Raw genomic sequence first — 53,089 nt, 5'->3', positions numbered from 1 at the left:
CCAGCCACACCAGCGCCCTGTCCGGCGGCGCGTGGAGCCCCGACAACACCCGCATCCTCACCACCAGCTACGACGGCACCGCCCGGATCTGGGACGCCACCACCGGCCACCACCACCTCACCCTCACCAGCCACACCGACCGGCTCACCAGCGGCGCCTGGAGCCCCGATGGCACCCGCATCCTCACCACCAGCTACGACGGCACCGCCCGGATCTGGAACGCCACCACCGGCCACCACCACCTCACCCTCACCAGCCACACCAGCCCGCTGACCAGCGGCGCGTGGAGCCCCGACGGCACCCGCATCCTCACCACCAGCAACGACGGCACCGCCCGGATCTGGGACGCCACCACCGGCCACCACCACCTCACCCTCACCCTCACCGGCCACACCAGCTGGCTCACCAGCGGCGCGTGGAGCCCCGACGGCACCCGCATCCTCACCACCAGCAACGACGGCACCGCCCGGATCTGGGACGCCACCACCGGCCGGCCGAGGGGCTGGCGGCTCGAGCAGCTCCCGGATGGCGAGCTGGCCCTCTGGTCGGCAGGCGGGGACGAGCTGCTCGGCGCTTCGGACGAGGCGTGGCGGTGGTTGGGCTGGCTGGTGCCGCGCGGCGGCCGGCTGGTCCGCCTGCCGGCCGAGACCTGGGGCCCGCTCCCACCGCTGCCCCAGCCAACCGCTCCGATGCCCTGACTCTCCGCCGCAACGAAGGCGATGGGAGGCGAGGATGGGCCCATGGCGGAAAGACGGCTTCTGCTGATCTCGGGCAGCACCCGCGGATCGTCGACGAACACGGCCGCGCTGCGGACCGCCGCCGCGCTGGCCCCCGCCGGGGTGACGGCCGTCCTGTACGACGGGCTGGCGGGGCTGCCGGCGTTCGCCCCGGACGCCGACGACGCCGCGCCGCCGCCCGCGGTCGCCGCCCTGCGGGCGCAGCTCGCCGCGGCCGACGCGGTGCTGTTCTGCACCCCGGAGTACGCGGGCGCGCTGCCCGGCAGCCTGAAGAACCTGCTCGACTGGACGGTCGGCACCGGCGACCTCTACGGCAAACCCGCCGCCTGGATCAACGTCGCGGCCCCCGGCCGCGGCACGGGCGCGCTGGCCGAGCTCGCCACCGTGCTGCGCTACGTCACCGCCGATGTCATCGAAGCCGCGTGCGTGACGGTACCCGTGGCGCGCGATGCGCTGGGCCCCGACGGCGCCGTGACCGACGACGAGGTCCGGGTCGCCCTGGCGGCGGCGCTACGGGCGGTCGCCGACCATCTCGCGGCGCGAGGGTCCGCGCCCCCGGCGGCCGCGCCGGTCTGACCGTCCCACCCGCCCCGTTCCGCCGGATCGTCACAACCTGGTTGCTCTGAGTGCGATATCGTCCGCGGCGAGCGGATTCGCCAGAGCGACGGCCGGGAGGAACCGATCAGATTCTCGCGCCGTCGGTGGCCGACCGGAGCCGGGACGACCGCGGCGGTCCCCCTGCGGGGCCGCCGGGCGCGGCGTCGCCGGCGGCGGGGATGACCGGTGTCCGAGTTCGACTCCGCCCGGCCGGACGGCTACCCGGGCGCGGGGGCGCGCCCCTCCCGTCCCGACGCCCGGGAACCCGCCACCGATGCTCCCCCGCCCTCGTCCGGCGGGATCATCGGCACCTCGCGCGAGGGGGTGGAACGCAAGGCCGAGCTGCTGGAGCGCCGCGCCGGCGAATCGCGCGAAACCGCGCCTTCCCCCGCCGACAGCCGCCCGGCCGACCGGACCATCGACGCCGCGGGCGCCCCCGCTGACGCTCGCTCCGCCGATCGACCTCCGCAGACCCCCGCCGCCCGTGACCAGCCCGCACCGGCCGCCACCGCGGCCGAGCGCAAGGCGGCGCTGCTCGAAACCCGCGCCGCCGACGCGGACCGCGGCGTGCCCCGCGAGTCGCGCGAGCCGTCCCCCACCACCCCCGGACCCGCCACCAGCGCCGAACGCAAGGCCGCCCTGCTCGACGCGCACGCGGCGCAACGGTCCTCGCCGGCCGAGCTCGCCCCGGTGACCGAAGGACGGCCACCCGCCGACACCCCGCGAACGACCTCCCCGCAGGACACCCCACCTCGGCCCCCGGACGGACCACACGCCCGCGCCACCGACGCACCCGCGCGGCCGGAGATCAGCGAGAAGGTGTTCCAGCACATCCTGCACGGCGAGTGGAACAAGAAGGGCCGCCCGGTCGGCTTCCACAGCGCCCCCGACGGCCAGCCCCCACCCGACCGCCGCATCACCTCGATAGAGGACAGGAAATCTGACGGCACATACCATGCCGACGTCGAGTTTCGCCATCCAACCACGGGAGAATGGAAGAGGAAGGATGTTCCGGAGCACACCATGTTCCCGAACCACTGGCCGGAACAGAAGGTGCGCGACGCCGTGCAGAAAACCTACGAGAAGATCTACGACAACGTCATCGAGCCGAGACTCGGAAATAATGAGTCACTTCCCAAGAAATCCCTGCGAGACAGCTACGACGGCGTTCTGATACAGCTCTACGTCAGCCCAGACGGAGAACTCAGGACCGCATTTCCGATCCAGAAATCCAAATCAGGGGAGCCTCGATGAGTAGATGGACGTTCCGGCGAGACGAAGATCAGAACCTGGAGGTGACTTCACCCCCGCTCGACCGGAATACCGAGGCTGCCGTCCTCGACTTCTTGGAAAGCGATGTCGGCCCATACTCGCCAGACATCGCGAGATATGTGCGGCGATGGCAGAGAGTTCGTGCGGGCGAGTTGGACGCTGCGTTGGGGAACGGCACCGTGCAGGAGATCGAGGGGGATCGGGTGCTGTTGGAGTCGTTGTACGAGCAGTGGGAGTCGGTGTACTTCACGATCGCGGAGTTCGAGGAGCTGCTCGACGACTACGCGGCGTTCCTCGACTCCCGTCGCCGGCCCGACGCCGAGGGGTGAGCGGTTCCGCGGAACCGTCAGCGGGGTAGGCCGACGAGTTCGTCGAAGCGGAGGTGGCGTAGCTGCACGCCGAGCCGGCGAACCCGGCGGCGGAGCGGACCCGCGGCGTCGGGGGTGAACGCCAGCCCGGCGCCGGCGGCGATGTCGGCGGCGACGGCGCCGATCGGCATGCCGTCGGTAGCCAGGTGGCGGGCGAACTCCGGCGCCCGCAGCACGCTCAGGGAGCGGTCGGCCTGGCTCGCGGCGAAACTACGGGCGGTCTCCCCGCGCGAGCGGATGCGCCGCAGCAGGACGGCCCGGTCGGCAAGCAGCGTCACGTGCCGTACCTCGTGCCCGGCGGCGCGCAACGGATCGGTCAGCGCGGCCAGCAGCCCGGGATCCAGCACCGTCATCGGCACGACGACCGGCCCGCCACCAGCATCGAGCACAGTACGGAGCATGTGAACGACGCCATCCCGCCACAGGGGCAGGTCGCGAAAGTCGCCGCGCAGTCGCGCGGGCAGCATCCGGCGCAGCGCGAAACCGAGATGCTCCGGATCGCAGACAAAAGCGCCGGCCAGCCCGCGGTGCAGCTCGTAGGCCACCTGCGTCTTACCGATCCCGTTGGGCCCGTTGAGCCAGATGAGCATGCCGGAAACGCTATCAGCACAGGCCCGACCCACAGCCGGCATCCCGGCATTCGTCATCCCAACGGGTCACTTCGGGGTATCCGCCGTCGCGGCAGCCACCATCCGGGAGAATCCGGAGACGGTCCGCCCGAAGCCGGACCAAAGCGACGTCGCCGAACGCCACGCATCAAGTGTCCGCCTCAACGGTGCCGGCCGACGGCGGCCCTACGCTTCGGTCCTGTGTTCCGGGAACCTTCATCATCGCGGCCTCGCGGATCGGCGTCGAACCGGCCGGTGGTCCACGGACCGCCCGGGGGAACCGGTGGAATCCCGTCACTTCAATGCACGGCCTGACGACGCCTGGCGATCTGCCCTGCTGTGCTCCGACTTCCGGCAAGGAGACAAGACGAGTGGCCACGAGCCCCCAGAGAACGACGGTCTTCGATTTCGCGCCCCAGAACCGAGCCCTGCTCGACGCCGAGATCCGGGCACTGGAGAACCTGGACCGCGGTGACTTCCGGGAGCTTCCGCCCGCGACCGCCGGCAAGTTCCAGCAGCTGCAGGGCGCGGGCACGTTCGCGTCGGTGCGGATTCCCGGCGCGGACCCCGACGTCCAGCTCGACGCGGGCGTGTTCGTCCCCCTCGGCACCGGGCCGCATCCGGTGGTCGTCCTGCCGGCGCCGCTGGCCCCCACCGGGTGGCGCTCCTACCCCGGCCTGCTGCTGAACTTCGCGATCAGGGGCTATCTCGCCGTCGCGTACAGCGAGCGGGGCCTGGCCGACTCGACCGGGAAGATCGACGTCGCCGGGCCGCGGGACCGGGCGGACGGCTCCGCCGTCATCGACTGGATCCTGGAGAACCACGCCGACCGGGTGAACCCGGAGCAGATCGGGTTCGCCGGTTCCTCCTACGGCGCCGGCCAGAGCCTGATCATCGCCGCGCACGACGACCGGGTGAAGGCGGTCGCCGCGCAGAGCGCCTGGGCGGACCTCGCCCGCTCGCTGTACGAGAACGAGACCCGGCACATCGCGGCCTTCGAGGCCCTCGCGAACCTGTTCGGCGAGGACCGGCTGTCCGACGAGACGCGGCAGATCTTCGAGGACTTCCGCGCCAACAAGAACATCAAGAACCTGCTGGACTTCGGCGCCATCCGGTCGCCGATCAGCTACGTCGAGCGGCTCAACGCCCGGCGGGTGCCGGTCTTCCTCGGCACCTACTGGCACGAGACGATCTTCTCGGTGCCGGCCGTCGTCGAGCTGTTCAACCAGCTCACCGGCCCGCGCCGGCTGCTGGTGCAGATCGGCGACCACGGCGGCGACGAGATCCTGGGCTTCCTCGGCGGCTGGAGCCGGCCGACCGCGACGACCTTCCGCTGGCTGGACCGCCACCTGCTGGGCAGGGACAGCGGCGTCGGCGAGGACGGCAACGTCCACACCGAGTACATGCACAACCTGTTCGACCTGCGTAAGTCCAACGACTGGCAGTCGTACGTCCTGCCGACCCGGCGGTTCTACCTCGACCAGCCGCGCCCCGGCTCCACCGACGGCGCGCTGGCGTCCCGTCCCGCCACCGGGTGGACGACGACCATCCAGGCGGGCGCGGACACCCCCGCGCACGTCGCCGAGAAGCTCGTCCAGACCGGCGTCCTGGAGCGGCTCGGCGCCCCCGCCATCTACGACACGGCGTCGATCTCGCGGCGGGACGCGGCCGTCTGGGTGACCGAGCCGCTGGCCCAGCAGAGCCAGCTCACCGGCAACGTGCGGCTGCACCTGACGGTCCGCCCGTCCGCGGCGACGGCGACGGTCGTGACCCACCTGTTCGACGTCGATCCGGGCAACGCCAAGGCGAAGATCATCACCAGTGCGCCGTTCACGCTGCTCAACGAGCGGGAGGGCCAGGCGCGCGCGATCGACGTCCAGCTCCAGCCCGCGGACTACCGCATCGCCGCCGGCCACCAGCTCGCCCTCGTGATCGACACCAGGGACCGGCTCTTCGCCGACGCCACCGTCGACGGCAGCCAGGTCGAGTTCTCCTCCCCGGAGGGAGCCACCTCCTATCTGGAGCTGCCGCTCGCCGACCTCCCCGACGCGGAATAGCCCCCTCACTCAGCTCGGGACGCCGATCACCTTCGGTAGTCGGCGTCCCGCGCGGTGGCGGCGAGGCGTCGTCCGGCGGGGCGCCCGCGTCACGGCCTCGGCGAGGTGGCAACCGGGTCGTCCCGGGCTCGTCCTGCCCTTTCCATGGGCGCTGTTGTCCCTGTGTGAGCGCTTACCCACCGGCCGGTAGGGTCGTCGAGCGCAGCGATAACAATGGTCTCGATGTCCTCCTCGCCATCCTTCGCCGCGCATCTGGCCGGTCTCGACCCGTCGGAGCTGGGTGCCGTGCTGCGCGCCCGCCCCGACGTCCTGGTCGAACCGCTGCCCCGCGGGTTCGGCCAGCTGGCCCAGCGGCTGACCGACGCCCGCTCGCTGAGCCGGGCGCTCACCGAGCTCGACCGGGACAGTCTGCGCGTGGGCGTGGCGGTCTCCCTGCTGTCGGGCCCGGTGACCGTCGACCGCCTCGCGGGGCTGCTCAGCATGCCGCGGGACGCCGTGCGCGCGGTGGTGGACGGTCTGTTCGCCCGCGGCCTGGCCTGGCCCGCCCCGGCCGGCGGCGAGGGCGGCGAGAGCGCCCCGGGCGAGCCGGTCATCCGCCTCCTGGCGCCGCTGCACAGCCACTGGTCGGAGCCGTTCACCGAGATCGGGACGGCGGCGGAGCTCGCCCGTCTGTCGCTCGTCGAGGACGTGCGGACGGCGGTGCGCGCGTTCGGTCAGGACCCGACCGGGCTGCGCAAGCCCGAGCTCGTCGAGCTGTATGCCCGGCTGATGTCCGACACCGCGCGGGTGGCGGCCGTCATCGCCGAGCTACCGCCGCCGGCGCGAAAGGTGCTGACGGACCTGTGGGCGGCCGCCGACGACGACCTCCCCCTCGAGGACGTGCTGGCCGAACGCGGGTACCGCGCCGGGGCGTCCGCGGTGCGGGCCCTGATCCGGTCCGGTCTGATGCTGCCGATAGGCGGCCAGGCGCACCTGCCCCGCGAGGTTGCCGTCGGCGCCTGGATCATCGAGAACCGCCGCGCGCTGACCGGCCCACCGGACGTCCCCCGACCGGCGGTCGATCCGGCCGGTGTGCGCTCGAGCGCGCAGGCGGCGGCGCAGGACGCCGTCCGCACCGTCACGGCGCTGCTCGACGAGGCCGCGGCCGTGCCGATCGCGGCGCTCAAGCGCGGCGGGATCGGCGGGCGGGAACGGCTGCGGCTGGCCAAGCGGTTGTCGCTGCCGCCGGCGGACCTACCGGTGTGGATCGATCTGACGGCGACCGCGGGCCTGCTGGTCCACGGCGCGGCCGGCTACGTGCCGGGACCGGAGTTCACCGCCTGGCGCCAGGCCCCGCCGAGCCGGCAGTGGGCCTCGCTCGCGCTGGCCTGGTACATCGTGGAGCACGCGCCGTCGGGCCGGGAGCTCGACGACGAGCGGGACATCGCCCCGCCGCTGCCCGTGGAGTCCGATGCCGGCCTGCTGCGCGGGGCCCTGCTGCGTGCCGCCGCCGGCGGCCGTTCGGTGCGGCTGACCGCCGAGAACATCGACTGGTTCTTCCCCCTGGACGCCTACCCGGACCCCTTGCGGGCAGCCGTGATGGCGGCGACGATCCGCGAGGCCGAGCTGCTCGGCGTCGCGGCGGTCGACGTCCTGACCGAGCTGGGCGAGGCGCTGCGGACCAGCGCCGCCGGCCTCGCCGACCTCGCCGGCCCCACCGCCACCTTCCCGTCGCGCCGCACCCTCGCCGCGGAGATCACCGCCGCCGCGGCGGCCCTCGGCGAGCGCTGCACCGAGCTGCTGCCCGAGTCCAGGCCCAGCCTGATCCTCCAGTCCGACCTCACCGCCGTCGTCTCCGGCCCACCGACCGCGGCGATGGCCCAGGTGCTGCGCGCCACCGCCGAACCCGAATCCCGCGGCGCCGCCGGGACCTGGCGGTTCACCCCCGCGTCCGTCCGCGCGGCCCTGGACGCCGGCTGGACCGCCGACGAGCTGCTCGGCGAGCTGCGCGCGATGGCCGACCACGAGCTGCCCCAGGCCCTGGGCTACCTCGTCACCGACGTCGCCCGCCGCCACGGCCACGTCCGGGTCCGCGGCCTGCGCAGCGCCATCCTCGGCGACGAGCCGACGACCACCGAGCTGCTGCACACCCGCGTCCTCGCCAAGCTGTACCTGGCCCGACTCGCCCCCACCGTCCTGTCCAGCCCCGAGGAACCCAACACCGTCCTCGCCGAACTGCGCCGCGCCGGCTTCTACCCCGTCGCCGAGGACGCCACCGGCACCGTCATCGTCCCGCCCGGTCGCACACCGTCCGAGACCTCCCCGAGCAGCCCCCGGAGTCGCCGGTCCGGTCCCCCGGGCGCCTCGCCGGCTCCCACCGGCAGCGGCCGGCCCCGAGCCGCCGACGGCGCACCCCGGAGGGTGACCCCGGAGGAACTCATCACGCGGCTGTTTATTGATGTTGACGAGGGCGTGCCCCCGCCGAGCCCCCTGGTCCGCGAACTCGCCGGCCTCAACGACCGCCTGAACGACGGCGAACTCGCCCTGCTCGCCGAGGCCGTCGAATCCCGCGGCGACGTGGTGATCACCTATCGGGACAAGAACGGCAAGCGCACCATCCGCCGCATCACCATCAACGCCATGTTCGGCCGCTGGCTCGACACCTGGTGCCACCTGCGCAACGACGACCGCGAATTCGCCATCGCCAACATCCAGTCCATCTCCCCCGCCGGCTGACCCGTCCCCGTTCGGGTCCGCAGTCCCTCCATGGAGGACAGCCGCAGCGCGCCAGACCATCGGATGCTGGCACGCCACTCCGTCGCGCCCTCTCCAGGGATGATCAGCGACCTCATGGAGGTATACGGGCTGGCCAAGGGCACGGGTTGCGATCCCTCCAGGGATGATCAGCGACCCCCACGACCAGCAGCACGAAGACCACCGCGAGTTTCGTGTTGCGATCCCTCCAGGGATGATCAGCGACCCTGCTGCGGCGGCGGCCCGTGAGGAGACGTTGCGGTTGCGATCCCTCCAGGGATGATCAGCGACCCTGCTGCGGCGGCGGCCCGTGAGGAGACGTTGCGGTTGCGATCCCTCCAGGGATGATCAGCGACCGTCCGATGTCGAAGTCGACCGCGCGCAGGTACCGCTGTTGCGATCCCTCCAGGGATGATCAGCGACCCGGCCTCCCAGCAGCCCCATGCGGCCGGGGTGCCCGGGTGTTGCGATCCCTCCAGGGATGATCAGCGAGGGCAAGCCCTGCCCGCTTCCTAGTTGGCGCCGGCACAGCGTTGCGATCCCTCCAGGGATGATCAGCGACGTGGCTGAGGTGCCCATCAGTGCGCTTCGGGGCGGCCGTTGCGATCCCTCCAAGGATGATCAGCGACATCCTTCCCTACCGCCCCGTTGGAGGCGTTATGAGTTGCGATCCCTCCAGGGATGATCAGCGACTCGATCACCGGTTCTCCGCCGCACACTCGTAGGCGGGTTGCGATCCCTCCAGGGATGATCAGCGACCCGGCCGCGGCCAGCTCTGCGTGCCGGCGGGCGAGATGTTGCGATCCCTCCAGGGATGATCAGCGACGCGCCCGGCCAGACATTCCCGATCAGCATCACCTGGAGCCGTTGCGATCCCTCCAGGGATGATCAGCGACCCCTGATCTACGGCGTCATCATCGGCTGGTACGACCCGTTGCGATCCCTCCGGGGATGATCAGCGACCCCACCCATCTCCCGCCCACGGGGCGGAGGACAGGAGCAAGTTGCGATCCCTCCAGGGATGATCAGCGACCACCCCGGCCGACGCCATCGCCGCCGGCGAGCTGCTGTTGCGATCCCTCCAGGGATGATCAGCGACTCCGCCAGCGCGTCCGGGAGATCAAGGAGGCGTCGCGTTGCGATCCCTCCAGGGATGATCAGCGACGCCACTCTGTCAGATCTGACCTGACACGCTGGCGTGGTTGCGATCCCTCCAGGGATGATCAGCGACCCTTACCAACTCAACAGAGGAGACGGGATGTCCCCGTTGCGATCCCTCCAGGGATGATCAGCGACGCCTGCCCGCCTCGGCGCGCCTGGCCAACGTCGTCCTCGGGTTGCGATCCCTCCAGGGATGATCAGCGACCTGATGGTGTCGACAATCAGGTCAAGGCCGCAGCGTTGTTGCGATCCCTCCAGGGATGATCAGCGACCTACGCCCCGGCAACGCCGCGCTTGCGCTGCTCGGTTGCGATCCCTCCAGGGATGATCAGCGACCCGGGAGGTTGCACCGGCCGTCGTCGGGCAGTACCTGTTGCGATCCCTCCAGGGATGATCAGCGACCCCGAAGGAGAAACGCCATGGCATACGCCACCAGGGCGTTGCGATCCCTCCAGGGATGATCAGCGACCAGCCGTAGACAAATGACCCAAGGATGAAGCCAAGTTGCGATCCCTCCAGGGATGATCAGCGACAACAGCCGTCAGGGTCTTGCCCTGGCCGGGTAGACCTGGTTGCGATCCCTCCAGGGATGATCAGCGACACGTCGTCGAGCTGATCGAGCGGGCGCTACCCGCGTTGCGATCCCTCCAGGGATGATCAGCGACCCGCACGCCGCTGCCCGCGACCGCGGAGACGGTCGCGTTGCGATCCCTCCAGGGATGATCAGCGACCATAGGCGGGGGTTTGCACCATCGTCGGGACCACCCGTTGCGATCCCTCCAGGGATGATCAGCGACTCATGGGAGCAGTCCATCGCCGCGAACGGCCAGTGGTCGTTGCGATCCCTCCAGGGATGATCAGCGACCCCATGGTAAAGGTGCAGGTCAAGGGTGGTGCGCACCGGGTAGATATCGGCGATCTTGCAGCGGTCCGGCGGTAATGCAACTGTGCAGGTCAGAGCCATGATCGAAAAAGGCCGTGGTGAGCATTCAAGATGGACCGGCTCTCCCTGCCGCGTGCCCCGGTAGGTGCCCAGCGCCTGGCCGATGACGCCGCAAGCACGGCCCCTACAGCCGCTGCGCACCACCAGCGCCGCGTATGGCCACTCAATCGACGCATGGTGCCACCTGTGCAACGACAGCCCGTGCCTTCGCCATCGCCAGGCTCGAAGAGCCTTTCCCGTCAGGTGACGCAAGGCTTCACATCATCGCCCGCTGCGGCGGCTCCGCGTCCGCCTGGGCGGCCTTCGCGACGGCGGTGGCCGCGCGGAGGAAGGCGGCGACGGCCGGCGAGCGGGAGTCCTGGAGCCAGGCCAGGGAGAGCGTGGACGGGGGGAGATCGCTGACGGTCCGGTAGGCGATGCCGAGCCGGCGGTGGCGGGCGGCGACCGAGACGGGTACGAACATGACGATGCTGCCCAGCTCGATCAGATTGAAGATCTTCGCCAGATCGAGGGGGGTCGACTGAGCCTCGATGACCCGTCCCCGAGGCGCGGACGGTGACCGTTCGCGGCCGTTCTGGGCGCGGGCGGTCGTGGACGGACGGCCGTCTCGGTCGGCGGGTGTGCCGTCGGGCAGCGATCGGCCGACCAGGTCGGCCAGGCACAGGGAGGAACGGGCGGCCAGCGGATCGTCGGCCGCCAGCGCGAGCAGTCGGGGCTCGGTTACCAGCGGCTCGACGTCGAGGCCGTGGTCGTCGAACGGGGTGGGCAGCAGCGCGACGTCCGCCCGGCCGTCGCGCAGGGCGGGCGCCTGCTCGCCACGGCCGCCGAGCAGCAGCTCCACCGGGAGGGCCGCGTCCTCGCGCTGGAAGGTGGCGAGGATCCCCGGGAGGAGGCCGGCGTCGAAATCGGCCTTGAGTGCGACGCGCAGACTCGGCGCCGGCTGCCCGGCATGTCGGGCCCGCCGGGCGGCCGCGGTGACGGCGTCGAGTGCGGTCCGGGCGTCGTGCAGGAAGACCTCCCCCGCCGGGGTGAGCGCCACCTGACGGGTCGTCCGCTCCAGCAACCGCACGCCCAGGTGCCGCTCCAGCTCACGGATCGCCCGGGACAGCGGCGGCTGCGCCATGCCCAGCCGCTCGGCCGCACGCCCGAAGTGCAGCTCCTCGGCAACCGCCACGAAGTACCGGAGTTGCCGAACCTCCAGCTCACTCATATCCGCACGGTATCAATGCGGCGCCGATCGGTCCTTCAGCTCCGACGCCGGGCCGGATTGACTGCGTGATGCCGACGCCGACCGACAAGCGGGCGGCGTCCGCCAGCAACCACTGGAGTTTGCCTTGATCGTCGTCACCACTCCCACCGGCCAGATCGGCCGCCAGCTCCTCGACATCCTCCTGACCGGCGATGAGCCCGTCCGCGTCATTGCACGCGATCCTTCCCGCCTGCCCGCGCACATCCGCGAGCGCGTCGAGGTCGTGGCGGGTTCGCACGGCGACGCCGACGTCGTCACCCAGGCGTTCGCCGGCGCCGACGCGGTGTTCTGGCTGGCTCCCCCGAACGATCGGGCCGTGAGCGCCGACGCCGCCTACCTCGACTTCACCCGGCCGGCCTGCGACGCCATCGAGAAGCACGGGGTCGGCCGGGTCGTCGGCGTCTCCGCCCTCGGCCGCGGGCTGGCCCTCGGCCGCAACGCCGGACTCGTGACGGCGGCCCTGGCGATGGACGACCTGATCGCGAGCACCGGCGTGCACTACCGGTCGCTGGCGATGCCTGGCTTCATGGACAACATGCTCAACCAGGTCGAGGCGATCAGGAATCAGGGCACGTTCTTCTCGACGCTGTCCGGCGACCGCAAGCACCCCACGTGTGCCACCCGCGACATCTCCGCCGTCGCCGCCCGCCTGCTGCTCGACGGCTCCTGGACGGGACGCGACGACGTCCCGGTACTCGGCCCCGAGGACCTCTCCCAGAACGACCTGGCGGACATCATGTCCGAGGTGCTCGAACGCCCGATTCACTACCAGCAGATCCCCGGCGAGGCCCTCCGGGCCACGCTGGTCGAACACGGCATGTCCGACGCGATAGCGCAGGCCATGCTCGACATGTTCACCGCCAAGGACAACGGCCTCGACAACGCCGAGCCCCGCACCCCCGAAGCCACCACCCCCACCACCTTCCGCCAGTGGTGCGAGGAAGTCCTCAAGCCGGCCGTCCTCATCTGAAGCCCCCGCCCCTCTCCGGCGATCTGGCCGATCGGCGCCTTCGCGGGCCGCTCACCTGCTGCGAAGCTCCATCTCGGGGGGTCACGGGCCAAGAGCGGGGCACTGCGCCATCTGTCTGGGCAGGGTCGGGTGGGCTGCGCCACGACGCGGCACGGCACTCTGGCAAAGAAGATGGGGCGATGAACTCCGACCCCCTCATGACCGTCCTTGAGGTGGCCGATCACCTCAGGATCACTCCGTCATCCTGGCGAGCCAACGTGGCGAGCGGCGACGCCCCCGCCGCCGACGACCCCGACACCGATCAACCGGAGAATCGCCGCAGGCCGCGCTGGCGGCGCTCGACGATCGAGGAGTGGAACCGGACTCGACGTCGAGGGGGGCGCCCGCATCCGGACACCCCACCGGTCGCTCCCGCCTGACGACCATGTCCGAGGCCGGTCCGGCGCGGTCCGATGCCGTCTTGGCACCGCTTCGACACGTCTTCGGAGAACACGCTCGGGTGGCAGGTGCCAGTGAGGTGGCGAGAACATGGCTGCGCCACTGCGCGAGTTGCGATCCCTCCAGGGATGATCAGCGACCGTGACGATGCGGACACACCCGAGGCCCCGCCACAGTTGCGATCCCTCCAGGGATGATCAGCGACAAGGTCGCCAGGAAGTATGTGCAGCGTGGTCAGGTGCTGTTGCGATCCCTCCAGGGATGATCAGCGACGCTCCCGATGAGCCAGGCCGCGCGCGCTGCTCGAGGTTGCGATCCCTCCAGGGATGATCAGCGACCCCTGCTCGCCGCTCGGCTCAAGCTGATTTCCATCGGTTGCGATCCCTCCAGGGATGATCAGCGACCGTTCGACCATGCGCGGACCCTCGACGACCGCGTGTTGCGATCCCTCCAGGGATGATCAGCGACCCGCGTCCAGCAGGGCACGCAGACCCGCAACGGTCAGCTGTTGCGATCCCTCCAGGGATGATCAGCGACTCCCGCCTCATCGTCAGCGACGGCGCCGTCCTGAGACGGTGTTGCGATCCCTCCAGGGATGATCAGCGACTAGCGCCAAGGGGGAACGGTCGTTGGACGACACGTTGCGATCCCTCCAGGGATGATCAGCGACTGCCCACTCTCCCCCCGCCCCCCGGCTGGCCCGCGTTGCGATCCCTCCAGGGATGATCAGCGACCCGGTATGACGAGCTGATGCACGCCCACCCGGCCACGTTGCGATCCCTCCAGGGATGATCAGCGACCCGGCGGCGGCGAAGACACCACGACGGGCTCGGCGTTGCGATCCCTCCAGGGATGATCAGCGACCCCATAGTAAAGGTGCAGGTCAGAAGCACTGTGGAGTGGGGGCGGAACGGCGATCTTGCAGCGGTTCGGCGGTAGTGCAACTGCGCAGGTCAAAGGCATGATTCGGGGTGGGTGATCGCAAAGGGCGGATGGTCTCAGGGCTGGGGCTTCTGGACCTGCGGCCTGCCTCGCGACGCCGCGCGGCAGACGTGAACCTGCCGAGGAGTAGAGCATCCGGGGACTCCGGGCGTCCGACCAAGGGACTGATCACCAGGCGGAACGGGCACTGGGTGGTCCACGAGTGGAGGGCAAACCTGGCGCCGCGGCGCCATACGATGCACGGACCCCGGTTGCGACATGGGCTTGAGCGGGATTCAAGCTGGCTCTGAAGCAAGATACCCAGAAATAAGTGCAGGTCAGGCAGCATATCTGCCCCATGGGAGAATCGGCGGTCGTCTCCTCGCCGGCCGATCGGGACAGGGTCTTCCTTGGCGTTGTGGTGGTCCTCCGACCCCCGCCAGCAGAGGGCGGTTGCGGCTATGCGAGACTTCCTCGCCGTGCGGGTGGCGGCATCGTCGCCGCCACTGGGCCGTACGGTCCGTGCATGAACGGGGGATGCATGAGATTTCGGGTCGATCTTGCAGCGGATGGGTCTTCCTTGCAATGGGATAACGTTTTCACGCCGGCGCGGGCGTTGGCTTACGACCTGATCCGTGGCCAGGATCCGGAGCTGGCCGAGGAGCTGCACAAGCGCGGTTACGCGGGCTCGCCACTGCGTCCGCTCGGTATCTCCTCACCACAGTTCCGCGGAACGCGTAAGAGTCACAGCGTCTACGCCACCTCACCGGACGGCTCCCTCTGGTTCGGTTCACCGGTGCCCCGCATCGCCTCCGCGCTGCTGGCCGGAATAGCCGGCCGGCAGACGCTCCGCTGGGCGTCGTTGCAGCTCACTCTCCGCGGCGTTCAGCTCGAACCGGCACCTGACCACCAGGCGGGCGAAGCGGTGTTCGCGACGCGGACACCGATCCTCATCAAGTGGGAGGACCGCTACATTCACCCGGACCATCCGCGTTTCGTCGAGCGACTGAGCCACAATCTGAGACACAAGGCCGACCTGCTCGGTCTGCCAGCCGACAACGACATCGAGATCATCTCCTCCGGCCCGCCTCGCAAGTTCCTCGTGCAGCGGGCGCCGCGGCACGGAAGCACGGCCGAGATCCGCGTCCACGCGGATTCCACTCTCCTCGACGCACTCTACGACTGGGGCCTCGGGCTCGGGACCAACCAGGGCTTCGGATGGATCCGATAGCGTGGCCGGCGCCGGCATCTCCACAAGCCAGCTCAACGACCGGCTGTTCCTGACGGAACATCCACTGCAACGATCCGGGGCTCGTTCGATCAGCCTTCTCGCCGAGCGCGACGATGTCGACCAGGTCAGCTCGGCGGATCTGGATCGCGTTGCCGGGCAGATCGTCTCGGATGTCGTCGACGCGGCCGTCGCCGACAAGACGGACGCGGCGTACGACTGGTGGAAGATCCTGTTCGCGATGTACCCGAACGCGAAACCCACCCATGCCAAACGCAGCCGCGATCGGGATGATCTCACCGCGGAGATGACCCGATATTTCGCCCCGGATGTCGCCGGACCAGAGAAGACCAGCCAGGCGATCCGGCCGTGTGCCTTCTGCGGCGGAGCGACGAGCGTGCTGTGGGCCAAGTCGACGCTGCCGATGTTCGACACGACGAAGGCGCTGAACACGCTGCCGCCGCGCCTCGCCGGCTGGCCGGTCTGCCGTCCGTGCCGGCTGGCGATGTGGGCGATGCCCTACGGCGCCTCGGTCACCCTCGGCTCCGCGACCGTCCTGACCTGTGAGAACGCCGAGGTCGAGCGACGGTTCACGGAGGTGAACCTGGAGCGGTCCGCCCGCATCCGCCAGACCGGCTTCAGTTCGCTGGCGGCGAATGCATCCCCCGAAAGCGTCGCTCTGCTCGCTCTGGAACAGCATGCGGTCGCCAGGCCCGTGGCAGCCACCCTGTGGAGCTTCAAGAACGACAATCAGGAGCCCTGGCTGCGGGTCAGCGAGACCCGCATTGCGGTTGTTACATTCCTGCGCGCGCTGCGCGGCGATGGCGAGGCGGATCGCGGCTGGTGGGCGTTGCGACGCCACCTCACTCGCCGCGGACCAGACAGAAAGATCATCCAGAACGGCCGCGACGTTCTCGCCCGCGCATTGTTCGCCTCGACGAACAGCCGCTCCGACCGCATCCTGAGCCACCTGTCCGAGCAGGCCGGCGACCTCACGAAGATCCCCGTCTCGACAATCCGCGCCTGGCGGACCCTGCACGCGCTCTACCTGAAGGAGATGCACGGCGTGGACGCAGCCGACCTCAGCCCGGTCACCACCTTGCTGACCGACTGGATCATGCGGGAGAAGAATCCGCGGGGTCGTTTCAACGAATACTGCCGCGCGGCTAGTCGGAGCCATGCGCTACAACGCCTGCTGATGGAGGCGAGTGCCCGTCTTCAGCTCGATGGCCGGAATCCCGCGGACATCACGAAAGTCGCCCAACCCCTGTTGCACGGCCCACAGGGATACCAGTGGCGCGGGCAGCTTTTCTTCGAGGTGTCGGCGGAGCTCGTCCGCCGCGGCGCCGCCATCGGCAAAAAGAGCGACGACGACGAGACGGACGCGATCGAGACCGACGGTCCCCTGTTCGGGACGGACCCGGCGGACCCGGACGACGAAGGGGCGTAGGAACGATGACCTACCTGGCAGGAAAGCTCGTGCTCGCGATCGAGGCCGGCGCTCCGAACAACGGCCGCAGCGACGGCACGACCGCCCGAGTGAAGAAGGCAAGAATCCACGGCAGGGACTATCCCTACGTCTCCGCCCAAGCATTCCGCCGCTGGCTGCGGGACACGATGACGGCCGCCGGCTCGGTGCCGTCGCCCACCGAACGCGTCGGCAAGGCTCAGCAGAAGGCGCAGAAGGCGACGACCGCCGCCAATCCCATCGAGTACGCCGACGACGATCTGTTCGGCTACCTGAAGGCGACGGCGAAGTCGGATGACGCGTCCACCACCGTTCGCGATACCGCATTCATGGTAGGCACGTTTCTGTCGGTGGAGCCGGTCCGCCTCACCGAGGACTTCGGCGTGATGTCGCGGAACATTCCGGAACCGGTGCTGCACGCGCACGAATTCTACACCGCCGACCTGGCCGCCCCCTTCCTGCTCGACCTCCCGAGAATCGGCACGTTCACGCTACCGGACCGTAACGGCGCCGGGCGGCCAAATTACCTGACCGAGAAAGAGGCGATGAGCCTCGCCGCCGCCGCGCAGGCCGGGGCAGCGAGCGTCAGATTCCGCGGCCACGGCGCGGTACGACTCCCGCTCGCGGAGCGGCGGCAACGCGTCGCGCTGCTGCTCGAGGCGCTCGCTGAACTCGCTGGCGGGGCGAAGAAGGCGCTGCATTACGGCGACCGGCTGCCGGCGCTGTTCGCCCTGGTTCCGATGGCGGGCGGGGTCAATCCCCTCGGCTTCGTGATCGACGGTGCCGATGATGGCACCGGGCTGCGGGTCCGTGGTGACGTGCTGCGCCGGGAGCTGCAGGCATGGGAAGGCGAGTGGGAGGCGCCGGTGCTCGTCGGCTGGCGGCCGGGCTTCCGCGACCCGCTGCGCAAGCAGTTCGAGGACGACCTGGCCGAGGAGATCGATACCGGGAAGGTCGTCGTCGGCCATCCCCGCACGGTGCTGCTCGAGCTGGCCGGGCGGATACGCGGCGGCGAGCACGACACCTGGTTCGACGACCGGACCCGATGAGCCCCCGCGGACGCAGGCCCGGAGTGCACGGGCCCAGCAGGCGGGTGAGGTACCGGTGGGTGGGGCACCGGTGGGTGGTATGCCGGTGAGCGGCGCGACCGGTTGGCGGCGGCCGGCGACAGCCGTGGACGCGCTGCGGGTGGAGCTCGCCGTCCCGGTCGCGTCGTTCCGCGACCCGATGTTCCCCGGGGTGTCCCGCTGCCTGCCGGTGCCACCGCCGTCCACGGTTCGCGGCATGCTGGCCGCGGCGACCGGACGGGCCAGCGAAACCGTCCCGCTCGGTCTGGCGGCGAGCGCCACGGCGAACGGCGTCGACCTGGAGACCTACCATCCGATCGCGGCCGACGGCTCCAACCCGGCCATCGGCGGCCGGGTCGCCCCCGGCAAGGGTGGGATGACCATCCGCGAACGGCCGTTTCTCACCGGCGTCCAGGTCACGCTGTGGATCCCCGGCGCGCAAGGGCGCCGGATCGAGGCGGCGTTGCGCCGGCCGGTGTGGGGGCTGCGCCTCGGCCGCTCCCAGGATCTCGTGCACCTGGTCGGACCGCCGCGCTGGACGGTGCTGCATCCGGCGGAGCGAGCGGTCGTCGGCCATGCCGTCGCGCCCGCCGACGGGCATGCGGCGCCGCAGGCGGTGTCGCTGCGAATGGCCGTCGCCGTCAGCGCCGACCGGCTGAGCACCGACTACCGCTCGTTTCTGTGGTGCGCCGATGCCGCCGGAACGCACGCCGTCCACGGCGCCTATCGGGATGACCTCGACGGCCAGGCCGTCTGGCTGCTCGACGGCGACACGACGACCGACCACGAGGAACCTGCCGCGAGTGAACTCGGTACGGTGCTGGCGAAATCGGCCGACCGTTCGCCCGGCGGCCAGCCCGAACGGCTCACCGCGCACTCCGAGGCGGTGCGCGACGCCGCCCGCGCGGTGGCAGCCCGCATCGGGCCGGCCGGCCCGATCGCCGCCGAACCCCGCTTCTGGGAGTGGGCCGAGCGGGCCGCGCTGCTGCACGACACCGGCAAGGTCGCCGAAGGCTTCCAAAGGCAGGTCCGCCCCGGCGGCGAGGCGTGGGGCGAGCGGCACGAGGTGCTGTCCCTCGCCTATGTCGACCTGTTCGATCCCGAGACCGCAGCCTCCCAGGCCGCAGGTTCCCGGGCCGCGACCGACCGGCTCATGGCCGCCACCGGCGTCCTGTTCCATCACCGGGCGCTGACGTCCAACCAGGCACCACGCCGCACATCCGAAGAGCCGCTGACCTACCGCTATCTCGACGACACCGACTGGCGCCGCCGGTTCGGGCAGAGCACGGATGACGATGTTCGGCAGGGCAAGCCTCGCATCCAGATTCCACGGCAGCGGCACGCCGAGCTGCTGGCCTGGCTCGCCGACCAACTCGCCCTGACCCCGGACCCGAGCGCCCGCGGCAAACTGTGGGAGCGTGCTCGGGCGCTGTTCCTCGCGACCCGCGACCACTGGATCGACCCTGTTCCCGAACGGGACGGCCTGCTTGCCGTGCTGCTTCAGGGCGCGGTGACGCTCGCCGACCATGCCGGCTCGGCGCACGTCCCGCTCCAGACCCACATGCCGCTGCCCCGCCGGTTCCTCGACCGGATCCCCGCGCCCTACGATCACCAGCGGGCCGCGGCGGCCGCCGAAGGGCACCTGATCGTGCTCGCCCCGACCGGCAGCGGCAAGACCGAGGCCGGCCTGGCGTGGGCGTCCGTCCGGCTCGACGGGATGCCCGGCCAGCCGCGGCTGGTGTGGGTGCTGCCCTACAGAGCATCGATCGACGCCGCCGCCGACCGCTTCCGCGACGACCTCGACCCGCCACCCAGCCACGACCCGCCACCCAGCCACGAAGCGCCACCCAGCCACGAAGCGCCACCCGGGCACGACCCGTCGTCCGGGCACGGCGAGCCACGGCCTGGCCCGGGTGAGCGGTCCAACCCGGTCAGGCCGGACATCGGCATCCTGCATGCGACGGCCGCGCGGACGCTGCTGGAACGGGCGGTCGCCGAGGACTGCGCACCCCCGGCGGAGGCCGCGCTCAAAGCGCGGGCGCGGGCCGGCGCGATGCGCCTGTTCGCCCAGCGGGTGCGGGTCGCGACGCCGCACCAGCTCCTGCGGGCCGCCATCGCCGGGCCGCGCTACTCGTCGGTGCTGCTCGAACAGACGAACTGCCTGATCGTGCTTGACGAGCTGCATGCCTACGACCCGGTGACGTTCGGCCGGATCTGCGCGGCGATGCGGCTGTGGTCGCAACTCGGCAGCCAGGTGGCGGTGCTGTCCGCGACCCTCGCCAAGCCCATGATCGAACTCGTGCAGGACAGCTTGGACGGGTCGGTCGAGGTGGTGCGCGCCGCGCCGGGCACGGCTCCAGACCGGCATCGGCTCGTCCTCGCCAACGAACCGATCACCGCCCCGACCAGCCTCGATGCCGTCCGCCGCTGGCTGGCCGAGGGCCGCTCCGTCCTCGTCGTCGCCAACACCGTCCGCACCGCGCAGCAGCTCTACGCCGACCTCGTGCCCGCCGCGCGGGCCGCCTCGCGCGACATCGACGGGAAAGCTGATCCGGACGCGGCGGTCCTGCTGCACTCGCGGTTCAAAGCGCGGGACCGGGCGGCGATCGAGCGACGCATCCTCGCCCGTCATCCCGAACGACAGCCGGGCGATCCGGCGCGACGGGCCGGTGGGCTCGTCGTCTCCACCCAGGCGCTGGAGGTGTCGCTGTGCCTCGACTTCGACCGGGGGGCCAGCGAGCTGGCACCGATCGAGGCTGTCGCGCAGCGGGCCGGCCGGGTGAACCGGCGCGGCCGGCATCCCGACGGCCCGGTCGAGTTCCGCGTCCACCCGGTCGAGAAGCACCTGCCCTATGAGGAGGAGGCGCTGGTCGCGGCCTGGTCGGCGCTGCGCTCCACCGCCGACACCGGTCCGACAATCTCCGAGCAGACGGTCGCGGCCTGGCTGGACCACGTCTACGCGACCGACTGGGGGCGGCGCTGGGCGGCGACCGCCCGCCAGCACCGCGACGCGTTCTCGACGAGCTTTTTTACCTTCCGGCGCCCGTTCGACGACCGTTCGGAATTCGCCCAGGGCCTCGCCGAACAGTTCGACACCGTCCACGTCCTGCATCGCGACGACCTCGCCGAGTACCGTGAGCTCGCCGACCGCGACCATGGTGATCCGCTGCTCGCCGAGGGGCTGCTCATCCCGATTGGCTTCCACCAGTACCTGCGGTTGGCGAAGGCGGGCCGCGCCGAGGTCCATCGGAGTCTTCGGCTGGCCACGGTCGACGCGCCGTATTCCGCGGAAACCGGCCTCGATCTGACCGTTCTCGACGACGAGAACGCCCGTGCGGATGATCGTTCGGGAATTCGGCCGGACTTTCTGGACACGGTGCTGTGAACGGGGCGGGCGACCCGGTGGAGGCGGACTCGGCTGCCGACGGCGGCACGCCGCGCGCTGCCCAGGGGCCGACGCCGGAGCCGGATGCGGAGCCGGAGCCGCTCGGCGGCGTCCACGTCAAATATCTGCTGCACTGCCCACGGCAGCTCTGGCTGTACATGCGGGGCTACCGCCCGGAGGGTTCCAGCGACCTCGTCTCGTTCGGCGAGATCGTCGACGAGACGACGTTCACCCGCCGCCGCGACGTCGACCTGGGCGAGGCGAAGATCGACTGGGTGACGACGGGTGCGGTCGTCCACGAGACGAAGTCGTCGCGGGCCCCGAGCCCCACGCACGAGGCCCAGGTGCGGCACTACTGCCTGCTGCTGGAACGGCGCGGCGTCAACGTTCGCAGCGGGATCATCCACTATCCGCTGATCCGCCGCACCGTCACCGTCGACTGGGACGACGACGCGCGCCGACGTGCCCTCGACACCGAGATGCAGGCCCGCGCGGTGATCTCCGCGCCGGTCATTCCGCTCCGGCTGGAACGCCGCCGCTGCCGGGGTTGTTCGTACACCGACTACTGCTGGGGATGATATGGCCGCCGCCGGGAGAACCTACTGGTTGACGGAACCGTGCCGGATTCGGCGCGAAGACAACAGCCTGCGGATCGAACGGGCCGACAGCACGCCCGTCCGCCTACCTATCACCGATATCCGTGACCTGGTTACCTTCGACCACGTCGACATCAACACGGCGGCCGTGTCGTTACTCGGCCGGCACGGCGTCGTCGTCCACATCCTCGACCACTACGGCAATTACGCGGGTGCTCTCATGCCGGCGGAGGACATGTCGTCCGCGCAGGTGGTGCGGGCGCAGGTCGAACTGACCGCAGACCCCGCGCGACGGGCCGCCATCGCCCGCTCCCTGATCGCGGCCACCGCGGCGAACGTCCGCTGGGCGCTGGAAACCGACCTGCTCGACGGGCCTCTGGCCGCACTCGACGGGCGCCTCGCCGCCGCGGAGAGCAGCGAGGAGCTGATGGGCGCCGAAGGCACTTTCCGCCGGTCGGCATGGGGCGTGTTCGACACGATCCTGCCCGCCTGGCTCCGCCTCGACGGCCGAACCCGCCGGCCGCCGTCGAACGCGGGCAACGCCTTCATCAGCTACGCGAACAGTGTCGTCTACGGCCGGGTCCTGACCGCCCTGCGGGCCACTCCCCTGCATCCCGCGATCGGTTTCCTGCATGCGGACACCGACCGGCGCCGCAACACCCTCGCGCTCGACCTCGCCGAACCGTTCAAGCCGCTGTTCGCCGAACGCCTGCTCCGTCGTGCCGCAGCCCAGAAATCCCTCCGTCCGTCAGACTTCGAAGCCGATGTGGGCGCGGCGTCCCTGAGCCGAGAGGGCCGAAAGAAGGTCTCGGTGATGATGCGTGAGGAACTCGCCTCCACCGTTTTCCACCGCACGCTGAAGCGAAAGGTCTCCTACGAGGAACTGATCCATCTGGAGGCGCTCAAGCTGGTGCGACTCTGTCTGGAGGGCACCCCGTACACGCCGTTCCGGCCGTGGTGGTAGCGAGATGTTCGTCGTTCTCGTCTACGACACAGCCGCCGAGCGCAACCCGAACGCCCTGCGCACCTGCCGCAAGTACCTGCACTGGGTCCAACGCAGCGTCTTCGAGGGTGAGCTGTCCGCCGCCCAGTACCGCGCCCTGATGACCACTCTGCGCGACCAGCTCGACCTCACCTACGACAGCATCCGCGTCTACCGCACCCGCTCCCCCGCCCTTGTCGAAACCGAATGGCTCGGCGTCCCCCTGGGCAACCAGGACTCCGTCCTCTAACCAAACGATCAAAACCCTGACCTGCACGGTTGCATTACCGCCGAACCGCCGCAAGATCGCCCCCTCACCCCCATCCCACGGCGTCCCTGACCTGCATCTTTACTATGGGGTCGCTGATCATCCCTGGAGGGATCGCAACGCGGTCCACACCCTGTCGAAGACGCCGCGGCAGTGGTCGCTGATCATCCCTGGAGGGATCGCAACCTGCTTTTATTTTGCTGCGTTTTCGGGCCGCTGCGTGGCGGTCGCTGATCATCCCTGGAGGGATCGCAACCGATGCTCCTGCTCGGCCTGGCGACGGTCGTGTGGTGCGGTCGCTGATCATCCCTGGAGGGATCGCAACGCGTGCGTGGCGCGCAGGGGCCGTATCGGAGCCCCTCAGGTCGCTGATCATCCCTGGAGGGATCGCAACATGTACGTCGCGTCGATGTCGCCAACCACGTTGGCCAACGTCGCTGATCATCCCTGGAGGGATCGCAACATCACCAGATAGAGCGGCGGGACCGTTGCCATCACGTCGCTGTCGCTGATCATCCCTGGAGGGATCGCAACGCGAGGCGGTCCGTGCCGATCGCGGTGGAGACCGTACCGGTCGCTGATCATCCCTGGAGGGATCGCAACGACGAGGGCACAACGGTCACAGATCCGAGTTTTGTCGCTGATCATCCCTGGAGGGATCGCAACGCCCCCAGGGCGAGCCGGCGGAAACCGTGTTCGTCCGCGTCGCTGATCATCCCTGGAGGGATCGCAACGGGGCTACCGCCGCCTATGCCGCCGGGGCACGGGTCGCTGATCATCCCTGGAGGGATCGCAACCGGCTGCCACTGCGGTGGTCGGGGTGGGGTTCGCGTCGCTGATCGTCCCTGGAGGGATCTCAACGCGGCCTGCCGGACGGCCATCGGAGGCCAAGCTCCGACCACCATCTCGACGATCATGGGTTCGGTAGCGTCAAGCGCCGACCGCGGCCGATTGCGGTGCATTCTGTGCGGTCTGGGCTCGCAGACTGTGTATCGCGTACCGCAGTGCGGCCCCGCCCCGGCGATCATGGTGTTCGGCGGAGCTGCACGCCACGGACTGCCTCCAAAGCCAAGTACCTTCGCCCATGGTCCAGCGATCCCGCGGTTCCGCGGTTCCGCGGAACCGCGGCCCGTTTCGACGGTGACCCGGCCGTCGACGAGCACTCATGGATCGAGTCGAACGACAGGGTCAGGGCGATCGTCGGGACCCGCTGAAGCGCGGCTCGGTGATCAGATCGGGTGGGGTGAGGTGGGCGGTGAGGGCGGCGGCTGTTGCGGCGAGCAGGGGGGCGGCGCGGCGCGCGGCCGGCACGGACGGTGCAGTCACGGAAAGCGCCGCGGCCGGGCCGGCCTCGCCCATCGGACCCACCGGGGCGGCGATCTCGCACTCCCCCAGACGCCTCTCCTCCTTGGCCATCGCCGGCGAGCCCCTGCGGATGGCGGCGAGCTGGCGCAGGAGCAGCCCCGGCGCGGTGACGGTGTAGGGGGTGATCCGGACCAGGTTGCCCATGATCTGCCGCAGCAGGGCGTCAGGACCGTGGGCCAGAAAGAGTTTGCCCGCCGCCGTCGTGTGCAGGGGCAGGCGTGACCCCTTCACCATCGCGCCGCCCAGCTCGTCGACGACGAGCAGCCGGTCACCGTCGAGGCAGGTGAGAGCGACGGCCCGGCCCGTCGCCGTCCTCAGTCCGCGCAGGTAGGGCTGACCGGCTTCGGTGAGCCGACGCTGGCAGGGGACCTGGCCGCCCAGCACCCACAGCCGGGTCCCGAGCCGGTACGACCCGTCCGCCTGGCGTTCCAGTCCTCCCCACGCCACAAGTTCCCGCACGAGCCGCAGCGCCGTCGGCAACGGCAGACCGGTCCGCGCCGCGATCGTCGTCAGCCGCAGGCAGGTCGCCCCGTCGAACACGTCCAGGACAGACAGCGCTCTTCCTACCGCCGACATGCCACCGCCACCGCCTTCCGGACGCCGCCCCGTCCCCAGGCTTCGCGCGACCGCGTCACGGCGAGGCACTCCGAGCGCTCATCACTGCGCGGCTTTCACCTGATGAAACCGGACGCTACCGCCCCGGCGGCGCTGCCGGGCAACCTGTGGAGGCCCCGATCCGCCCCGGGCCCACGGGAGGAACCCGCATGCTGCTGGATCTGTCGTCCGACGAGCTGTTGTCCACCACCCGGGCGGTGCGCCACCGGCTGGACCTGTCCCGGCCGGTGCCGTGGGAGCTCATCCAGGAGTGCGTCGAACTCGCCGTGCAGGCACCGACCGGCCGCAACCGGCAGCGTTGGCACTTCGTCGTCGTCACCGACTCCGAGCAGCGCCGGGCACTCGCGGACGTCTTCCGGCGGGCGGTCGCCGCGGCCGACCCGCACGCCAGCCCGCTGACGCGGCGCGACGTCGAGCGGATGCACGCCCATCCAGAGTCACTGGCCAGGATTGGCAGCGGCTTCCAGCACCTCTACGACAACATCCACCGGGTACCCGCGATCGTCGTCCCCGGTGTGGAGGGACGGACCGACGGCGCGTCCGTCCTCGCCCAGGCGATGACCTGGGGTTCGATCCTGCCGGCCGTGTGGAGCTTCATGCTCGCCGCCCGTGCACGGGGGTTGGGCACGGTGTGGACGACCGCGCAGGCGCCCCTCGAACGGGAGATGGCCGCGCTGCTGGGCGTCCCGTACGACCGGGTGATGCTGGCCGCGTTCATCCCCCTCGCCTACACCGTCGGCACCGACTTCCGACCGGGTCCCCGAGTTCCCCTCGACCAGGTGCTGCACCGCGACCACTGGTGACGGCGAGGGTGGCGGCAGACCCCGGGGAAGGCGGCGGGACTACGGCTTGCGGGCGATGCCGCCGTAGCCGCTGACCTGGGCGTCGGTGAGGTCGGGTGGGACATCGGCGTCGGGGCGCCAGCGGTGCAGAGGCTGGACGCCGGGCTCGACCGGCTCCAGACCGACGAACAGGGACTCCACCTCGGCGCGGCTGCGGGCCGCGGCGGGGATGCCGCGGTCCAGGTAGGTCTGCACGAGCCGCGCCACTCCCTGGTCGTAGTCGGCCGTCGAGTGGGTGATGACGACATGGCTGCCGGACGGCAGGCCGTCCACGAAGCGGCGCACGATGCCGTGCGGGTCGTGGTCGTCGGGGAAGAAGTGGAAGATCGCAACCAGGGAGAGCGCGACCGGCTGGGTCAGGTCGAAGGTCGACCGCAGCTCCGCGGAGTCGAGGATGCTCTCCGGGTCGTGCAGGTCGGCGTGGAGGTAGGCGGTTCGGCCCTGGGGCGTGCTGGTCAGCAGCGCGCGGGCGTGGGTGAGCACGATGGGATCGTTGTCGGCGTAGACGACCCGCGCGTCCGGGGCGATGTCCTGCACGACCTCGTGCAGGTTCGGCGAGGTCGGGATGCCGGTACCGACGTCGAGGAACTGGCGGATGCCCACCTCGGCGGCGAGGTAGCGGGCGGCCCTGACCAGGAAGGCGCGGTTCTGCCGGGCGGCGAGCGGCGCGTTCGGGAAGGCGGCGATGGCCTGCTCGGCGGCCTCGCGGTCGGCCGGGAAGTTGTCCTTCCCGCCGAGGTAGTAGTCGTACATCCGGGCCACGTGAGGCTGGTCGACACGCAGATCCACCGGGCCGCTCCGGTGCCCGGCGTCGGCGGCTGATCCCTCGGACCCCGCATCCCGCAGTCCAGTGTCACTCACCGCAGCCACCCCCACCGGCGCATCCGACTCGAAGGACCGAGCCAGAAAACCTTATCCCGCAACGATTCCAGGACTCGGGGAGGACACGATACCCATGGGGTGGCTGGGCCTAGGATTCACCCTGGGTGATTGATCCGCGGATGACGTCGCGGACCTGGGCGCGCAGCCAGCGGTGCGAGGCGTCGGCGTCGAAGCGGGGATGCCAGGCCAGGCCCAGGGGCAGGCTCGGCAGGTCCAGGCCGAGATCGAGGGGCACGAGGCCGAGCGCGGCGAGGCTGTCACGGCCGAGTCGCCGCGGCGCCACGCCGACGAGATCGCTCCGCGCGACGAGCGACAGCGCCACGGTGTGTGACGGGACGGAGGCGGCGACGGTGCGGCGCAGGCCGAGCGCCCCCAGCGCCTCGTCGACCGGGCCGTGCAGCCGGCCGCGGCGTGAGGCGACGATGTGGCGGGCGGCCGCGAGGCGCTGTGGGGTCAGCGCACCCTCGGTGAGCGGGTGCCCGGCGCGGACCACGGCGATCGCGGAATCCTCTCCGAGGGTCTCGACGTGGATCTCCGGCGCGGTGGAGTCGATCTGGCCGATCTCCAGGTCGGCGGTGCCGTCGCGCAGGGGGTCGGCCGACGGCGTCGGCTCCGGCAGAAAGCGCAGGCGGACGCGGGGGGCCCGGCGGGCGAGCCGGTCGAGCAGGTCCACGCCGATCGAGGCGACGAGCATGTCGCTGCCGAGGATGGTGAAGGTCCGGTCCAGGGTGGCGAGGTCCGGCGCCCCCACCGGCGCGAACACGCCGTGGGCGCGCTGGACGAGATCGTGCACCTCGGCGTGGATCTCCAGGGCGCGCGGGGTCGGGACCATGGTGTTGCCGGCGCGCACGAGGATCGGGTCGCCGGTGGCCTTGCGGATTCGTCCCAACGCCCGGCTCACCGCCGGCTCGGTGAGGTGCAGCCGGCGCGCCGCGCCGCTGACGCTCCGCTCGGCCAGCAGCGCGTCCAGGGTGACCAGCAGGTTCAGATCGATGCCGGCGAGCGGTCGAGCCTCGGCGGATTCGCCGGACGCGGCGGCCGGGAGCACGACGGGACGAACCGGCTCCCCGTCACCTCCGGAGGCGGCGGGAAGGTCGGCGGCGGAATGCATGGCATGCATCCTCGCATTGCCGTAGTTGCATTTGAAGGCAGATCGTCGCCGCCCTACGCTCAGCCCTAACGACCTATCGCGATGTTACGCAAACCGTCGAGGAGCTGTCGTGACCGCCGACTCCCCCGCAGCCGTGCCCGCCGAGCCGTCCGATCCAGCAAGGCCATCCAGTCCAGCCAGGCCATCCAGTCCAGCCAGGCCATCCGATCCAGCGAGGCCGTCCGTCGCCGCGGTCCGGCCGAAGCCGGGGCGCCGCCGCCTGCTGGACCGGGTGTTGCTGCGGGTGCGGGTGGCCGCGGTCGAACCGCTCGCCCGGCGCACCCGGCGCATCGTCCTCGCGGGCGAGCCGCTGGCCGGGCTCGGCTGGACGCCGGGGCAGAACGTCACCGTCTTCCTCGCCGACCCGACCTCCTTCGCCTCGTGGCGCCACGGGCCCCGCGACCTCAAGCGCAGCTACTCCGTCTGGGACTACGACCCGGCCGGGCGGCTGGAGCTCGCCGTCTACGACCACGGCGGCGAGTCGCCGGGAGCGAGCTGGTCGCGGACGGTCCGGCCCGGCGACGGCGTCATCGTCACGAAGCCGGACGGGCGTCTCGTCGCCCGCGCCGGCGCACCCCTCCACCTGTTCGCCGGGGACGACACGGGCGCGGTCCCGCTCGGCGCGATCCTGCGCAGCCTCCCCGAATCCGCGCAGACCTTCGCCGTCTTCGAATGCGACGAACCAGACGACGAAATTCCGCTGCCCCGGGCGTCGGCACCGACCTGGGTGCACCGCCACGGCGCGCCGGCGGCGAGTTCGGCGCTGCTGCCGGCCGCCGTCGCCGGGCTCGACCTGCCCGCCGAACCGGGCGTCGCGTACGTCGCCGGCGAGGCCCGCACCGTCCAGGCCGTGCGCGACCACCTCGTCAACGACCGCGGCTGGCCCCGCCGGGACGTCCTCACCCAGCCGTTCTGGACCCCGGGCAAGCGCGGAATGGACTGACCAGGCGCCGGCGAACCACCACACGGCCCATCTCCCACCGCATCTCGGAAAGGGATCGATTCCGCATGCCGTCAGCCCTGCAGGATGCCGCCGTCAGCGCTGTCCTCGACCGCTCGTTCGCCGCCGCCGAGAAGGACGCCATCGCCCTGGACGCGTTCCGGTCGGCGGTGGGGCCGGACCGGACCATCGGGGACCTCACCCCGGCGGAGCTGGCCGACCTCGCCGTCGACGTCTACATGCCGGTGTCACGGGAGGTCGGCACGCTGCTCTATCTGCTCGCCCGTGCCAACCGGCCCGCGCTGACCGTCGAGTTCGGCACGTCCTACGGCATCTCGGCGATCCATCTCGCGGCAGCCGCGCGGGACAACGGCACCGGCCGCGTCATCACCACCGAACTGTCGGAGGCCAAGGCGAAGGCGGCGGCCGGGAACCTCGCCGAGGCCGGCCTGGCCGCGCTCGTCGAGATCCGGATCGGGGACGCCTTCGAGACCCTGCGCGAGCTGCCCGGCCCCGTGGACCTGCTGCTTCTCGACGGCTGGAACCAGCTCTACCTGCCGCTGCTGCGCCTGCTCGAACCCCGGCTCTCCCCGGGCGCCCTCGTCGTCGCCGACGACATCACCCTGTTCCCCGACGAGACCCGCGACTACCTCGACTACGTCCGCACCCCGGGCAACGGCTACACCCCTGTCGAGATCCCCCTCGACGACGGCCTCGACCTCGCCCTGCGCCACTGACCCGATCGTCACCAGGCGGCCGGGCCGGTCTTGTCGAAGTAGCCGCCGGTCGGGCCGTCGGCGCCGATCGAGGCCAGGCGGACGATGACCTCCGCGCCCTCCTCGACGGTCTGGGTGCCCTGGTGGCCGTTGAAGTCGGTGGCGGTGTAGCCGGGGTCGACGGTGTTGAACCGGATGGCGGGGAACGCCTTGGCGTACTGCGAGGTGATCATGACCAGCGCGGTCTTGGAGGAGTGGTAGTCCAGCCCCGTCACCTGGAACTCGATCCGGCTGGGGTCGTTGGTCGCCGCCAGCGAGCCCAGACCGCTGCCGACGTTGACGACGACCGGGGCGTCGCTTTGCGCCAACAGCGGCAGAAAGGCGCGCGTGACCCGCACGACGCCGAAGACATTCGTGTCGTACGTGGCCAGCATGTCGGCCGCGGTGACCTCGCCGAGCCGGCCGAGCTTGCGCGCGCCCACGATCCCGGCGTTGTTGACCAGGACGTCGAGGCGGCCGGCCTCCGCGCGGACGGCCTCGGCGGCGGCCTCGACGGAATCCTCGTCGGTGACGTCGAGCTGAACGAAGCGGGCGCCGAGCCGCTCGGCCGCCTCCCGGCCGCGGCGTGCATCGCGTGCCCCGACGTAGACGGTGTGCCCGGCCTCGGTCAGGCGGCGGGCGGTCTCGAACCCGAGACCCTTGTTCGCTCCGGTGATCAGGGTGGTGGTCATGTCGTGGTCATCTCCGACGATCGCGGGCTGGTGTCCCTCCACCGTCGCCGTACCCCGGACGGGCAGCCAGTGCCCGCCGTTGCCAGTGGACTGCCAGTACCAGGCTGTCCCGATGCCGCAGCCGGATACTGGGGACCGTGAGCGGATCCAGGGAACTGGGCCGGGCGCTGCGTGGCTGGCGCGACCGCACGGCCCCGGCCACCGTGGGGCTGCCCGTCGGCGGAGTACGTCGGGCTGCCGGGCTGCGCCGCGAGGAAGTGGCGCAGCTCGCCGGCCTCTCGGTGGATTACCTCGTCCGGCTGGAGCAGGGCCGGGCGACCTCCCCGTCCGCGCAGGTGCTGTCCGCGCTCGCCCGCGCCCTGCGCCTGTCCCCGGCGGAACGAGAGCATCTGTACCTGCTCGCGGGCCAGTGGGCGCCGGGTCCCGGGCAGGTGTCGGCGCACATCCCGCCGGGGGTCCGGCGGCTGCTCGACCAGCTCGACGGCGCGCCGCTGAGCGTGTGGGACGCGGCCTGGAACCTGATCCTGTGGAACCCGTTGTGGGCCGCCCTGATCGGGGACCCGTCCGCGCGGCCCGGACGGGAGCGCAACATCGTCTGGCTGCATTTCATCGACCCGCCGTGCCGGATCAGTAACACCCCCGAGCAGGAGGTCCGCTTCAGGGCGGCCATGGTCGGCGATCTGCGAGCGGCGGCCGCCCGCTACCCCGCCGACGCCGGCCTGCGCGCCCTGATCAAGGACCTGAGGGCCGCCAGCACCGCCTTCGCGGACCTGTGGGACGCCGGAGCCGTCGGTGTCCACGAGGCGGTCACCAAGACCGTCCACCACCCCACCGTCGGCGTGCTCACCCTCGACTGCGACGTGCTCACCGCTCCCGGCGCAGACCTGCGCATCGTCGCCTACACCGCCGCCCCCGGGAGCGACGCCGCCGACCGACTCCGGCTCCTCGACGTCATCGGCACCCAGGCCATGGCCGCAGACAGCACCCCGCAATAGCAGCCGGCGGCCGACCCGCCTCGGCCTCGCCATCCGCCGCTGATCCCGCGACTTCCCTCGAAGCCGGGTCAGACGGCACGGACGGCCTCGGCGGGGGCGAGGCGGGCGGCGCGGGCCGCCGGGTAGAGGCCGGCCAGGCCACCGACGACCAGGGCGGCGAGGATGCCGCCACCGAGGCCGAGCAGCGGCACCCGGACCGGCCAGTCCATGGCCAGCGCGTAGCCGAGGGTGAGACAGCCGCCGACCGCCACCCCGGCGACCCCGCCAACACCGGCCTGCACCAGCGCCTCGACCAGGAACTGGGCGCGGATGTGCCGGCGGGTGGCGCCGAGCGCGCGGCGCACGCCGATCTCGCCGCGGCGTTCCATCACCGAGATGACCATGACGTTCGCGATGCCGACCCCGCCGACCAGCAGCGCCACCCCACCGAGCCCGAGCAGCAGAGTGGTGAAGGCGGTGTTCGTCGCGGCCCGGGCCGCCAGGGCGTCGGCGGGCCGGGTGACCTGGACCTGCGCGGGATGGCGCGGGTCGGCGGTCGCGGCGGCGACGTCGCGCACGGCGTTGATGTCCGACGGGTCGGCGCGTAGGTAGATGGTGCTCGGCGAGCCCTGGTAGCCGAACCGGTCCGTGGCGACGCCGACGCCGATCATCGCCGCGTTGTCGAGTTCCGGCGCCAGCGGCATCGGTGCCAGGATGCCGACGGCGGCGAACCACTGGTCGCCGAGCCACACCATCTGCGGCCCGAGGGCGAGGTCGACGCCTTGGCGCCGGGCGGCCGTGGCGCCGAGGACGACCGTCGGGTAACGCCCGGGGGTGGCGTCGAGCCAGTGCCCGGCGGCGACGGTGCCGTGCAGGGTGCCCAGCAGGCCCGGGTCGGCGGCGAGTACGACGGTGCCCCGGGTGATCGTCCGCGGGAGCTGGTCGCTGCGCCGCAGGGTGACATCGAGCTGGGCGGTGGTCGCGGCGGCCTGGACCGCGTCGAGGTGCGCGAGCCGGCGGCGGGCGTCCGCGGGCAGCTCGGCGGGGCCGCCGGCGAGGGCCTGCCCCGGCGTCACGGTCAGGTAGTTCGTGCCGAGCCGGTCGAGCACCGCCAGCACGTTCGCCCGGGAGGACGCGGAGATGCCGACGATGGCGACCACAGCCGCGATCCCGATCGCGATGCCGACGGCCGTGAGCAGCGTGCGGCCGCGCCGGCCGAGCAGCCCGAGCACGCCGAGCCGGACGGCGTCGCGCGGGTCCAGCACCGACCGTTCCCACCCCCGCCGGCCGGCCGTGTCCCGACCCCCGGCCGGCCCGGTCCGGGTGTCCACGCTGTTCACGTGCCCGCCTGCCCCCGCGCCCGACCGCCGTCCGGCGGCGCGACGTCCGGGGGCGCGACGTCCAAGGGCACGACGTCCAAGGGCACGACGTCCGGAGGCACGACGTTCGGCGGGGAGGTCGCGCGGCCGTCGCGCAGGACGATGCGGCGCGCGGCGGCGCGGGCGACGGCGTCGTCGTGGGTGATGAGTACGAGCGTCACGCCGTCGGCGTGCAGGGCGGCGAACAGGTCCATGATCTCGGCCCCGGTGCGGGAGTCCAGGTTGCCGGTCGGTTCGTCGGCGAGCACGAGCGCCGGCTCGCCCACGATCGCCCGAGCGATCGCCACCCGCTGGCACTCGCCGCCGGAGAGCTGCGCGGGCCGGTGCCGCAGCCGGGCGCCGAGCCCGACCCGGCGCAGCGCCTCGACCGCTCGCTCCCGGCGCCGCGCCGCGCCGATCCCCCGGTAGAGCAGCGCGGCGGCGACGTTGTCCACGGCGCTGAGCCGGGGCAGGAGGTGGAAGGATTGGAAGACGAAGCCGAGCGTGTGCCCGCGCAGGGCGCTGAGCGCGTCGTCGTCGCGGCCGGCGACGTCGTGCCCGTCGATCCGGACGACGCCGGAGGTCGGCGTGTCCAGCGCGCCCATCAGGTTGAGCAGGGTCGACTTGCCGGAGCCGGACGGGCCGACGATCGCGACCCATTCGCCGCGCCGCACTGTCAGGGTGACGCCGTCGAGCGCCCGCACCGGCGAACTCTCGCCGTACTCGCGGACGACGTCGATGAGTTCGAGCACGGGCCGGGATGCCGCCAGGGGGGTCATCGCGGGACCTCCACCTGGTCGCCGGCCCTGACGGCCCCGGTGACCTGCACGTAGCCGTCGCCCCAGGCGCCGGGGGTCACAATGGCGCGGCGGCGGGTGCCGTCGGCGTCGACGATCTGCACGGCGTACCGGCCGCCGGGGATGCCGATGATCGCGGCGGCCGGGACGGCCAGCACGTGTTTCACCACGACGCTGGTGTAGTGGACGGTGACGGGCGCCAGGTCGAGGCCCTGGCCGGCGTCCGGCGTCGTCAGGGCGATCCTGGCCTTGAAGACCTGCTTGTTGTCGGCGTTCAGCTCCAGGGTGGTGGTGACGGACTGGATCGTGCCGGGGACGCGCTCGCCGCCGGGCAGCTCGACCTGCGCGGGAGCGCCCCGGACGACGAGGTCGCGGTCGAGCGGGTCGAGATCGACCAGGACCGTTCGGGCGGTGCTCGACACGGTCATGACCGCCTGGTCCGGTCCGGACGGGCCACCGAGATGGCCGGCCACCTTGGCGATGTGGATGTCCCCGACGACGAAGACCACCTCGCCCAGGGAGAGCACGCCGTCGACCACGGCGCCGGTGGCGGCCTGCAGCTCCTCGACGGCGCGCGTGGTCGCGGCGCCCCAGCGCCGGTCCGGGAAGGTGGCCGAGGGCGTGCCGTGGCCGAGGGCGAGCAGCGCCTGTTCCAGTTCGGCGACGTCGTCACCGTCTGCGGCCCCGGGGCCGAGGTCCCGCCAGGCGGGAATCTTCCCGGCCAGCAGGATCACCGGCCGATCGTCGACCCGCATGAGCACCTTGCCGGAGCCGAGCTCGTCGCCCACCTGGGGCAGGCCGGTGATGGTCCCCACCTTCGGGGTGGCCAGGTCCCGCAGGTCCGGATGGGCGATGACGCCGTCCAGGGTCATGGTCCGGGCCAGGTCGCGCACCTGGGCCGGCACGGTGGTGACCGCGGAGGCCGATCCGGCGCCGGCCGCCGTCGAGCCGCCCGGCCCTGAACCGGCGACCAGCGCCGCCACCAGGGCGATCACCGCGGCCACGACGGCGGCCGCCCAGCCGACGGCGAACGCGCGGCGCCCCGCCACCCGCGGCCTGCGTATCGCGCTCACCCCTGGCCGCCCGGATTCGCGGCGGGCGCCCCGGACGCGCCACCGCCCGGCTGCTGGCAGGCCTGCAGGGCGGCGCTGACGGCCGGATCGTTGCGGTCGAGCTTCCCGCCGAACAGCCCGCCGGACTGCCCCGGCACCGGGTCCGCGACGGCGATCCCGTGCTCGCGCAGGCAGGCGGCGATGGCCTGCAGCTTGTCGTTCAGTTCCCGCTGGGCGCCGGGATCGGTGGGCTTGCGTTCCGCCACCACGCCGGCGAGCAGCCCGGCGCACGCCTTGTCGGCGCCGGTGAACGCCGCCGACGACGTGTCCACGCCCTGGTAGAGCGACGCCGGGTCGCCCGCCTGGGGGTCGGGCATCGCCACGCCGTGCTCCCGCATGCAGCCGGCATAGGCGAGCATCGGATCCCCCGACGGCGACCCAGCCACACCCACGGGCCCCGCCCCCGCCGAGTCCGTCGAGTCACCCCCGCCGCACCCGGTGAGCACGAACAGGATTAGCACAAACGGCACGACGAACAGCCTCACCACCACCCGCATGGGCGGGGTCCGCTCCGGCGCCGCGGCCGGTGACACCTGCGGGAGGGGCGCGACGGCCCGCTCGGGTGAGACGGCCCGCTCGGGTGAGACGGCCCGCTCGGGCGAGACGGCCCAGGGAGGTCGGGTCGTGGCCCGAGTGAGCCAGGCGGGTTTGCGGTCAGCGGTGGCCATGACGGTTCACCTCCGGTGCGGCGGGACTCGACGCACCGGAGGGAGTCCTCCGCCGTGCGTCGGCGACCGGGCCGACGATCCGGGATGAGCCTGCAGTCCACCTGAGCCGAGCTGAGCAGGCGCTGAGTCCGCTGTCCAGTGCGTATCCCGCCAGCCCTCTCGACGAGTGATTCCTAATCGCCGCTGTGACACTAGGTAGTCGCTGATCAGCCCTGCCGGCGCCGCACAGCCACAGCCACAGCCGCCTGCCCCCGCCAATCCGGGTCCCGGCCAGATCGCGGCCAGATCGCGCCGAGGTTTAGTTACGGTTTTTAGGCCTTGGCCGCCGAGAAATCGCGCTTAAACCTCGGCTCGATTTCGCGCACATCCGATCACATAGAGCTAGGAGGGATACGGCTGCCGGTGGGTGTACCGAACACCGAGACGACCCCCCGTGGAGCCCACGAACGTGGTGCATGAAGTGCGATCATCCAGCGACTCGCCGGTCTCCGATCTCGTGATTCCGACGTTGCGGACCGGTTCATACTTCCCGGAATCGCTGTTGACGCTCCGGCCACAGGCGGAACAGACGGATCTCGCTGGTCGCGACGTCCTATCCACTTGAACCCCCACCCACCGGATCGGCGCCCGCCACGTGAGCAATACCGGCCAACAGATCACTACCGGCACGCGCCCTATGCCAGGGGGAGGCGAACCTCGAAGCGGGCGCCGCCGAGGGGGGAGGCGGTGGCCGTGACGGTGCCGCCGTGACGGTGAGCGACGCCGCGGACGATCGCGAGGCCCAGGCCGGAGCCGCCGCTGTCGCGGTTCCGGCCGTCGTCGAGGCGGACGAACCGGTCGAACACCCGCTCCCGGTCGGCGGCCGGGATGCCCGGCCCGTCGTCGTCGACGGTGAGCACGGCCCATCCCTGCGGTGGCCCGATCCGGGGTGGCGGCCCGCTGCCACCGCCGACGTGCCGGAGTCGGACGGCGACCGTGGTCGCGGCATGCCGGTCGGCGTTGTCGAGGAGGTTACGGACCAGGCGGACGAGGTCGGCCTCGACACCGGTCGTGAACACCGGCGCAAGGTCGACGGTGGGCCGGGCGCGGGTCACCGCCGGCAGCTCGCCGGCGACCACCACGGCCAGGTCCACGGGCGCGCCACGGGCCGTCGGCGCCGGGGCGTCGTCGACGCGGGCGAGCAGGAGCAGGTCGCCGGTGAGCCGGTCGAGGCGGCGATGGTCGTCTAGCAGCCGGGTGGCGGCGGGCCGCCACTCGGCGTCCCCCCGGTGCGCGAGGGAGATCTCCAGCTCGGCGCGCATCGCGGCCAGCGGGGTACGCAGCTCGTGGGAGGCGTCGGAGACGAACTGGCGCTGGCGGCGGGCGCCGGCATCGAGCCGGTCGAGCATCGCGTTGAGGGTGGCGGTGAGGCGCTCGACCTCGTCGCCGGTGCGGGCGTGGGGCAGCCGCTCGCCGAGGGTGGAATGGCTGATCGCCTCGGCGCGGCGGCGGACCGACTCGATCGGCCGCAGCGCCCGGTCGACGGCGAACCAGGTCAGCGCACCGACCAGGACCGTCAGCAGCGGGGTGGCGACGAGCAGGGCGCGTTGCACCACGTGGACGCTCGCGGTGACCTGGCCAAGCCGGGAGACCGCGCGAACAGTGCGGGGCCCGTCCGGGGTGCGCACCGTCCGCGACGCCACCACCAGGTTCTTCGCCGGGTGCTCCCGCGAAGGCAGGCCGGCCTCGCCACCCGGGCCACCCGGGCCTGTGGCCCCCGGGCCGGGCACGGCGCCTGGCCGGGTGGCACCGGCGCGAGCCCGCTCCGCCGGGGCAACGGGGTCCGCGACCGGCGGCGGGAGCTGGGCAACCAGCCGGCCAGCCGGGTCGAGCACCTGGATCACGGTGATGTATTCGGCGGGAACGGTGCGCCGGTCGTCGAGGGGGCGGCCGTGGGCGAGCGCGTCGGCGGCCCGGTCGACCTCGGCCCGCGCGGCCGTCTCGGCCCGGCCGAGCAGCGTCCGGGACATGCTGTGCACGAGCAGGACGGATGCCAGCACCAGCGCCGCGCCGACCAGCACCGTCACTGCCGCCGTCAACCGCACCCGCAACGCCCGCACCCGCACCCGCGGCCGATGCCGGAGGCCGAGGCGGAGGCGTCGACCCGGCCGGAGCGGGAGACCCGGCCGGAGCCGGAGACGACGTGGCCATCGGTGGCGGGGGCCGGGGGCAGGGTCAGCCATCCGGATTCACCAGCCGGTAGCCGAGGCCCCGCACGGTGGCGATGCGGGTGACGCCGATCTTGCGGCGCAGCGCCGAGACGTACACCTCGACGACGTTGGCGTCCCCGGTGGCGTCGAGGCCCCACACGGCGTGCAGCAGCCGGTCCTTGGCGACGACGCGGTCGCGGTGGCGCAGCAGCACCTCCAGCAGCGCCCGTTCCCGCGGTTGCAGCACGACGGGCTCGCCGTGCAGCGTGCACTCGCCCGATTCGGGGTCGAGGGTGAGCGCGCCGTGGCCGAGCATCCGCGGCCGCGGGGTCGCGCCGCGCCGGCCGAGCGCCCGCAGCCGCGCGACCAGTACCGCGAACGAGAACGGTTTGCGCAGGTAGTCGTCGGCCCCGGCGTCCAGGCCGTCGACCTCGTCGAACTCGCCGTCCTTGGCCGTGAGCATGAGCACCGGCGTCCAGATCTCGGCCGCGCGCAGCGCGGCCACCACCCGGTAGCCGCTGAGCCTCGGCAGCAGGATGTCGAGGACGACGGCATCGTGCGCGCCCTCCCGGGCCTGCCAGAGCCCGTCCTCGCCGTCGCGGGCGACGTCGACGTCGAACCCCTCCGCGGTCAGCCCGGCGTGCAGCACCTCCGCCAGCCGGGCGTCGTCCTCGACCACCAGCACCCGCATGGCCGCCGATCCCTCCTCGCCACGGGCCGGCGGCGGTCCGCCGGCCCGCACCCGCCGTTCACCCTCCCATCCGCGGCTGAGAACAAGCTGAGCCGCCGCAGGTCGAGGTCCAGGTCCAGGTCGAGGTCCAGGTCGGAATCGGGATCGGGGCGCCGAGGGCCGGCCGGTTGCAAGGTCAGGCGTGGGGGACGGTGCCGCAGGAGGCCAGGGTGGCGCCACGGTAGCCGGTGAGGAAGGAGTCCTTGCGCTGCTGGGCGGAGCCGTGGGTCCACGTCTCCGGGTTGACCTGGCCGGCCTGGGCCTGGATGCGGTCGTCGCCGACGGCCTGGGCGGCACCGAGGGCCTCGTCGAGGTCGGCCTCGCCGATGGTGACGTTGCCGGCGTTGTTCGCCAGCGTGCTCCACACCCCGGCGTAGCAGTCGGCCTGCAGTTCGAGCTGGACGCTGAGCGGGTTCTCCTGGGAGGGGTCGGCCTGCTGGGCCCGGCGGACCCGCGCCTCGGTGCCGGTGAGCGTCTGGAGGTGGTGGCCGACCTCGTGGGCGACGATGTACGCCTGCGCGTAGCGGCCCTGGGCGCCGAAGTTGCGCTGGAGCTGGTCGAGGAAGCCCAGGTCGATGTACACCTTGCGGTCCGGCGGGCAGTAGAACGGCCCGACCTGCGACGACGCCGTGCCGCAGCCGGTGCGCACCGCCTGGGAGAAGTAGACCAGCCGCGGCTTGGTGTAGGTCTGGCCGCTGCGGGCGAACTGGGCGCCCCACACCTCGTTGATCTCGTTGAACGCCTTGAGGACGAAGCAGTCGTCGTACTGGTCGATCGCCCCGGCGGTGTTGCAGCGCTGGGCGACGTCGCCGGACTCGCTGCCGCCGGGCTGCGACAGCGGCGCCCCGGCCGAGTCCGACCCGCCGCCGCCGAGGACCGCGACGAGCAGGTAGATGACCACCCCGAGGATGCCGGCCCCGCCGCCGCCGACCGCGAGCCCCCGGCCGAGCCCCCCGCCCCCGCGCTGATCCTCCAGCTCGGAGGCATCCACCGACTCGTCGTCGAACCGCATGTTCCGCCCTCCGCCGCGTCCCGGGCCCGTCCGATCTGCCCGAGTTCCGCAGGCAGTATGTCCGGGCGGATCAGCCTCCGAACATCGACCCGCCGATCCGGCGGATGATCCGGCCCACCCGCTCGCCGCGCGGCGCGGGCGCGCGGGTGGGGCGGCGGACGCCGGGCTCAGCCGGCGGCGTCGAGCTGGCGGGTCAGCAGGGTCTGGTCGAAGTAGAGGCGGTTCTCGGTGATCAGGCCGTGCTGGACGCGGTAGACCTCGACGACCCGCAGGGTGACGCGCCGCCCGGTCGGGGGGTGCTCGGTGCCGTCGGCGTCGCGCAGGACGCCGGTGTGCGTGGCGGTGAGGGTGTACTCCTCGACGACGAGCTCGCCCTGCTCGGCGAGGATGTGCGTGTCGACGTCCGCGTCGCCGAAGGCGGCGAGGAACTCGGCGCTGTACCCGGCGGCGGCGTCGCGCCCCTCGAGGCGCACCCCGCCCGGGGCCTCGACGACGAGGTTGTCGTCGAGCAGCGAGCGGACCGCGGCCTCGTCACCGGCGTCGAAGGCGTCCAGTGCCCGCTTGACCGTGTCCAGCGCCTCCCCCATCCGGGGTCCTCCCGCTCCGTCGCCGCCACCTCACCGAGGATCGAATCATCCCATCGGGCGCGGCCGCGCGGCGACTGATCACCGGATCCGCGGTTACCGGGCGGGATCGGCGAGCGCCGGTCAGACGCTGGTGGTCGAGCCGGGGCGAAGGATCATCAGGACGGTGACGGTGGCCCAGAGCAGGTTGAAGATGCCGGCGGTCATCGCGAGGCGCTTGGTGCGGGCAAGCGCGAAGCCGTTGCCGTTCGCCGCGGATCCGCTCTCGAGGGCCGCCGCCACGCGCGCGGCCGGCAGGCTCGTGGTCGGCATGTCGGCGGTCGGCAGGTCCATGGCCGAGACGGCCCCGGCGGCGGGCGCCCCGGGCGGCGCCTCGGCGGCGTCGCTGCCGGCGACGTGGGCGGCCGCGGCGGCGGTGATCTCATCGATGAGGTTGCGCTGCGCGGGCAGGATCGCGAAGGCGAGCACGAGCGCGGCGAGGCCGGTCAGCGCGATCGCGGCGATGAGCCAGGTCTGACCGAGCACGTCGAGGCTCTGCGCGGTGAAGAACCCGAACACGACCACGAGCAGGCCGAGCGCGGAGTAGATCCCGCAGATCCGGTACAGCACCCGCGCGATCCCGGCGGAGTGCTCGTCACCCGGCCGGGCCAACGCCGCGCGGGCGGCCGACGGGAACATGCTCGCCGCCACGGTGACCGGCCCGATCGCGATGATCGCGGCCAGGACGTGCACGCTGAGCAGGAACTTGGTCACGGTTTCGCCTCGCGGGACGCCTCGGGCGCCGGCCGCGGCGGCCGGGAGCACAGCAAGCGGTTCACGCAACACACCTCGCCGGAACGGGCACCGCCCGGCCGCGAAGCCACGGAGATCACCAAGCCGCGGGGATCGCCGAGCCGCGGACATCGCGGAGCCAGGGGAAGGAACGGACGGTACGACGTCGACGCTACGACCCGCGGGACGCCGGCACGCTGACAGGATTGCCAGGTATCGCCGTCTTCTCGCCAACCCCCGCCGGTGCCGGCGGCCGCGGACCCGCCCGCCCGCGCCCCCCGAGCGTCGGACCAGCACAAATAGCGCAAATGCCTGCAAAACGCCCGTATGGCGACGGAAAAGAAGCGCGCCCCACCATCGGGCTCCCGCCCGGACCCCCGCCATCGCGCCTGGCCCCGCGACGAGCCGGACCGGGACACGCGACGACCGGGCCGGGACGACCCCCTTCGAGCCACCGCGGGCTCCCGCCGGCAGGCCGAAAGCGGGCGAACGGGCGCCGCGGGCGAGGTTAGGTTGGCCGGTATGCACGTGGTGGCCGTCCTCGCGATGGACGACGTCGTCCCCTCCGACCTCGCGACGCCGCTGGACATCTTCGGCCGCACCCGCCTGGCGGACGGCCGCCCGGCCTACGAGGTGCGGATCTGCGCCGTGCGCGCGGAGGTGACGGCCGGCGCGTTCGCTCTGCGCGTCCCCTGGCGGCTCGACGCGCTGGCCGCGGCGGACACCGTCATCGTGCCGGGCTGCGACAACCCCGCGACGGAGCCGGACGCCGCGGTGCTCGCCGCGCTGCGGGCCGCCGCGGCGGGCGGGGCGCGACTCGCCTCCATCTGCGCCGGCGCCTTCGTGCTCGCAGCGACGGGTCTGCTCGACGGGCTGCGCGCCACCACCCACTGGGTCGCCGCGGCGGAGCTCGCGCGGCGCCATCCCGCCGTCGACGTCGACCCGAACGTCCTGTTCATCGACAACGGCCAGGTCCTGACCTCGGCCGGCGCCGCCGCCGGAATGGACCTGTGCCTGCACATGGTGCGCCGCGACCACGGCACGGCCGTCGCCGCCGAGACCGCCCGGATGTCCGTCATGCCGCTCCAACGCGACGGCGGGCAGGCGCAGTTCATCGCTCGCGAGCAGCCGCCGCCCGACGGCACGGAGCTGGAACCGCTGCTGCACTGGCTGACGGCGAACGCCCACCGCGAGCTCACCCTCGCCGACATCGCGGCGCACGCCATGGTCAGCACCCGCACGCTCAACCGCCGCTTCCGGGAGCAGACGGGGTTGACGCCGGTGGCCTGGTTGCAGCGCTCCCGGCTGCGCCGGGCGCAGATCCTACTGGAGACCACCTGCCACCCGGTGGAGGTCATCGCCGCGCAGGTCGGATTCGGCTCGCCGGCCGCGTTCCGGGAGCAGTTCCGCCGGCTGGTCGGGACGAGCCCGCGGGCCTACCGGCGGGCCTTCGGCGGCGGAACTGCGACCCCGGGCGCCGAGACGATCGAGACGGCCGGGGCCCGATCGGCCGTCCTCGTCGCGGACGGGCCGGCACCGATGGGCCACCCTAGCCGGGCACCTCGCCTACCGAGGTGACGCAGCCGAGCCGCCGGGTCTGGTCTTCGGGCCGTCTGGGGGATGATGCGTCAGCAGGTGACCCACCTTGTGCCGTGCGTCTTCGGGAGTGGAGTCGGTATGCCAGTGCAGGCCGCTGTTCGGCTCGATGTCCGGCTGCTGCTGCGGATCGACGACCGGGTGCTGCTGGCGCGACCGCCGGACGACGTCTGGCACGTGCTGCCCGGCGGCCCGGTGGCCAGCGGCGAGAGCACCGACGACGCGCTCGAACGGCAGGTGGGGCGGCTCGCCGGGCCGCGGGTCGTCTCCCGGCAGTTCGTCGGCGCGGTCGAGCATGACGGCTCCATCACCGGCCGTTCCCCCGAGTCCTCGACGGACCATGTGCTCAGTGTGCTGTTCGCCGGGGTCTGGCCGGCCGGCATCCCGACCCCGTCCCGCTGGGGGGAGCACACGCTCGTCCCGGTGAACATCGACGTCCTGCTCGCGACGCGGCTGCGCCCGCTGTCGATGGCCGAGGTCGTGCGCCGCTGGCTGGCCGAGGGCTGGCCGCTGTGGCGCGGGCTGGACCCGGCCGGGGGCAACCGGCGGCTGCCGTCGCTGGCCTCGCTGCGGGCCCAGCTGTTCGCCCGCCGCGAGGAGCTGCGGACGCTGGCCTTCCGGGACGCGGCGGTGGCGATGTGCGCGCTGGTCACGGCCGCCGACGGGCACATCGACCCGACCGAGCGGGAAGGGCTGCGCGGCTTCGCCGCCACCGACCCGGTGCTGTCCCAGTTCCCCGAGCAGGACACCGTGCGGCTGTTCGAGGCACACCTCGACCGGCTGACCACGGACTTCGCGGCCGGCCGCCGCGCGGCGCTGGCCGAGATCACCAAGGTGCGCGGCCGGGTGGCGCAGGCCGCCGCCGTCGTGCGGATCGGGCAGGTCATCGGCCTGGTCGACGGTGAGTTCGTGGCCAGCGAGCGGGCCGTCGTGCGGGAGGCGGCGCTCGCCCTCGGGCTGGAGCCGGCCGAGTTCGCCCTCTGACCCGGCACCCCACCGGGTCCGTGCGATCAGCCGCCGGTCAGGCGTCGTCCTGCGAGCCCGCCTCGACGACGCGGACCGTGCCCACCGCGCGCCAGTTCACCGCCAGGACGTCGCCGTCCGCGAGGGTGATCCGGTCGAGCCCGACGTTGCCGGCCCGGCCGCTCATCACCTCCTCGGCACGGCGGCGAAGCGCGGCCGCGTCGGTCCCGGCGGGCAGGTCGTACGCCCGGCCGTCGAGCACCAGCCGCACCATTCACCCTCCCGGAACCACCCGACCAGAACCACCCGACCGGAACCACCCGACCAGAACCACAGGCCCGCCGCGGCGCCTCACCATCCGCCACCGTCGTCGACCGACAGTGATACGTGCAGTACACGCCAGCGCGTCGTCGTGAGTCGGGCGGCGCTGCCGCGGGACGGCTCAGTCGTCCTGCTTGATCCCGAACCAGGACATCACCTTGCCGCCGAACTTCAGGTCGCCGTCAATCTTGATTTTCCGGGTGAGGAACAGCTTGGCGCCGCTGGCCTGGCCGGTGAGCACCCGGACGAAGCGGACCCGGTCGGTGGTGATGGTCAGCGCACGGTCGGCGGGCGCCGCGCCGGAGCCGGCGGTCGGCTCGGTCGCGAGCGCGCAGGTGCCGTCGACGATGCGCAGCTCGTAGGTGCGGGTGCTGCCGCCCGGGCCGCCGGTGAGCGCGAAGCGGACCAGCGCGTTCTCGCCCTGCGCCTGCTCGGGGCGGAACGTGTCGCGCATCTGGCGGAAGATCTCGTCGAGGACGCCCTGTCCGGCCGGGCCCCCCAGCAGATCGGAGATCTCCCGCTCCGACAGGGCGGACAGGCCGCTGACGATCTTGGCCGGGTCGGCCGTGGGGTCGACGGCGAGGTCGGACATGGCCACTCCATTCGTTGACGGGCGGCCCGCCAGGCGACGGGCGCCGCACGAGCACGCTAGCGAACCCCCCGGGGGCATCCGTCGCCCGGGGCGCCCGATCGGGCACCCTACGCCGGGTGGCTATCGTGACCGGGGTGGCCAGCCCGGCGTTCCTGCGCGTCGAGATCGACGGGCGTCCCGTGCCCCTCGACGACCCGCATCCGCTGGCCCTGCTTCCCCACGGCCATTTCACGGTCATGCAGGTCCGTGACGGCCGGACCCGCGGCCTCGGCCTGCATCTGCAGCGTCTCGACGCGGCGAACCGCGAGCTCTACGGCGAGCCGCTCGACGGCGAGCTGGTGCGCGCCCGCGTCCGGGCGGCGCTGGCCGCCTCGACCCGCGACGCCACCGTGCGGGTCGTCGTCACCGGCCCCCCGGAGGGCGGGCCGACGCGGCTCATCGTCGCGGTCGGGGCGCCCGCCGAGCCGCCGGCGGCCCCGCAGCGGCTCATGTCCGTGCCGTACTCGCGGCCGTTCCCGCACCTCAAGCACCTGGGAACCTTCGGTCAGCTCCAGTACGGCCGGCTCGCCCGCCGGCGCGGCTTCGACGACGCCCTGCTCACCGGGCCGGGCGGCGTCATCGCGGAGGGCGCGACGACCAACATCGGCTTCCTCGCCGGGGACGCGGTCGTCTGGCCGGACGCGCCGGCCCTGCACGGCGTGACGATGGCCCTGCTGGAGCGGTCGCCGGCTAGCTCGCGGGCGCCGGTGCGGCTGGCGGACCTCGCCCGCTTCGAGGCGGCGTTCGTGACGAACTCCCGCGGGATCGCCGCCGTGGCCGCCGTCGACGACCACCGCTTCGCCGGGTCGACGCCGCTCATCGCCGAGCTCGCCCGCCGGTACGAGGCCGTTCCCGGCGACCTCGTCTGACGGTCGGCGACCGGCAGGCGGAGCCGGGAAGCATGGCTCGCCGGTCGCACGCGGGGCCCGCATTACCCGGGGCCACTGAAAGGGCGAAGCGAAATTATTTCTCTACTTGATTCCGTATGCATTATTGCGACACCAACGACCATTTCCGCGAGATACATTCGATGCCACAACTGAGCCGTCACGGAATCGTCAAGCGCCGTTTCCCGGCGCCGGAATGCTAGGTACTGTCATGGCTCCGCCGGCATTTTCCGGCGGGTCCGAACAGTCCGAACCGGATCCGGTTCCGTGTCGTCCGTGAAGGAACACCGCACCGATGCCGCTTTCCTCAGCAAGGCTCCTCATCGCGCTCCTGCTGCACGAGCAACATCGCGTCGAGCCCGCCGGGGTGCCCGTGCGGTACCCCTTCCCGCCCCCGGCCGAGCGCCACCTCGTCCGCGCCGCGACAGCCGTCGCCGCCGGCCGGCCCAAGGGCGCCCTGCGCGAGCTGCGCCAGAGCGAGCACGACCCCGCCGACCCCGACCACGTGGCAGTGCACGAGGCGCTCTATCTCGCGGCGCTCGCCCTCGACCGGAACTGGTCCCCGGACGACGCGGGCCTCGTCCGGCCAGCGCCGGCCACCGCCGTCCGGCCCGCGCCCCCGTCCCGCACCGGCGACCCGGCGCCGTCTGGCCCCCCTGCCAGCAGCCCGCTGACCGCCTGGACGGCACAGGCGATCGTCCGACAGCGGCACGACCTGCTCGCGCCGACCACGGCGGTCATCTGCGTGCTCGCAGCCGAGGTGATCCCCGCTATCCGGATGGCCCGCGCCCGACTGCTCGCCGGTGCGCCGCTCCCGCCCGGCTCCGACGCGGGGAACCCCGACGCCGCCGAGACACGCGGTACCGCCCGCCCACCCGCCACCGTCCAAGAGCCAGGCACCCCCCGAGACCCAGGCGCCCCCCGAAAGCCCGGCACCGGGCGAGAGCCCGGCACCGGCCATTCGCCCACGACCGCCATCAGGCACCGGTCCGCGGCTGCCGGGGACGGCCGTGTCAGCGCCCCCGCAGCCGCCACCAGACGCGGTGCCGCCGGTCCCCCCTCCGCCGGCGGCACCGCCGCGGACGCCGCGCCCTGGCTCAACACCCTGCCCATGGTCCTCGGCTGGACGGGTGCGGCGGGGCTCGTCCGGCACGCGGCCGCCTCCCACGGACTGCACCGGACGGGACCGCGGGCGCGTTCCCGCGCCGGCGGCTTCCTCCCCGCCGCGCTGGGCTGGGGCTCGACCAGCGGCAGGTCATCCACGGCGCGCCCGGCCCCCACGCCGGGGGCCGCCGCGCCCCCGAACTCCCCGACCGACGCGATCCCCCAGGACGCCACGATCCCCCAGGACGTCACGATTCCCATGGCCACCGCGGTCCGACCGGATGCCCCGCTCACGTCGAACGCCGAGGCACTCACGAGCGCAGACAGAGCCCCGGAGCGGATCGCGCCAACCGATCCGACCGTCCCCTCCGGCACGACCACCCCACCTGACACGCCCAGCCCTGCCGACGTCTCCGCCACGACCGATCCCTCCATGCCGGCGGACCCGCCCACCCCGCCCCAGACACCCGCCCCAAGCGAGAGGACCGCCCGGAGCGGGCCGACCATCTCCCGCGAGCCGCTCATGCCGGCGGACCCGGCCGCCCTGCCGGTCAGGGGCGCCGCGCCGGTCAGGGGCGCCGCGCCGGTCAGGGGCGCCGCGCCGGACGGGACGGCGCCGCCGCGGGGGACCGCCGCGGCAACGTCCCCTGGGCCCTCGGGCCTGGTCGCCGCCGTGCGCCCGGTGGAAACCGGGGCGAGCGCCGTTTCGGGCGTCGAGGGCGCGGCTCTGGCTGCGGTGGACGCGCTCACGATGGCCGACGCGTTCGTCGCCCGGCTGGCCGAGCTGCCCGTCAGGCAGGCCAGCGCGTACGCCCGGATCCTGCGCGCGGACCTGCTGTTCCGGCTGGATCGGGCGGCCGAGGCCGGAGTCGCGCTGGACGAGGTGGAGACGGCGGGCGGCGCGGACGACGCGACGCTGGCGCACGCGGCCCTGGTGCGGGGCGACTGGGCCGGCTTTCCCGACGGCGGGGCGCAGACCCTCGGTCGCGGGCCGGACGGCTCGCCAATCCCCTCGGCCCGCCCGGCCTACCTGGACCGCGCCGAGGAGCTGTGGCGACGCTCGCTGGCCGCCTACGGCCGCATCAACTCCGACGCCGGGCGCGCCGCCGGGCTGCTCCGGCTCGCCGAGGCGCCGACCGCCACCGGCCGTCCGATCCTGCGCCGAGCCCGCATAGACGAGGCGGCGCGCCGGGCGCGGGCCGCGGGCGACGACGCCCTCACCTGGACCGCCCGGGTGCACAGCCTGATCGAGCGGGCCCGGACCGGCGAGGCGTCCACGACGGAACTGCGAACCATGATGACGGCGCTGGCGGAGTGGAGCCGCTTCGACGGAAGCACGAGCTACGGCCGCGGCCTGGGCCAGCTGCTCGCGGCGGCGTCCGGCGGCGCGGTGAACGCGGGCACCCCGTGACAGCGGGCACCGACCGAGGGCCAGGTGGACAGCGCACGCACACCGCGCCGCTGACCAGGCGCGATGCCAGACGGTCAGCGGGTCAGACGGTCAGCGGGTCAGGCGCGGCGGCCGGGAAACGGCGGCGGCGAGGCCGAGTGTTTCCGGCCGCGCTGGAAATCCTCGATCCGCCTGCGCACCTCGTCCGCGGCCAGCCGCCCCATGGCCCTGGTGCCCTTCGACGCCGGCGCCGCGGCGGTGCCGAACGGCATGCCGTCGGCCGGCCGGGCGCCGGCCGGCGCGTCCACGGGCTGTGGATCGGCGGGGTCCTCGTCGAGGGGGGGATTCGCCTCGTGACCGGGCAGCGTCACCCAGGCGGTGCCGGCGTACTTGTCGCCGACCGACACGTCGATCTCGCGGAACTTCGCCGGGTCGAGATCACGCAGCCGCTCGGCGGCGGTGTTCCGGAAATACTCCGGGGACAGCGCGAGGACGAGGTCGGCGTCCGGATAGCGCTCCAGCAGGCCGCGCACCTGGGGGGCCTCGATCAGCCGGGCGGCGACCACCACAGCGTCGCCCGGGGCACCGGTTCCATCGACGATCACGTCGCCGTGGTGCAGCGACATCCGCAGCCGCAGCCGGCTGTCGGGGTCGCGCCCGTCGTTGTAGGCGCGCTGGGCGATCTGCAGCTCGCGGACGAAATCGCTGGCGAGGTACACCTTGGCGACCGAACCGGCCACGGCGCCGAGGAAACCGTCGCCGTGGTCCTGGAGCAGTCGGATCGACTCCGCCGGCAGCCGCAGCCCCTCGACGGCCGCCGCCACGATCTCCCGCAGCGCCGCCCGCCAGCCGACCTGGCCAAGCAGGCTGCGCCCGCTGTAGCGGCGGGCGTCGATGAAGAACAGGCTGACGTGCTCCGGCATGCCGGCGGGCGGCCGCTTGCGCCCCCGCTCGGCCGGGACGAAGTCGAGGGGCGAGTCGAGGCCGAGGGGAGAAGAGAGCCCATGGTCGCCCCCGAAGACTTCACTGCCCGGGAACGCAACCGCCGCGGCGGCGAGGACGCGCGCCCTGCCGTTGACGAGCAGACCGTCCTCGAGCTGCGCCGCGATCTCGGACCAGGCCTCGTACGGCGAGCCGATGAACGCCGGCATCAGATCGCGCGCGAGGCCGGCGCGTTCCAACAGCCGCGTCGCCTTCGCCCGCGTGTAGAACGCGCGGGCGAGCGCCTTGATCTCAACCTCGCTCAGCCGCTGCGTCACGAGTCCCCCCGAACCGGTTCCAAGATGCGGCAGGCGCCGACAGGCCTCCGCCGGCCGGTGCGTTTCCCGCGATCATTCTAATCCGGGGGGCGGCGGCATCGATCGGATGCGTCACGTCCGCGACAGGTCCGGGGCGGATCTTCACCGGCGGCGCGCGCGGACGGTCGGTTGCCGTCCGCGCGCACCGCGGATGGGGCGCTGCGCTCTGGAGAGCTCAGCTCTGGAGAGCTCAGATAAGGCCGAGCGCGCGGACGGCCTCGCGCTCCTCGGCGAGCTCACGCACTGAGGCGTCGATCTTCTCCCGGGAGAAGGCGTCGAGCTCCAGGCCCTGCACGATCTCGAACTTCCCGCCGGAGGCGGTGACCGGGAACGAGGAGATGAGCCCCTCGGGCACGCCGTAGGAGCCGTCGGACGGGATCGCCGCGGAGGTCCAGTCGCCCTCGGGGGTGCCGTTGACCCAGGTGTAGACGTGGTCGATGGCGGCCGAGGCGGCCGAGGCGGCCGACGAGGCGCCGCGGACCTCGATGATCTCGGCGCCACGCTTGGCCACCCGCGGGATGAACTCCTCGGCGATCCACTTCTGGTCGCCGACGGCCTCGGCGCCGCTGCGCCCGCCCACCTGGGCGTGGAAGATGTCCGGGTACTGGGTGGCAGAGTGGTTGCCCCAGATGGTGATCTTGCGGATCTCGGCGCTGGGAACGCCGAGCTTCTTCGCCAGCTGCGCGATCGCCCGATTGTGGTCGAGGCGGGTCATGGCGGTGAACCGCTCGGCGGGCACGTCCGGCGCGTGCGTCTGGGCGATGAGCGCGTTCGTGTTCGCCGGGTTGCCGACGACCAGGACCCTGATGTCCTCCGCCGCGCCGCTGTTGATCGCCTCGCCCTGCGGCTTGAAGATGCCGCCGTTGGCGGACAGCAGGTCGCCGCGCTCCATCCCCTTGGTCCGCGGGCGGGCGCCGACGAGCAGGGCGACGTTGGTGCCCTCGAACGCCCGCTTGGCGTCGTCGAACACGTCCACCCCGGCCAGCAGCGGGAACGCGCTGTCCTCGAGTTCGAGGGCGGTGCCCTCCGCCGCCCGGACGGCCTGCGGGATCTCCAGCAGCCGCAGCTTCACCGGCGTGTCCGCGCCCAGCAACTGGCCCGACGCGATGCGGAACAGCAGCGCGTAGCCGATCTGACCGGCGGCGCCGGTGACGGTGACGTTGACGGGCGTTGAACTCACTGGCATCTCCTGGTACAGGTCATCCGGAAGCTCGGGCGGCGGACCGGGACGACCGGCGACGATCGTGGACCGGCCCACGAAACTGCAATGTTTTTCCGTCGCCCCAGCGATGCTAGTCCGACCGTCTGCAACACGGGCAGCTCGGCGGGGCGGAGCCGCTCACACCCCTGCGCGAGGCGTCGGTCCGACCGCCGGGCCCGCCGACGCCAGGCCGCGGACGTGCGCGGACGGCCCGCGAAGAGCGGGGGCGCCGCGGCCGGCGGGCGGCGACGACTCCCCGGCGGTGCCGGCCCCTACTGGCCGATCTCGTCGCCGCAGCGGGGCGCCGGCGTCACGAGCTCGAAATGCTGCGCGTCCGCGGCGACCTGAAGAAAGGTATAGCAGCGGTTGATCTGCCCGAAATGTGAGGAGAAATCGACCGGCGCGGGCAGCAGACCGTCGGCGTCGTAGCCCTTCAGCCCGCGCAGCCCCCGGATGAACGCCTCCCGGCTCGGGCACGGCCCGGCCACGGCGAGGCCCCGCAGGAACATGTCGGCCGAGATCCAGCCGGACAGGGCGGCCTGCTGGGCCGGCGGCGACACCTGCGGGGCGTACTTGAGCATGGCAGCGAGGAAGCGCCGGTGCGCGGGCGTGCCCACCTCGAACGGCTGGTAGTCGACGAACGTGTAGACGCCGGCGAGCACCGGGCCGAAGATCCTCAGCAGGCGCTGGTCGTAGCTGACGGGCGACAGGATCACGCGCAGGTTCGCGCGCACGGCGCGGGCGCCGACGACCACCTGGCCGAAGGCTGCGCCGGTCACCGCGCCGACCAGGACGTCCGCGCCGCTGGCCCGCACCTTCTCCCCGACGCCGGGGATGTCGATCGGGCCGGTCGCATCGACCCGATCGACCACCCGGACCCCTGCCGCCTGCAGGCTCAGCGCCAGCTTGTCAGCCATCGTCACCGATGTCGCCGAGAACGCCGACTGCGCGATGATCGCTTTGCGCCCGCCGCGCTCGGCCACGAACGCGCCCCAGGTGGTGACGGACGGCCCGTCCGAGATCATGTTGGAGTAGCTGAACATGTTGTCGTTCTGCGTCCAGGCAGCCTCCAGCGACGTGCCCGTCACCGGCACCCGCGCGCCGTGCAGGTAGGCCGCGGAACCGCTGGCCACCGAGGTCGACTCGATGATGCCGAAGACCCGGTCGGTCTGGATCAGCGCGCGGGCACCGGCCTCGTTGCCCGCCGGGTTCGAGGCGTCGTCGCGCCAGGTGTAACGGATCTGGCGACCGCCCACGCCGCCGGCCTCGCCGGCGACCCCGAACCGCGCGTCGACACCGGCCCGGAACGGCGCGAACAGCGACGCCGCGTTGCCGGTGTCCGGATAGAGCAGCCCGACGCGCACGGAGTCCGGGGTGACGCCCGGTTCAGCGCAGCCCGGCGCCGCCGGCTTCTCGTCGTGGGACACCCGGCAGCCGACCGCGCCCAGCGCGACCACCAGACCCAGCAGGCCGACGAGGACGCGGCGGGCCCGCGGTCGACGCCGCGGCCCGCCCCGCGGTCGGCGCCGGCCAGCGGCCGGGACCGTGACGCTGCTCACTCCACCAACCTTGGCGCAGGACCACATGCTCCGATGCCATTCCGTTGATTTTGTGAGATTCGCCAGAGCTGGATTGTGCGGGTTTAGGCGGAAGGCCGCGTCGCTTGCCCGCCATCCGCCCGCCGTCCCACCCAGGCCACATGGCCGGCACGCGGCCAGCCCACCGACCCACGTCGGATACCGAGGACCACGCGGGCCGCGGGTCGGACCGGACCGCTGCGACGGCCGGTCGAGACGACGGCCGGTCGAGACGACGGATGGGCAGGGCGGACGGGCAGGATGGAGCGATGGCCGCGGCGAAACCGACCCTGAAGATCGAGTACTGCACCCGCTGCCGCTGGCTGCCGCGGGCGGCCTGGCTCGCCCAGGAACTGCTCACCACGTTCGAGGGTGATCTGGCCGAGGTCTGCCTGGTGCCCGGGACGGGCGGGGTGTTCGTCGTCCGGCTCGGCGACCGGGTGCTCTGGGACCGGCGGGAGCAGGGCTTTCCCGAGCCGTCCGCCGTCAAGCGACTCGTGCGGGATGAGGTGGCGCCCGGACGGCCCCTCGGTCATGTGGAGGCGTCGGCGCCCGACCCGGATGCCTGAGGCACCGCGGACGCCACCCGGGATGCGGGCCAGGCCAGGACCGGATCGGTGGGGAGTGGCCGCCCAGGGGCGTGGGGCGCCCTAAGGGTACGGGGCGTCCTTGATGGCAGGGGCGTCCTTAGCGCAGAGAGCGTCCTTAGGCGTGGGGCGTCCTTAGGCGTGGGGGCGTCCGAGGCGGGGCGCCGGCACGCGCCCTGCGCAAGGGTCAGAACGCGGCGGCGGCGGCTCGGGCGATGGCCTCGTCCAGCGGCGCGGGGCCGCCGCTGACCCCGACGGCGCCGACGATCATCCCGTCCCGCCGCAACGGCAACGCGCCGGTCAGGCCCGCTCCGGGCTCGGCCGGCGGGCGTTCCCAGCCGCCGTACCCATCGGCCCCGGCCCCGGCGGAACCACCTTCGCCCCCGGTGTGGTTCACCAGGCGGGCCGGCGCGGCCGAGGCTCGCGCCGCGCACGCCCGGTCGACCGAGATGTCGGCGGTCTGCAGGCGGGCGTTGTCCATCCGGACATGGGCCACCAGAATGCCCGCGTAGTCGACGACGGCGATGTTAACCGGTTGACCGAGGTGAATCGCATACCTTTCCCCGGCGGCGATGATCCGACGGGCATCCTCGAGCGATACGGTCATCCGCGACTCTCCCCATAAAGCGGCGTTCCGGTGCGCCTGACCATAGGCCCAGATCGGCCGTCGGGTGGTGGAAGGCGCGCCGCAGAACAACCGTCGCTCACGGCGGTTCCCCACGCTAGCGACGGAACACAGAAGGACACATGTTGCCCGCATCCGGTGCGGTGGCGCCGAGACCGGGGCGACCGGGGCACGGGAGACGGGGAAACAGGAGGTCGCAGGCGTGGACCGGGCGGCGCCACCGTCGGCCCGGCCCGCGGCGGGACGCGGCGGGACGCGGCGGCCCGGGACTCCTCGACCGCCCCGGCCCCGCCGCCGGGGTCGCCCGCCCGGGCCAGGCGGGTGGCCCACCCGGACCATCCCCGCCGCGCTCGGGCCGCCCGCGCCGGGCGGCTGCGGGGACCGGCTCGGCCGGCAGCACCGGCCGCGGGCGAGGTGGTGGCGCG

At 72.5% G+C, this 53,089-nt stretch carries 44 protein-coding genes and 3 CRISPR repeat arrays; of the genes, 23 read left to right on the top strand and 21 right to left on the bottom strand.

What is annotated here, in order from left to right:
- The 4 genes from FRAQA3DRAFT_RS28530 to FRAQA3DRAFT_RS35515 all read left to right on the top strand — a co-directional run.
- A partial coding sequence (locus FRAQA3DRAFT_RS28530; RefSeq protein ID WP_009742530.1) for a WD40 repeat domain-containing protein occupies window positions 1–698 on the top strand: 698 nt, incomplete at its 5' end.
- Between the two features lie 42 nt (window positions 699–740).
- Window positions 741–1,313 carry an NADPH-dependent FMN reductase gene (locus FRAQA3DRAFT_RS28525; protein WP_009742529.1) on the top strand — a complete coding sequence of 191 codons (573 nt, stop codon included), beginning with the start codon at window positions 741–743 and terminating at the stop codon, window positions 1,311–1,313.
- A 207-nt stretch (window positions 1,314–1,520) separates the two neighbouring features.
- Complete coding sequence (locus FRAQA3DRAFT_RS31885) at window positions 1,521–2,588, top strand: EndoU domain-containing protein (RefSeq protein WP_009742528.1); 1,068 nt, start codon at window positions 1,521–1,523, stop codon at window positions 2,586–2,588.
- A gap of 182 nt (window positions 2,589–2,770) precedes the next feature.
- Window positions 2,771–2,935 (top strand): hypothetical protein, encoded by a 165-nt coding sequence (locus FRAQA3DRAFT_RS35515; RefSeq protein WP_232291802.1) that lies wholly within the window; start codon window positions 2,771–2,773, stop codon window positions 2,933–2,935.
- A 17-nt stretch (window positions 2,936–2,952) separates the two neighbouring features.
- Here the strand turns inward: FRAQA3DRAFT_RS35515 and FRAQA3DRAFT_RS28510 are convergent, their stop codons facing one another.
- On the bottom strand, window positions 2,953–3,564 hold the full coding sequence (locus FRAQA3DRAFT_RS28510) for an AAA family ATPase (protein WP_009742526.1): 612 nt from the start codon (window positions 3,562–3,564) through the stop codon (window positions 2,953–2,955).
- 389 nt (window positions 3,565–3,953) lie between these two features.
- On the opposite strand from FRAQA3DRAFT_RS28510, the gene FRAQA3DRAFT_RS28505 reads away from it, so the two are divergent.
- Together FRAQA3DRAFT_RS28505 and FRAQA3DRAFT_RS28500 are read left to right on the top strand one after the other, a co-directional pair.
- Entirely contained in the window at window positions 3,954–5,639 is a 1,686-nt protein-coding gene (locus tag FRAQA3DRAFT_RS28505) for a CocE/NonD family hydrolase (protein ID WP_009742525.1), read from the top strand.
- Between the two features lie 222 nt (window positions 5,640–5,861).
- The gene (locus FRAQA3DRAFT_RS28500; protein WP_232291801.1) at window positions 5,862–8,354 is read left to right on the top strand and encodes a helicase-associated domain-containing protein; all 2,493 of its coding nucleotides are present in this window, start codon (window positions 5,862–5,864) and stop codon (window positions 8,352–8,354) included.
- An 81-nt stretch (window positions 8,355–8,435) separates the two neighbouring features.
- Window positions 8,436–10,398: a CRISPR direct-repeat array (repeat unit 30 nt; unit sequence GTTGCGATCCCTCCAGGGATGATCAGCGAC).
- Between the two features lie 334 nt (window positions 10,399–10,732).
- Here the strand turns inward: FRAQA3DRAFT_RS28500 and FRAQA3DRAFT_RS28495 are convergent.
- A complete protein-coding gene (locus FRAQA3DRAFT_RS28495; RefSeq protein WP_009742523.1) occupies window positions 10,733–11,686 on the bottom strand; it encodes a LysR family transcriptional regulator in 954 nt (317 codons plus the stop codon).
- A 124-nt stretch (window positions 11,687–11,810) separates the two neighbouring features.
- On the opposite strand from FRAQA3DRAFT_RS28495, the gene FRAQA3DRAFT_RS28490 reads away from it, so the two are divergent.
- The 8 genes from FRAQA3DRAFT_RS28490 (at window position 11,811) to cas2 (ending at window position 23,030) form a co-directional block, all read left to right on the top strand.
- On the top strand, window positions 11,811–12,695 hold the full coding sequence (locus FRAQA3DRAFT_RS28490) for an NAD(P)H-binding protein (RefSeq protein WP_009742522.1): 885 nt from the start codon (window positions 11,811–11,813) through the stop codon (window positions 12,693–12,695).
- A 548-nt stretch (window positions 12,696–13,243) separates the two neighbouring features.
- A CRISPR array of direct repeats spans window positions 13,244–13,997; the repeat unit is 30 nt; unit sequence GTTGCGATCCCTCCAGGGATGATCAGCGAC.
- 598 nt (window positions 13,998–14,595) lie between these two features.
- Window positions 14,596–15,285 carry a CRISPR-associated endoribonuclease Cas6 gene (cas6, locus tag FRAQA3DRAFT_RS28485; protein ID WP_035921655.1) on the top strand — a complete coding sequence of 230 codons (690 nt, stop codon included), beginning with the start codon at window positions 14,596–14,598 and terminating at the stop codon, window positions 15,283–15,285.
- A 1-nt stretch (window position 15,286) separates the two neighbouring features.
- The gene (locus tag FRAQA3DRAFT_RS28480; RefSeq protein ID WP_009742520.1) at window positions 15,287–16,732 is read left to right on the top strand and encodes a hypothetical protein; all 1,446 of its coding nucleotides are present in this window, start codon (window positions 15,287–15,289) and stop codon (window positions 16,730–16,732) included.
- A gap of 5 nt (window positions 16,733–16,737) precedes the next feature.
- Entirely contained in the window at window positions 16,738–17,799 is a 1,062-nt protein-coding gene (cas7i, locus tag FRAQA3DRAFT_RS28475) for a type I-B CRISPR-associated protein Cas7/Cst2/DevR (protein WP_009742519.1), read from the top strand.
- 79 nt (window positions 17,800–17,878) lie between these two features.
- The gene (locus tag FRAQA3DRAFT_RS28470; protein WP_035921654.1) at window positions 17,879–21,202 is read left to right on the top strand and encodes a CRISPR-associated helicase/endonuclease Cas3; all 3,324 of its coding nucleotides are present in this window, start codon (window positions 17,879–17,881) and stop codon (window positions 21,200–21,202) included.
- Window positions 21,199–21,780 (top strand): CRISPR-associated protein Cas4, encoded by a 582-nt coding sequence (locus tag FRAQA3DRAFT_RS28465; RefSeq protein ID WP_009742517.1) that lies wholly within the window; start codon window positions 21,199–21,201, stop codon window positions 21,778–21,780. Before FRAQA3DRAFT_RS28470 ends, FRAQA3DRAFT_RS28465 begins: the two co-directional genes overlap by 4 nt.
- 1 nt (window position 21,781) lies before the next feature.
- On the top strand, window positions 21,782–22,762 hold the full coding sequence (gene cas1b / locus FRAQA3DRAFT_RS28460; RefSeq protein ID WP_009742516.1) for a type I-B CRISPR-associated endonuclease Cas1b: 981 nt from the start codon (window positions 21,782–21,784) through the stop codon (window positions 22,760–22,762).
- Between the two features lie 4 nt (window positions 22,763–22,766).
- Window positions 22,767–23,030, top strand: a complete 264-nt coding sequence (gene cas2 / locus FRAQA3DRAFT_RS28455) for a CRISPR-associated endonuclease Cas2 (RefSeq protein ID WP_009742515.1) — start codon at window positions 22,767–22,769, stop codon at window positions 23,028–23,030.
- 109 nt (window positions 23,031–23,139) lie between these two features.
- A CRISPR array of direct repeats spans window positions 23,140–23,909; the repeat unit is 30 nt; unit sequence GTCGCTGATCATCCCTGGAGGGATCGCAAC.
- A 327-nt stretch (window positions 23,910–24,236) separates the two neighbouring features.
- Here the strand turns inward: cas2 and FRAQA3DRAFT_RS28450 are convergent.
- The gene (locus tag FRAQA3DRAFT_RS28450) at window positions 24,237–24,989 is read right to left on the bottom strand and encodes an IclR family transcriptional regulator (protein WP_009742514.1); all 753 of its coding nucleotides are present in this window, start codon (window positions 24,987–24,989) and stop codon (window positions 24,237–24,239) included.
- A gap of 188 nt (window positions 24,990–25,177) precedes the next feature.
- On the opposite strand from FRAQA3DRAFT_RS28450, the gene FRAQA3DRAFT_RS28445 reads away from it, so the two are divergent.
- Entirely contained in the window at window positions 25,178–25,831 is a 654-nt protein-coding gene (locus FRAQA3DRAFT_RS28445; RefSeq protein WP_009742513.1) for a nitroreductase family protein, read from the top strand.
- Between the two features lie 39 nt (window positions 25,832–25,870).
- On the opposite strand, the gene FRAQA3DRAFT_RS28440 is transcribed toward FRAQA3DRAFT_RS28445, so the two are convergent.
- The gene (locus FRAQA3DRAFT_RS28440; RefSeq protein ID WP_369809384.1) at window positions 25,871–26,731 is read right to left on the bottom strand and encodes an SAM-dependent methyltransferase; all 861 of its coding nucleotides are present in this window, start codon (window positions 26,729–26,731) and stop codon (window positions 25,871–25,873) included.
- Window positions 26,732–26,840: 109 nt separating this feature from the next.
- Window positions 26,841–27,863: a LysR family transcriptional regulator gene (locus FRAQA3DRAFT_RS28435; RefSeq protein WP_009742511.1), complete on the bottom strand. Its 1,023-nt coding sequence runs from the start codon at window positions 27,861–27,863 to the stop codon at window positions 26,841–26,843.
- Window positions 27,864–28,134: 271 nt separating this feature from the next.
- On the opposite strand from FRAQA3DRAFT_RS28435, the gene FRAQA3DRAFT_RS28430 reads away from it, so the two are divergent.
- Window positions 28,135–28,845 carry a siderophore-interacting protein gene (locus tag FRAQA3DRAFT_RS28430; protein WP_232292178.1) on the top strand — a complete coding sequence of 237 codons (711 nt, stop codon included), beginning with the start codon at window positions 28,135–28,137 and terminating at the stop codon, window positions 28,843–28,845.
- Between the two features lie 65 nt (window positions 28,846–28,910).
- Window positions 28,911–29,579, top strand: coding sequence for an O-methyltransferase (locus FRAQA3DRAFT_RS28425; RefSeq protein ID WP_009742509.1), 669 nt, complete (start codon window positions 28,911–28,913; stop codon window positions 29,577–29,579).
- 8 nt (window positions 29,580–29,587) lie between these two features.
- Here the strand turns inward: FRAQA3DRAFT_RS28425 and FRAQA3DRAFT_RS28420 are convergent, their stop codons facing one another.
- The gene (locus FRAQA3DRAFT_RS28420) at window positions 29,588–30,289 is read right to left on the bottom strand and encodes an SDR family NAD(P)-dependent oxidoreductase (RefSeq protein WP_009742508.1); all 702 of its coding nucleotides are present in this window, start codon (window positions 30,287–30,289) and stop codon (window positions 29,588–29,590) included.
- Between the two features lie 137 nt (window positions 30,290–30,426).
- On the opposite strand from FRAQA3DRAFT_RS28420, the gene FRAQA3DRAFT_RS28415 reads away from it, so the two are divergent.
- A complete protein-coding gene (locus FRAQA3DRAFT_RS28415) occupies window positions 30,427–31,284 on the top strand; it encodes a helix-turn-helix transcriptional regulator (protein ID WP_009742507.1) in 858 nt (285 codons plus the stop codon).
- Between the two features lie 68 nt (window positions 31,285–31,352).
- Here the strand turns inward: FRAQA3DRAFT_RS28415 and FRAQA3DRAFT_RS28410 are convergent, their stop codons facing one another.
- From FRAQA3DRAFT_RS28410 to FRAQA3DRAFT_RS28370, 9 genes are all read right to left on the bottom strand, one after another.
- A complete protein-coding gene (locus FRAQA3DRAFT_RS28410; protein ID WP_009742506.1) occupies window positions 31,353–32,603 on the bottom strand; it encodes an ABC transporter permease in 1,251 nt (416 codons plus the stop codon).
- Window positions 32,600–33,400, bottom strand: a complete 801-nt coding sequence (locus FRAQA3DRAFT_RS28405; protein WP_009742505.1) for an ABC transporter ATP-binding protein — start codon at window positions 33,398–33,400, stop codon at window positions 32,600–32,602. The genes FRAQA3DRAFT_RS28410 and FRAQA3DRAFT_RS28405 overlap by 4 nt, the downstream gene beginning before the upstream one ends.
- Window positions 33,397–34,467: a peptidoglycan-binding protein gene (locus FRAQA3DRAFT_RS28400; protein ID WP_009742504.1), complete on the bottom strand. Its 1,071-nt coding sequence runs from the start codon at window positions 34,465–34,467 to the stop codon at window positions 33,397–33,399. Before FRAQA3DRAFT_RS28400 ends, FRAQA3DRAFT_RS28405 begins: the two co-directional genes overlap by 4 nt.
- Before the next feature lie 20 nt (window positions 34,468–34,487).
- Window positions 34,488–35,198: a hypothetical protein gene (locus tag FRAQA3DRAFT_RS31880; RefSeq protein ID WP_009742503.1), complete on the bottom strand. Its 711-nt coding sequence runs from the start codon at window positions 35,196–35,198 to the stop codon at window positions 34,488–34,490.
- Between the two features lie 674 nt (window positions 35,199–35,872).
- The gene (locus FRAQA3DRAFT_RS28390; RefSeq protein WP_157468784.1) at window positions 35,873–37,282 is read right to left on the bottom strand and encodes a cell wall metabolism sensor histidine kinase WalK; all 1,410 of its coding nucleotides are present in this window, start codon (window positions 37,280–37,282) and stop codon (window positions 35,873–35,875) included.
- A gap of 130 nt (window positions 37,283–37,412) precedes the next feature.
- Window positions 37,413–38,078, bottom strand: coding sequence for a response regulator transcription factor (locus FRAQA3DRAFT_RS28385; RefSeq protein ID WP_009742501.1), 666 nt, complete (start codon window positions 38,076–38,078; stop codon window positions 37,413–37,415).
- Between the two features lie 175 nt (window positions 38,079–38,253).
- Complete coding sequence (locus FRAQA3DRAFT_RS28380) at window positions 38,254–39,129, bottom strand: neutral zinc metallopeptidase (protein WP_009742500.1); 876 nt, start codon at window positions 39,127–39,129, stop codon at window positions 38,254–38,256.
- A 167-nt stretch (window positions 39,130–39,296) separates the two neighbouring features.
- A complete protein-coding gene (locus tag FRAQA3DRAFT_RS28375) occupies window positions 39,297–39,716 on the bottom strand; it encodes an ester cyclase (protein WP_009742499.1) in 420 nt (139 codons plus the stop codon).
- A 120-nt stretch (window positions 39,717–39,836) separates the two neighbouring features.
- Window positions 39,837–40,466 (bottom strand): hypothetical protein, encoded by a 630-nt coding sequence (locus FRAQA3DRAFT_RS28370; RefSeq protein WP_009742498.1) that lies wholly within the window; start codon window positions 40,464–40,466, stop codon window positions 39,837–39,839.
- Window positions 40,467–41,006: 540 nt separating this feature from the next.
- On the opposite strand from FRAQA3DRAFT_RS28370, the gene FRAQA3DRAFT_RS28365 reads away from it, so the two are divergent.
- Both FRAQA3DRAFT_RS28365 and FRAQA3DRAFT_RS28360 read left to right on the top strand, forming a co-directional pair.
- On the top strand, window positions 41,007–42,062 hold the full coding sequence (locus tag FRAQA3DRAFT_RS28365; RefSeq protein ID WP_009742497.1) for a GlxA family transcriptional regulator: 1,056 nt from the start codon (window positions 41,007–41,009) through the stop codon (window positions 42,060–42,062).
- A 99-nt stretch (window positions 42,063–42,161) separates the two neighbouring features.
- Window positions 42,162–43,064, top strand: coding sequence for a TerB family tellurite resistance protein (locus tag FRAQA3DRAFT_RS28360; RefSeq protein ID WP_009742496.1), 903 nt, complete (start codon window positions 42,162–42,164; stop codon window positions 43,062–43,064).
- 37 nt (window positions 43,065–43,101) lie between these two features.
- Here FRAQA3DRAFT_RS28360 and FRAQA3DRAFT_RS28355 read toward each other — a convergent pair whose 3' ends face one another.
- Together FRAQA3DRAFT_RS28355 and FRAQA3DRAFT_RS28350 are read right to left on the bottom strand one after the other, a co-directional pair.
- Entirely contained in the window at window positions 43,102–43,317 is a 216-nt protein-coding gene (locus FRAQA3DRAFT_RS28355) for a hypothetical protein (protein WP_009742495.1), read from the bottom strand.
- Window positions 43,318–43,485: 168 nt separating this feature from the next.
- The gene (locus FRAQA3DRAFT_RS28350; protein WP_009742494.1) at window positions 43,486–43,956 is read right to left on the bottom strand and encodes an SCP2 sterol-binding domain-containing protein; all 471 of its coding nucleotides are present in this window, start codon (window positions 43,954–43,956) and stop codon (window positions 43,486–43,488) included.
- Between the two features lie 125 nt (window positions 43,957–44,081).
- Here FRAQA3DRAFT_RS28350 and FRAQA3DRAFT_RS28345 point away from each other — a divergent pair, with 125 nt between their 5' ends.
- Window positions 44,082–44,864 (top strand): aminotransferase class IV, encoded by a 783-nt coding sequence (locus tag FRAQA3DRAFT_RS28345; protein WP_009742493.1) that lies wholly within the window; start codon window positions 44,082–44,084, stop codon window positions 44,862–44,864.
- Window positions 44,865–45,177: 313 nt separating this feature from the next.
- Window positions 45,178–47,397, top strand: coding sequence for a hypothetical protein (locus tag FRAQA3DRAFT_RS28340; RefSeq protein WP_009742492.1), 2,220 nt, complete (start codon window positions 45,178–45,180; stop codon window positions 47,395–47,397).
- A gap of 98 nt (window positions 47,398–47,495) precedes the next feature.
- Here FRAQA3DRAFT_RS28340 and FRAQA3DRAFT_RS28335 read toward each other — a convergent pair whose 3' ends face one another.
- The 3 genes from FRAQA3DRAFT_RS28335 to FRAQA3DRAFT_RS28325 form a co-directional block, all read right to left on the bottom strand.
- Window positions 47,496–48,635, bottom strand: coding sequence for an effector-associated domain EAD1-containing protein (locus FRAQA3DRAFT_RS28335; RefSeq protein WP_009742491.1), 1,140 nt, complete (start codon window positions 48,633–48,635; stop codon window positions 47,496–47,498).
- Window positions 48,636–48,864: 229 nt separating this feature from the next.
- Window positions 48,865–49,854, bottom strand: a complete 990-nt coding sequence (locus tag FRAQA3DRAFT_RS28330) for a malate dehydrogenase (protein ID WP_009742490.1) — start codon at window positions 49,852–49,854, stop codon at window positions 48,865–48,867.
- Window positions 49,855–50,147: 293 nt separating this feature from the next.
- Window positions 50,148–51,434, bottom strand: a complete 1,287-nt coding sequence (locus FRAQA3DRAFT_RS28325; protein ID WP_232291799.1) for an ABC transporter substrate-binding protein — start codon at window positions 51,432–51,434, stop codon at window positions 50,148–50,150.
- A gap of 287 nt (window positions 51,435–51,721) precedes the next feature.
- On the opposite strand from FRAQA3DRAFT_RS28325, the gene FRAQA3DRAFT_RS28320 reads away from it, so the two are divergent.
- Window positions 51,722–52,021 carry a SelT/SelW/SelH family protein gene (locus FRAQA3DRAFT_RS28320; protein ID WP_009742488.1) on the top strand — a complete coding sequence of 100 codons (300 nt, stop codon included), beginning with the start codon at window positions 51,722–51,724 and terminating at the stop codon, window positions 52,019–52,021.
- A gap of 205 nt (window positions 52,022–52,226) precedes the next feature.
- Here the strand turns inward: FRAQA3DRAFT_RS28320 and FRAQA3DRAFT_RS28315 are convergent, their stop codons facing one another.
- Window positions 52,227–52,646 carry a heme-binding protein gene (locus FRAQA3DRAFT_RS28315; RefSeq protein WP_009742487.1) on the bottom strand — a complete coding sequence of 140 codons (420 nt, stop codon included), beginning with the start codon at window positions 52,644–52,646 and terminating at the stop codon, window positions 52,227–52,229.
- Window positions 52,647–53,089: the final 443 nt, after the last annotated feature.

It is taken from the genome of Frankia sp. QA3, assembly GCF_000262465.1.
In the GTDB taxonomy this organism is placed as follows: domain Bacteria; phylum Actinomycetota; class Actinomycetes; order Frankiales; family Frankiaceae; genus Frankia.
The sequence above is the reverse complement of the archived record's forward strand: the minus strand, read 5'-3'. Positions and strand labels throughout refer to the sequence as shown.

Excerpts from the sequence above, each read along its gene's own strand:
- FRAQA3DRAFT_RS28365 (WP_009742497.1), top strand. The coding sequence starts at position 41,007 with ATGCACGTGGTGGCCGTCCTCGCGATGGACGACGTCGTCCCCTCCGAC.
- FRAQA3DRAFT_RS28425 (WP_009742509.1), top strand. The coding sequence starts at position 28,911 with ATGCCGTCAGCCCTGCAGGATGCCGCCGTCAGCGCTGTCCTCGACCGC.
- FRAQA3DRAFT_RS28495 (WP_009742523.1), bottom strand. The coding sequence starts at position 11,686 with ATGAGTGAGCTGGAGGTTCGGCAACTCCGGTACTTCGTGGCGGTTGCC.
- FRAQA3DRAFT_RS28375 (WP_009742499.1), bottom strand. The coding sequence starts at position 39,716 with ATGGGGGAGGCGCTGGACACGGTCAAGCGGGCACTGGACGCCTTCGAC.
- FRAQA3DRAFT_RS28445 (WP_009742513.1), top strand. The coding sequence starts at position 25,178 with ATGCTGCTGGATCTGTCGTCCGACGAGCTGTTGTCCACCACCCGGGCG.
- FRAQA3DRAFT_RS28360 (WP_009742496.1), top strand. The coding sequence starts at position 42,162 with ATGCCAGTGCAGGCCGCTGTTCGGCTCGATGTCCGGCTGCTGCTGCGG.
- FRAQA3DRAFT_RS28525 (WP_009742529.1), top strand. The coding sequence starts at position 741 with ATGGCGGAAAGACGGCTTCTGCTGATCTCGGGCAGCACCCGCGGATCG.
- FRAQA3DRAFT_RS28420 (WP_009742508.1), bottom strand. The coding sequence starts at position 30,289 with ATGACCACCACCCTGATCACCGGAGCGAACAAGGGTCTCGGGTTCGAG.
- FRAQA3DRAFT_RS28340 (WP_009742492.1), top strand. The coding sequence starts at position 45,178 with ATGCCGCTTTCCTCAGCAAGGCTCCTCATCGCGCTCCTGCTGCACGAG.
- FRAQA3DRAFT_RS28320 (WP_009742488.1), top strand. The coding sequence starts at position 51,722 with ATGGCCGCGGCGAAACCGACCCTGAAGATCGAGTACTGCACCCGCTGC.
- FRAQA3DRAFT_RS28405 (WP_009742505.1), bottom strand. The coding sequence starts at position 33,400 with ATGACCCCCCTGGCGGCATCCCGGCCCGTGCTCGAACTCATCGACGTC.
- cas7i (WP_009742519.1), top strand. The coding sequence starts at position 16,738 with ATGACCTACCTGGCAGGAAAGCTCGTGCTCGCGATCGAGGCCGGCGCT.
- FRAQA3DRAFT_RS28380 (WP_009742500.1), bottom strand. The coding sequence starts at position 39,129 with ATGCGGTTCGACGACGAGTCGGTGGATGCCTCCGAGCTGGAGGATCAG.
- FRAQA3DRAFT_RS28435 (WP_009742511.1), bottom strand. The coding sequence starts at position 27,863 with ATGCATTCCGCCGCCGACCTTCCCGCCGCCTCCGGAGGTGACGGGGAG.
- cas1b (WP_009742516.1), top strand. The coding sequence starts at position 21,782 with ATGGCCGCCGCCGGGAGAACCTACTGGTTGACGGAACCGTGCCGGATT.
- FRAQA3DRAFT_RS28315 (WP_009742487.1), bottom strand. The coding sequence starts at position 52,646 with ATGACCGTATCGCTCGAGGATGCCCGTCGGATCATCGCCGCCGGGGAA.
- FRAQA3DRAFT_RS28510 (WP_009742526.1), bottom strand. The coding sequence starts at position 3,564 with ATGCTCATCTGGCTCAACGGGCCCAACGGGATCGGTAAGACGCAGGTG.
- cas2 (WP_009742515.1), top strand. The coding sequence starts at position 22,767 with ATGTTCGTCGTTCTCGTCTACGACACAGCCGCCGAGCGCAACCCGAAC.
- FRAQA3DRAFT_RS28385 (WP_009742501.1), bottom strand. The coding sequence starts at position 38,078 with ATGCGGGTGCTGGTGGTCGAGGACGACGCCCGGCTGGCGGAGGTGCTG.
- cas6 (WP_035921655.1), top strand. The coding sequence starts at position 14,596 with ATGAGATTTCGGGTCGATCTTGCAGCGGATGGGTCTTCCTTGCAATGG.
- FRAQA3DRAFT_RS28500 (WP_232291801.1), top strand. The coding sequence starts at position 5,862 with ATGTCCTCCTCGCCATCCTTCGCCGCGCATCTGGCCGGTCTCGACCCG.
- FRAQA3DRAFT_RS28450 (WP_009742514.1), bottom strand. The coding sequence starts at position 24,989 with ATGTCGGCGGTAGGAAGAGCGCTGTCTGTCCTGGACGTGTTCGACGGG.
- FRAQA3DRAFT_RS28470 (WP_035921654.1), top strand. The coding sequence starts at position 17,879 with ATGCCGGTGAGCGGCGCGACCGGTTGGCGGCGGCCGGCGACAGCCGTG.
- FRAQA3DRAFT_RS28355 (WP_009742495.1), bottom strand. The coding sequence starts at position 43,317 with ATGGTGCGGCTGGTGCTCGACGGCCGGGCGTACGACCTGCCCGCCGGG.
- FRAQA3DRAFT_RS28350 (WP_009742494.1), bottom strand. The coding sequence starts at position 43,956 with ATGTCCGACCTCGCCGTCGACCCCACGGCCGACCCGGCCAAGATCGTC.
- FRAQA3DRAFT_RS31880 (WP_009742503.1), bottom strand. The coding sequence starts at position 35,198 with ATGGCCACCGCTGACCGCAAACCCGCCTGGCTCACTCGGGCCACGACC.